Origin of the sequence: Pseudoalteromonas sp. McH1-7, from assembly GCF_013366255.1 — a bacterium.
Classification (GTDB): Bacteria; Pseudomonadota; Gammaproteobacteria; order Enterobacterales; family Alteromonadaceae; genus Pseudoalteromonas; species Pseudoalteromonas peptidolytica.
Genome location: NZ_JABWPQ010000028.1, coordinates 1 through 57,671 on the forward strand (window position 1 = coordinate 1; position 57,671 = coordinate 57,671).

The 57,671-nt window shown below is 41.7% G+C and carries 49 protein-coding genes and 1 riboswitch (1 of these 50 running past the window's edge); of the genes, 35 read left to right on the forward strand and 14 right to left on the reverse strand.

Going from position 1 to position 57,671, the window contains the following annotated elements:
- Positions 1-804: 804 nt before the first annotated feature.
- The 4 genes from HUZ36_RS17855 to HUZ36_RS17870 form a co-directional block, all read right to left on the reverse strand.
- Positions 805-1,356 (reverse strand): DUF4136 domain-containing protein, encoded by a 552-nt coding sequence (locus tag HUZ36_RS17855; RefSeq protein ID WP_128732012.1) that lies wholly within the window; start codon positions 1,354-1,356, stop codon positions 805-807.
- Between the two features lie 108 nt (positions 1,357-1,464).
- Positions 1,465-4,242, reverse strand: a complete 2,778-nt coding sequence (locus HUZ36_RS17860) for an ATPase (protein WP_176033586.1) — start codon at positions 4,240-4,242, stop codon at positions 1,465-1,467.
- The gene (locus tag HUZ36_RS17865; protein WP_125254401.1) at positions 4,239-4,787 is read right to left on the reverse strand and encodes a condensin complex protein MksE; all 549 of its coding nucleotides are present in this window, start codon (positions 4,785-4,787) and stop codon (positions 4,239-4,241) included. The genes HUZ36_RS17860 and HUZ36_RS17865 overlap by 4 nt, the downstream gene beginning before the upstream one ends.
- Before the next feature lie 4 nt (positions 4,788-4,791).
- Positions 4,792-6,036: a hypothetical protein gene (locus tag HUZ36_RS17870; RefSeq protein WP_176033587.1), complete on the reverse strand. Its 1,245-nt coding sequence runs from the start codon at positions 6,034-6,036 to the stop codon at positions 4,792-4,794.
- A gap of 156 nt (positions 6,037-6,192) precedes the next feature.
- Here HUZ36_RS17870 and nhaD point away from each other — a divergent pair, with 156 nt between their 5' ends.
- The 4 genes from nhaD (at position 6,193) to HUZ36_RS17890 (ending at position 11,217) form a co-directional block, all read left to right on the forward strand.
- Positions 6,193-7,440, forward strand: a complete 1,248-nt coding sequence (gene nhaD, locus HUZ36_RS17875) for a sodium:proton antiporter NhaD (protein ID WP_125254397.1) — start codon at positions 6,193-6,195, stop codon at positions 7,438-7,440.
- A 144-nt stretch (positions 7,441-7,584) separates the two neighbouring features.
- Positions 7,585-7,755: riboswitch (Lysine riboswitch) on the forward strand.
- A gap of 88 nt (positions 7,756-7,843) precedes the next feature.
- Positions 7,844-9,190 (forward strand): lysine-sensitive aspartokinase 3, encoded by a 1,347-nt coding sequence (lysC, locus tag HUZ36_RS17880; protein WP_176033588.1) that lies wholly within the window; start codon positions 7,844-7,846, stop codon positions 9,188-9,190.
- A gap of 91 nt (positions 9,191-9,281) precedes the next feature.
- Positions 9,282-9,812 carry a DUF924 family protein gene (locus HUZ36_RS17885; RefSeq protein WP_128732241.1) on the forward strand — a complete coding sequence of 177 codons (531 nt, stop codon included), beginning with the start codon at positions 9,282-9,284 and terminating at the stop codon, positions 9,810-9,812.
- Positions 9,813-9,891: 79 nt separating this feature from the next.
- Entirely contained in the window at positions 9,892-11,217 is a 1,326-nt protein-coding gene (locus tag HUZ36_RS17890) for a sodium-dependent transporter (RefSeq protein WP_128732240.1), read from the forward strand.
- A 282-nt stretch (positions 11,218-11,499) separates the two neighbouring features.
- Here the strand turns inward: HUZ36_RS17890 and HUZ36_RS17895 are convergent, their stop codons facing one another.
- Entirely contained in the window at positions 11,500-12,300 is an 801-nt protein-coding gene (locus HUZ36_RS17895; protein WP_125254393.1) for a DUF2989 domain-containing protein, read from the reverse strand.
- Between the two features lie 188 nt (positions 12,301-12,488).
- On the opposite strand from HUZ36_RS17895, the gene HUZ36_RS17900 reads away from it, so the two are divergent.
- The 6 genes from HUZ36_RS17900 (at position 12,489) to HUZ36_RS17925 (ending at position 20,713) form a co-directional block, all read left to right on the forward strand.
- Positions 12,489-13,934 (forward strand): glyceraldehyde-3-phosphate dehydrogenase, encoded by a 1,446-nt coding sequence (locus HUZ36_RS17900; RefSeq protein ID WP_125254392.1) that lies wholly within the window; start codon positions 12,489-12,491, stop codon positions 13,932-13,934.
- A 458-nt stretch (positions 13,935-14,392) separates the two neighbouring features.
- Positions 14,393-15,520 carry a M14 family metallopeptidase gene (locus tag HUZ36_RS17905; protein ID WP_128732239.1) on the forward strand — a complete coding sequence of 376 codons (1,128 nt, stop codon included), beginning with the start codon at positions 14,393-14,395 and terminating at the stop codon, positions 15,518-15,520.
- Between the two features lie 129 nt (positions 15,521-15,649).
- On the forward strand, positions 15,650-17,320 hold the full coding sequence (locus tag HUZ36_RS17910; RefSeq protein ID WP_176033589.1) for an alanine/glycine:cation symporter family protein: 1,671 nt from the start codon (positions 15,650-15,652) through the stop codon (positions 17,318-17,320).
- A gap of 108 nt (positions 17,321-17,428) precedes the next feature.
- Entirely contained in the window at positions 17,429-17,755 is a 327-nt protein-coding gene (locus tag HUZ36_RS17915; RefSeq protein WP_125254389.1) for a hypothetical protein, read from the forward strand.
- A gap of 2 nt (positions 17,756-17,757) precedes the next feature.
- Positions 17,758-18,039 (forward strand): YeaC family protein, encoded by a 282-nt coding sequence (locus tag HUZ36_RS17920; RefSeq protein ID WP_125254388.1) that lies wholly within the window; start codon positions 17,758-17,760, stop codon positions 18,037-18,039.
- Positions 18,029-20,713, forward strand: coding sequence for a DUF349 domain-containing protein (locus HUZ36_RS17925; protein ID WP_128732237.1), 2,685 nt, complete (start codon positions 18,029-18,031; stop codon positions 20,711-20,713). Before HUZ36_RS17920 ends, HUZ36_RS17925 begins: the two co-directional genes overlap by 11 nt.
- A 163-nt stretch (positions 20,714-20,876) precedes the next feature.
- Here HUZ36_RS17925 and HUZ36_RS17930 read toward each other — a convergent pair whose 3' ends face one another.
- Positions 20,877-21,554, reverse strand: a complete 678-nt coding sequence (locus HUZ36_RS17930; RefSeq protein WP_128732236.1) for an FMN-dependent NADH-azoreductase — start codon at positions 21,552-21,554, stop codon at positions 20,877-20,879.
- 106 nt (positions 21,555-21,660) lie between these two features.
- On the opposite strand from HUZ36_RS17930, the gene HUZ36_RS17935 reads away from it, so the two are divergent.
- The 4 genes from HUZ36_RS17935 (at position 21,661) to HUZ36_RS17950 (ending at position 25,890) form a co-directional block, all read left to right on the forward strand.
- Complete coding sequence (locus tag HUZ36_RS17935; protein ID WP_176033590.1) at positions 21,661-22,524, forward strand: LysR family transcriptional regulator; 864 nt, start codon at positions 21,661-21,663, stop codon at positions 22,522-22,524.
- A gap of 324 nt (positions 22,525-22,848) precedes the next feature.
- Positions 22,849-23,655 carry a phosphate/phosphite/phosphonate ABC transporter substrate-binding protein gene (locus HUZ36_RS17940; protein ID WP_176033609.1) on the forward strand — a complete coding sequence of 269 codons (807 nt, stop codon included), beginning with the start codon at positions 22,849-22,851 and terminating at the stop codon, positions 23,653-23,655.
- Between the two features lie 3 nt (positions 23,656-23,658).
- A complete protein-coding gene (locus HUZ36_RS17945) occupies positions 23,659-25,272 on the forward strand; it encodes a HAMP domain-containing sensor histidine kinase (RefSeq protein ID WP_254879580.1) in 1,614 nt (537 codons plus the stop codon).
- 87 nt (positions 25,273-25,359) lie between these two features.
- Complete coding sequence (locus HUZ36_RS17950) at positions 25,360-25,890, forward strand: GNAT family N-acetyltransferase (protein WP_241651576.1); 531 nt, start codon at positions 25,360-25,362, stop codon at positions 25,888-25,890.
- A gap of 71 nt (positions 25,891-25,961) precedes the next feature.
- Here HUZ36_RS17950 and HUZ36_RS17955 read toward each other — a convergent pair whose 3' ends face one another.
- The gene (locus HUZ36_RS17955) at positions 25,962-26,849 is read right to left on the reverse strand and encodes a DMT family transporter (RefSeq protein ID WP_176033591.1); all 888 of its coding nucleotides are present in this window, start codon (positions 26,847-26,849) and stop codon (positions 25,962-25,964) included.
- A gap of 116 nt (positions 26,850-26,965) precedes the next feature.
- On the opposite strand from HUZ36_RS17955, the gene HUZ36_RS17960 reads away from it, so the two are divergent.
- From HUZ36_RS17960 to HUZ36_RS17970, 3 genes are all read left to right on the forward strand, one after another.
- Complete coding sequence (locus tag HUZ36_RS17960) at positions 26,966-27,448, forward strand: MarR family winged helix-turn-helix transcriptional regulator (RefSeq protein WP_125254105.1); 483 nt, start codon at positions 26,966-26,968, stop codon at positions 27,446-27,448.
- 128 nt (positions 27,449-27,576) lie between these two features.
- Entirely contained in the window at positions 27,577-27,987 is a 411-nt protein-coding gene (locus HUZ36_RS17965) for a GNAT family N-acetyltransferase (protein ID WP_125254106.1), read from the forward strand.
- Positions 27,988-28,151: 164 nt separating this feature from the next.
- On the forward strand, positions 28,152-28,595 hold the full coding sequence (locus HUZ36_RS17970) for a GNAT family N-acetyltransferase (protein WP_125254107.1): 444 nt from the start codon (positions 28,152-28,154) through the stop codon (positions 28,593-28,595).
- Positions 28,596-28,970: 375 nt separating this feature from the next.
- Here the strand turns inward: HUZ36_RS17970 and speB are convergent, their stop codons facing one another.
- Together speB and speA are read right to left on the reverse strand one after the other, a co-directional pair.
- Entirely contained in the window at positions 28,971-29,891 is a 921-nt protein-coding gene (gene speB, locus HUZ36_RS17975; RefSeq protein ID WP_176033592.1) for an agmatinase, read from the reverse strand.
- Between the two features lie 3 nt (positions 29,892-29,894).
- Positions 29,895-31,808: a biosynthetic arginine decarboxylase gene (gene speA, locus HUZ36_RS17980; RefSeq protein ID WP_176033593.1), complete on the reverse strand. Its 1,914-nt coding sequence runs from the start codon at positions 31,806-31,808 to the stop codon at positions 29,895-29,897.
- Between the two features lie 344 nt (positions 31,809-32,152).
- On the opposite strand from speA, the gene HUZ36_RS17985 reads away from it, so the two are divergent.
- The 5 genes from HUZ36_RS17985 (at position 32,153) to HUZ36_RS18005 (ending at position 36,311) form a co-directional block, all read left to right on the forward strand.
- The gene (locus HUZ36_RS17985; RefSeq protein WP_368659805.1) at positions 32,153-33,061 is read left to right on the forward strand and encodes a calcium/sodium antiporter; all 909 of its coding nucleotides are present in this window, start codon (positions 32,153-32,155) and stop codon (positions 33,059-33,061) included.
- Positions 33,062-33,151: 90 nt separating this feature from the next.
- Positions 33,152-33,994, forward strand: coding sequence for an alpha/beta fold hydrolase (locus HUZ36_RS17990; protein ID WP_147390336.1), 843 nt, complete (start codon positions 33,152-33,154; stop codon positions 33,992-33,994).
- Between the two features lie 402 nt (positions 33,995-34,396).
- Positions 34,397-34,570, forward strand: coding sequence for a hypothetical protein (locus HUZ36_RS21795; protein ID WP_241651574.1), 174 nt, complete (start codon positions 34,397-34,399; stop codon positions 34,568-34,570).
- Complete coding sequence (locus HUZ36_RS18000; protein WP_176033594.1) at positions 34,571-35,215, forward strand: DUF6058 family natural product biosynthesis protein; 645 nt, start codon at positions 34,571-34,573, stop codon at positions 35,213-35,215.
- Between the two features lie 100 nt (positions 35,216-35,315).
- A complete protein-coding gene (locus tag HUZ36_RS18005) occupies positions 35,316-36,311 on the forward strand; it encodes a hypothetical protein (protein WP_128730312.1) in 996 nt (331 codons plus the stop codon).
- A gap of 231 nt (positions 36,312-36,542) precedes the next feature.
- On the opposite strand, the gene HUZ36_RS18010 is transcribed toward HUZ36_RS18005, so the two are convergent.
- Positions 36,543-37,229, reverse strand: a complete 687-nt coding sequence (locus HUZ36_RS18010; RefSeq protein WP_176033595.1) for a hypothetical protein — start codon at positions 37,227-37,229, stop codon at positions 36,543-36,545.
- A 198-nt stretch (positions 37,230-37,427) separates the two neighbouring features.
- Here HUZ36_RS18010 and HUZ36_RS18015 point away from each other — a divergent pair, with 198 nt between their 5' ends.
- The 8 genes from HUZ36_RS18015 (at position 37,428) to HUZ36_RS18050 (ending at position 48,246) form a co-directional block, all read left to right on the forward strand.
- On the forward strand, positions 37,428-38,279 hold the full coding sequence (locus HUZ36_RS18015; protein WP_176033596.1) for a GNAT family N-acetyltransferase: 852 nt from the start codon (positions 37,428-37,430) through the stop codon (positions 38,277-38,279).
- A 253-nt stretch (positions 38,280-38,532) separates the two neighbouring features.
- Positions 38,533-42,234, forward strand: coding sequence for a S8 family serine peptidase (locus tag HUZ36_RS18020; protein WP_176033597.1), 3,702 nt, complete (start codon positions 38,533-38,535; stop codon positions 42,232-42,234).
- A 247-nt stretch (positions 42,235-42,481) separates the two neighbouring features.
- Positions 42,482-42,865, forward strand: coding sequence for a BlaI/MecI/CopY family transcriptional regulator (locus tag HUZ36_RS18025; RefSeq protein WP_125254117.1), 384 nt, complete (start codon positions 42,482-42,484; stop codon positions 42,863-42,865).
- Positions 42,866-42,874: 9 nt separating this feature from the next.
- Complete coding sequence (locus HUZ36_RS18030; protein WP_176033598.1) at positions 42,875-44,200, forward strand: M23/M56 family metallopeptidase; 1,326 nt, start codon at positions 42,875-42,877, stop codon at positions 44,198-44,200.
- A gap of 1 nt (position 44,201) precedes the next feature.
- Positions 44,202-45,542, forward strand: a complete 1,341-nt coding sequence (locus HUZ36_RS18035) for a M23 family metallopeptidase (protein ID WP_176033599.1) — start codon at positions 44,202-44,204, stop codon at positions 45,540-45,542.
- Positions 45,535-46,779 (forward strand): DUF418 domain-containing protein, encoded by a 1,245-nt coding sequence (locus tag HUZ36_RS18040; RefSeq protein WP_368659806.1) that lies wholly within the window; start codon positions 45,535-45,537, stop codon positions 46,777-46,779. The genes HUZ36_RS18035 and HUZ36_RS18040 overlap by 8 nt, the downstream gene beginning before the upstream one ends.
- A 119-nt stretch (positions 46,780-46,898) precedes the next feature.
- The gene (locus tag HUZ36_RS18045; RefSeq protein WP_147390347.1) at positions 46,899-47,483 is read left to right on the forward strand and encodes a GNAT family N-acetyltransferase; all 585 of its coding nucleotides are present in this window, start codon (positions 46,899-46,901) and stop codon (positions 47,481-47,483) included.
- Positions 47,484-47,685: 202 nt separating this feature from the next.
- Positions 47,686-48,246 carry a hypothetical protein gene (locus HUZ36_RS18050; protein WP_176033600.1) on the forward strand — a complete coding sequence of 187 codons (561 nt, stop codon included), beginning with the start codon at positions 47,686-47,688 and terminating at the stop codon, positions 48,244-48,246.
- Between the two features lie 100 nt (positions 48,247-48,346).
- Here the strand turns inward: HUZ36_RS18050 and HUZ36_RS18055 are convergent, their stop codons facing one another.
- Positions 48,347-49,171, reverse strand: coding sequence for an AraC family transcriptional regulator (locus HUZ36_RS18055; protein ID WP_225740724.1), 825 nt, complete (start codon positions 49,169-49,171; stop codon positions 48,347-48,349).
- 138 nt (positions 49,172-49,309) lie between these two features.
- Here HUZ36_RS18055 and HUZ36_RS18060 point away from each other — a divergent pair, with 138 nt between their 5' ends.
- From HUZ36_RS18060 to HUZ36_RS18080, 5 genes are all read left to right on the forward strand, one after another.
- On the forward strand, positions 49,310-50,080 hold the full coding sequence (locus HUZ36_RS18060; protein WP_147390616.1) for an HAD-IIB family hydrolase: 771 nt from the start codon (positions 49,310-49,312) through the stop codon (positions 50,078-50,080).
- 175 nt (positions 50,081-50,255) lie between these two features.
- Positions 50,256-50,891 carry a LysE family translocator gene (locus tag HUZ36_RS18065; RefSeq protein WP_176033601.1) on the forward strand — a complete coding sequence of 212 codons (636 nt, stop codon included), beginning with the start codon at positions 50,256-50,258 and terminating at the stop codon, positions 50,889-50,891.
- A 765-nt stretch (positions 50,892-51,656) separates the two neighbouring features.
- Complete coding sequence (locus HUZ36_RS18070) at positions 51,657-52,640, forward strand: sensor histidine kinase (protein WP_254879583.1); 984 nt, start codon at positions 51,657-51,659, stop codon at positions 52,638-52,640.
- Positions 52,634-53,332, forward strand: coding sequence for a LytR/AlgR family response regulator transcription factor (locus tag HUZ36_RS18075; RefSeq protein ID WP_147390619.1), 699 nt, complete (start codon positions 52,634-52,636; stop codon positions 53,330-53,332). Before HUZ36_RS18070 ends, HUZ36_RS18075 begins: the two co-directional genes overlap by 7 nt.
- 16 nt (positions 53,333-53,348) lie before the next feature.
- On the forward strand, positions 53,349-54,203 hold the full coding sequence (locus HUZ36_RS18080; protein WP_254879581.1) for an acyl-CoA thioester hydrolase/BAAT C-terminal domain-containing protein: 855 nt from the start codon (positions 53,349-53,351) through the stop codon (positions 54,201-54,203).
- 213 nt (positions 54,204-54,416) lie between these two features.
- On the opposite strand, the gene HUZ36_RS18085 is transcribed toward HUZ36_RS18080, so the two are convergent.
- The 3 genes in view from HUZ36_RS18085 to HUZ36_RS18095 are tightly spaced (each overlapping or abutting the next) and all read right to left on the reverse strand, a layout consistent with a single transcriptional unit that may run on beyond the window.
- A complete protein-coding gene (locus tag HUZ36_RS18085) occupies positions 54,417-55,781 on the reverse strand; it encodes a sensor histidine kinase (protein WP_176033602.1) in 1,365 nt (454 codons plus the stop codon).
- A complete protein-coding gene (locus HUZ36_RS18090; RefSeq protein WP_125254125.1) occupies positions 55,778-56,443 on the reverse strand; it encodes a response regulator in 666 nt (221 codons plus the stop codon). Before HUZ36_RS18090 ends, HUZ36_RS18085 begins: the two co-directional genes overlap by 4 nt.
- A protein-coding gene (locus HUZ36_RS18095) for an efflux RND transporter permease subunit (RefSeq protein ID WP_176033603.1) crosses the window boundary here: on the reverse strand, positions 56,424-57,671 show its 3' portion. Its footprint extends 1,833 nt past the window's final position; the window shows 1,248 of its 3,081 coding nt (coding positions 1,834-3,081); the start codon falls outside the window, past its right edge; it ends in the stop codon at positions 56,424-56,426. The genes HUZ36_RS18090 and HUZ36_RS18095 overlap by 20 nt, the downstream gene beginning before the upstream one ends.

The following is a 57,671-nucleotide window of genomic DNA, read 5'->3' on the forward strand; positions in this document are numbered from 1 at the left end:
CAAACTGTGAGCGCTTGTTGGCTTAGTAAAACTCACATTCTCAATTCTCGAATTTCTTAAAGCTGCATTTACAGCGCTTTGTTGTGCGCGATAACCCGGTTTTAGTGTAGAGCTACGCTCAAGTGCTAAAAAATAACCTATCGATACACGCTTTTGACCAAAGTGATGGAAGTGCTTTTATACATTTTTACTTTACGTCCTCAGTTTGGATATTAATAGTGTGATGGGTGGCAGGATATTATTTGATGGGTGTCAGGATATTATCATCTTACTTTACGTCCTCAGCTTGGATATTAATAGTGTGATGGGTGTCAGGATATTAATAGTGTGGGCAGCATCTGGAAGGCATGTTGTAACTAATATAAGTCAGTGGATTGCTAATAACTCAGCTATTGGTAACGTCGTAGTCTCAGGTAATGTAACTAATCTAGGGCGTAAACTATTAGCACTGGTCGAGTTAGAAACTTACTCATAACAAGCGTTTTATAGTGACTCGCAATGTTCGGCAGCTTCGTTTCGCTCAAGTATAGCCAAGCGCTGTTCACACCTTAACTTGCTTGTTTGCCCATAGAAGTTTTTATACGAAGTCCGTCTAATACAGCCGACGTCCTAAAACGTTTCTGTCTAAATACAAGTTAGGTGAGCACCTGTTGCTGCAATTGGATTTAAGATATGACATTGCTGTTGAATGGCCGAGTTTGGCACTTATATCTGATTAAGCCCTAGTAGATAAAGTTAAGACTTATTATCCTTCAGAATGAAGATGAGTAATTAGGATCAAGCCAAGGCTTGACCCTAATTCTTTTAGTGTTGTGGCTGTGGTGGGAAGTTTGCCAGTAACTCCGAGATGGTTTTGTTTATTGACTCTGTTCTTTTTTCTGGTGACTGGTGGCTACGTAAACGGCCTTCTTTCGCACCGCGCCATATCAGCTGGTTGGACGCTTTATCTATCATGTCTACAACTAATGTGCCCACTTCATACTCACGGGTTGTAGTTTGTGTTTGCCAGCCAAATCCCCAATAATTCCAACGCGCACCATAGGTGGTGTGTAAAGAGTCTGATTCAATTTTGGTATCCACTGAAGCATGGTAATTAACCAATAAGTCAGCCGACTGCGGATCGGTAAGGGTGAAACCCTGTTTACTCATTTCTTGTTGAATGGCACTGCGGATCCGCTTTTCCATTAAGTCATTCACTTGATACTCACGGCCTTCATTTTTCAGATCGGCTTCGGGCGACCAGGCATAGGTTTTGTAGTTAGCGAATTGTACAGACTTGTCATAATCCCAATCAGGGGTTTTGGCGCAGGCCGCTAACATTAACACCAAAGCGGCGATAACAATATTCTTAAACATGTGTCTTTACTCCTTAGTGGGATGTTTACTCTACCTTAACGTGTTGAGCTGTTAATTGATAGAGACAAAGCATCCCATGATCATAGCCTCTAAGACCTTAACTTGGAATTAATGTTCCACCTCTATCCAATCTTTTTCGTCTACCCAGTTTTGGCTTCCATGTGCAACACTTCGGATAGGTACCAAGTAGTCACAGCTGATCTGTGGTTTAACCGAAGCAAAAATAGGTACAAACCCAAAGCTTAGCGCAGTTTCGATGATGGCTTTTTGGTTTTGTGGGTCTATATCTGCGGCTTCATCTATGTAAATAGGGATACGATACATCGCTTGCTCTTGATCAGATAATAGGTAGCGAATAAATAGCATGCCACATAAAAGTTTGATTGTGATCCGAGTACCGTTTGAACCTGCCGAGTCAATTTTATCAAAGTGCTCGGTTTCACCCGCACGGTTGACGACTTCAAAGCGAATATCAAAGAGATCGGTGAGTGTCAATCCCGCTTTATCACTTGCAAGTTTAATGATGTGATCTTTCGCCTCGTTAACCGATTTTTCTGAGCTCGGCTGCTCGCTCAGTAGGTCTAAGCTTTCGCCTTTTTCGTATAAATCCGACGTGCTAATAATAGTATCTATGCTATCGACTAACATTTTACGAGGGATCACATTGATCTTAAACGCCTGCAAGTTAGAGATCCGATGCTGGCTTATACCTTTATTAAAACTGTTCATTTCACGACGTAAGCGCTCTAAGTCTTGACGCAGTCCTTTGATGGTTGCAGCCACCTCAGTGAGCGCGACACGTGCTTGTTTATCGACGGCATCTCGCTCGTTATCGAGGTTGTGATACGCGCTGATCAGTTTTTGGTACTTAGTGTTAGCGTCAGATTCGTTTTCAAACTTAGTGATCCCCGCATTGTAGATATGCAAGTAGGTATTACGCACGTTAACGTCTAAGTTTCTAAGTTCATTACATTCTTTGTTAAACTGATGGATCACCTCTGACAGGTTATCAAAATCCAGCGTAATTTCGATTTCGTACGGTGCCAACTTACCCGAATATAGGTCTAGTGTGTGGTCGATACGCTCTGACTTGACTTGCTTTAGGCGGTCGGCTTGGCGCACCAACAAGTCTTGCTTGCTTTTAATGATAGAGCGGCGGTCTGAAATTGAACCAGCATTACGTTGAATATCATGTAAATATTCATCAACTTGCTCTCGTTCCATCTCTAGCTGCTCTTTGAGGGCTTGTTGAGCATCGACCGATTGCAACATGGTTTGATATTGCTCAAAGCGTTTCATGGCTGCTTCGGTAGCCATGAGCTCATCATAAAGCGCATCACGTTCTTTTTGCTTTTCAGCGACGTTTGCAGCTACTTCACGCTGTTGCTTTAAGTCATTAAGCGATTGTTGCAGTGACTCTAGCTGTGCTTGCAGCTGGGCTTTATTCTCACCGCTTTGCATTTGCACTGGACTGAGCTTTTTCAACTTAACAGTAGCGCCAGGTACTTTAAGCTCTCCACCTTGAACTGATTTAGACAGTGACTCTAAAAACGCGCCAAAGGCATCTTCGTCGGTGATGCTAATTTCACCCTGAGAGGTGGTTGAAAACGATAACAAATCTGGATTTAAAATTCGTGATATCTCTTCTACTTCTTTTAAAGACAGATCTTCACGCATACGAGTAAACAAGTTGAACTCAAGATTCTTGAGTTGCAGTTTTAAACTCTTAATTTGCTTTTGCGTTTCGTTGATACGGAAATCAAGAGTATGTAGGCTTTGCCCCTGTGCACTATTGATAGAGAAGGAAAGTTGCTCATATTCCTTTTTCAACAGCGTTAAATTGGTTTTAAGCGTTGCATGATTGGTCAGTTCAAATTCACGTTTTAACGCGTGGAAATCGGTAAACCATTGCTCTATTTGGGTTTGCTTACGCTCGATATCGCGAGACTGTTGGACGTACAGCTGCTGCTTAGACTCAAATTCACGCTTCTCTGCTTCGATATCTTCCAGCTGTGTTGCTAATTCCGCAATTTGCTCGTTGTGATAGTTATCATATTCGACCAAAGCTAAATCGAGTTTTGGTGCGTATGCCGCCAATTTACCTTTTAACACAGCCTCATTTTCAAGCATTTTCTCAAGGGCTGAAATTGGCTCTTGCATTGACTCCAGCGCATTTAGCTCACGGCGAGCGCGGTTGACCTTATCAAAAGCGCGACGCCAGACTTCATAAAAGTCGACTTTCGAGTTCGACATATGGCGTTCGAACACCTTGAGCATAAAGCGTTTTACGTCTTGCGCGCCGAGTTTATGCAGATTCAAAATACGGCGGAATATTTCTTTATATACAGGCGCATCTTGGACATTATTCAGTGGGATCATCTTCAGGTTGATATCACCATCAAATGGCGTGGCTCCGCCTGTGAGTAGGGCATTGAGTTCTTGTGCTTTTAGCTCTACAGGTTTTAGCTGCTTTTCCTGCAAATGATTAAATAGCTTAGTGTACTTGATGATACTTTTACCTTGGGTGTAATCATCAAGATTCAGCTTGCCTTGATAGCAAAAAAACTGGTGTGCGTAACCGGCAATTTTGCCAAGGCCTGCAACGCCAATAACGACATCGCCGTGAGGGAGGTTAGCTTCTAGCAGAATATAGGATTGATCTGACGAAAAATAGAACTTACGCGTTTCCTCTAAATCGTGACCGTCCCACTCTGTCAGCCTTAAATCGTTGATAAGTGGGAACTGCAAGGCATTGATCACTGAGCTTTTACCAGTGTTATTAGGCGCACAGATAGATGCACTTTTATCCAGAGGAATGACACACTTCGCATATCCGGCGGTATTTAATAATGCTAGTTTACTTAAGCCGTACAACTGCTCGCTCATAGCTCGTCCTCAATATCATATTGTTCTTCGTTTACTTCCATTAGCGCGTCAATGTAGCGATAAATCGGTGCAAGTAGCATAAAGCCTTGCTCAACCTCACGGGCAAGACCCAGTCTTACCATACGCAAAAATACGTCCTTTCTAAGATCTGAACCCGAAAAAATCTCAAGCTGATCAAACAGGTGCTTATTGAGTTGTACTATGGTCTGCATTAGCTCCAAATCACAGCTTTCATCAAATAGTACGCGAAGCGGATCTTTACCTTGGTTGGCGTAGTGCTCGATCAAGATATAAATGGTTAGGGCAATCGCCCGGGAGATTTTCCCCATATTTGGCGTGCTTTCATCACTTGCAAGGTAATAAAAGCCTCTAGCATCATGTTGTAAGTCATGGCCTAGTGCAGCAAATAACGCTTGATAGCTTTCTATTTGCTGGTCTAGCTCTTGCCAAAGAGTCGTGTCTTGTTCGCTAATGTGATACCCGCTCACCAGTTTCTTGTTGATGGCTTGGAGCTCATTGAGCATATCTAAATTAATTGTTGTCATCATGCTAATCTTGTTTTGCTTTGGCACTAAATGGATATAAAGAAAAAGTATGTGATGCGATAGTGATCTTACTTTTTTGCTGCTCCTGACTTAAGGTCAAATCTGATTCGTTGATCAGCTTTTGATAAAGGAATAGCATTTCGTCTGCTTCAAGATCAGGATAGCTATCGCTTAAAAAGCCCAGAAGTGCTTGGCGCTTTTTACCTGTTTGTTGAAATCTTGTTTTTACTGCATGGTAATCTGGGATGGTTGGGCTTTGATATGCAGGTACATCGTCGTGATCGGGCAGCTGATACTCTTCATGCTCAAATTCAACAAGACTTGCCATATAAGCCACCATGTGACGCTTTTGCCCAAGATTAAAACGTTGAATATCTGAAACAAATTCTGGTTGAACTGGTGAAAGTAACCGGTCAACGCCGCGTTTTCTAATTTGTCCAAGGACTTTAGAGGCTTGTCTTGTAATGAGTGTATTACGGCGCAGCTCCTCTCTCAGTGGCATTAGTAGGTCGGCGCTGCGGCTTAAGCTCTCTCTACCAATGAGGTGCATATCTAAAATTCGTGTTCTGAGTTGCTCCAGCATACGTTTATCTGCAGCGCCACGGCCCAATTGTTCAATCTCGTCAATTTGTTCACTGACCTGAAGCTCTATCTGATCAAAGCAGCGTTGGAACGGGCCATGAATATCGACCATTTCCAACATCGGCTCGATATATTCGTCAAACGCTTCCAATACCGCTTTATACCTCATGCCAAGAGACAGCGTGGAGGTGTCAGACTTAGCTTGTTCAACCAAGTTCATGATAGCGCTTTCGTTATGTTCGAACAGCTTAACAATTTTACGAACGCGTTCGTCCATAATTCGACTAAAACGGCGTAGTTCAGAGTAGTCGGCTTCTTCACCAGCTTGCGCTATGCGGTTGCCCAGACGTTCTAGGTCTTTTATCAAAACGGTAATTTCTTCCGCTAAGCCTAGGCTCTCTTCTTGCAGTAAAAAGCTTGCAAAATCAGCAATCGCCCGATTGATCTCCAGCTGGGAAGACTTTGCTAGTGGAATAATTATTTCTTGTTGGAGTAATCGATTGGTTTCTTTATAAATTCGCTCACTAGACCAGCTAGGGTTTTTCTGTTTTAGGGTGTTTTGTACATCTTTAAGACTGAAATCAGCGAGCTTAAATCGTTTAAAAAGTAGCTCCAATACGCTCCAGTGCTCATTTATGGTATTTAATAATTTTTTTGCTGGGATCATAACTTTCCAGTAGGTAATAGAGAAGTTACATTACTACTTCATCAATTTGTCACAAAATGTTTATCGTACGTAGCATGGGAACTATGATGGTGCTAGAATCCGCCGCGAAAACGAACCCACCCTTTGTTACATTTAATTACAGGTTGTTTACGCATTATGGTTACGCCCATTATTCTAACCCTGATAGCCATCGCTTTTATACTGATCGTTATAGAAGATATTATTCATGTAAACAAGGCCAAAACCACGCTTTTTTTTGGTACTTTATGTTGGATTATCGCCTTTATCTCTCCAATTCATGGTCAAAGCCCAGAAATTGTACAAATTGAGCTAGATCATAACATCCTAGAAATTGCCACATTATGGCTGTTTTTGATGGCGGCGATGACATTTGTTGCCTACCTAAACTCTAAAGGATTCATCCAAAATATTGTTCACCGGATCATGCCAACCCATATTAGCGAACGCAAGCTAATGTTTTTAGTTGGTGCCTTTGCATTTGTGTTTTCTTCAATATCGGACAATATTACCGCGACGCTTATTTCATTAGCTGTAGTCATGTCTTTAAAACTAGACCCGAAAAAGCTAATAAAATATGCGACCTTAATTATATTTAGTGTTAACTCCGGCGGCGTGTCTTTGATCACTGGGGATGTTACTACTTTGATGATATTTTTGGCCGACAAAGTCACAATCCCTGATCTTTTATTGCTGATCATGCCGTCTATGTTGAGTGTATTCGTGCTGGCTGCCATGCTTTCTATTGGTATGAATGAAAAAATTACCTTTGAAAAGGCTGAATTACGCAGAATTGAAAAGACCGACATTACCATTGCACTTATTTTCTTATCGACGATTTTCGCAACATTGTTCTTGAGCGTTCAATACCATGTACCGCCAATGTTGACTTTCCTATTTGGCCTGTCCTTGATGTTTTTAATGGCACAATTTTTAATGCGCAAAAAGGACGTGAATAAAAAAATCATCGACTATATTCGTGAAATTGAATACGACACCTTGTTGTTCTTTGTTGGTGTATTGCTCTTAGTTGGTGCGTTAAAAGAGGTTGGTGTACTGTCTAAGTTTACTGATTTATATCTATACCTTGCGCCAGAGTATGCAAACTATTTGGTTGGTTTGATGAGTGCTGCGGTCGATAACGTGCCATTAACCGCTGCATTATTAAAAGCAGATATTACCATGACCCCTTCACAGTGGTTGACTTTTACCTATGCAACAGGGGTAGGTGGTTCCATGCTTATCATCGGCTCTGCGGCAGGGATCATTGCGATGAGTAAGGTCAAAGCGTTGACTTTTTCAAGTTATCTCAAAATGAGCTTCTATCTACTTATTGCTTACACTGTCGGCTATAGTGGGGCATATTTCGCAGGCCAACTTATTTAGCTTGAACCACATATATTTTCACCCTTTTGGGACAAGTTTTTTATAAATTACTTGACACCTAGACGGCTAAAAGATAATTTTCCCACATCGCCCGCACTTATTGCGGGCTTTTATTTTGCTTTTATTCATATTTGCAAAGGCAAAATAAACAGAAGAGGCGCGATGCTTAGGTAGTTAGTGTGAGGTGACGAGACCAATGACCACTAGTGAGGGAAGTATTCGCCGAGGAGAAGCGTTGCTCGTCGCGACGATTCTTCGGTTTACGAGGCTGAATCCTCGGAACTGTCACCGTATTGGTGGAGAGCTTCTGGCAAAGGTCATTTCAAGCGTTCGTCTTTCTAGAAATCCCATGCCGAGTTCTCCTTATAAAATTTGACTGTGCCATCGGTCGAGAGGAGAGAAAATGAATTCGCAGTATGTTGTAGCCAAATTTGGCGGTACCAGTGTCGCTGACTTTGAAGCTATGTCTCGTTGTGCTCACATTGTTCGTGACAATCCATATATTCGAGTAGTGGTTGTTAGCGCATGTGCTGGCGTAACCAATCACCTTGTAACGCTAACTCAACAAAAGGAAGATGAAGCCGGGCGCAAAGCAGTTGTTGCAGCGGTTGAAAACATACAGCAAGCGATTATCGACAAAGTATCTTTGGATGCTGACCTTGCTGAAGGTTACAAACAAACATTTTCTGAATTTGAGAGTTTAGCCAGTTTGCCTGCATTGAGTCGGCAACAATGTGATGAGGTGCTGAGTTTTGGCGAGCGTTTTTCTTCCTACCTGTTCACGCAAATTTTAAGAAACCACAATGTCAAAGCATCTCGTTTTGATGTTAGAAAAGTACTCAAAACTGATAATCAATTTGGTAAAGCGAATCCTAATGTAGCTGCCACACGTGAAGCTGCGAAGGCTAACCTTGTTAATTTGCTGGATGATAGTGTTCAGGTAACGCAAGGCTTTATTGGCTGCGACCAATACGGTCAAACAACCACACTAGGTCGTGGTGGTTCGGATTACAGTGCTGCACTGTTAGCAGAAGCGATAGATGCTTCTAGTGTGCATATTTGGACCGACGTAATTGGTATCTTTAGCACAGACCCTCGCTTGTGTGAAAAAGCGAGGCCAATTCCTCGTTTGAGTTTTGATGAAGCTGCTGAAATGGCGACATTTGGTGCAAAAGTGCTACACCCAGCAACTATTTTACCTGCCAGCCGCAAAGGGATCTCAGTGTTTGTCGGGTCGAGCCGCGATCCACAAGCAGGAGGAACTTGGATTGAAAAAGAAAAAACTGCTCAAGCGGGGATCCGTGCAGTAACTCAACGTAAGAACCAGATCTTACTGACACTGAAAAGTCCCGAGATGCTATTGGCAAGTGGTTTTTTAGCTCGTATTTTTACAATCTTAAGTAACTACAACATTTCGGTTGATTTGGTCACTACTTCAGAGATAAGCGTTGCGCTGACGCTTGATAATGCCCCAAACGCATCTCGTCCAGAGCTGGAGCAAGCGTGCCTAGATGAGCTAGGGGAGTTTTGTCATGTCACAGTTGAAAACAATCTAACACTAGTTGCAATGATAGGCTCAGAGATCCAGCTCCGACAATGCCAGTTGAATTTAATGGATGTGTTATCTCAGTTTAACATTCGACTAATATGCCATGGTGCAAGCAAGCACAATTTGTGTTTCTTGGTGGAACAGCAGGAGTCTGATCAAGTGGTACAATCAATTCATGCCAAATTATTAGAAGTAGTATAAGTAAATTTATTGCCTGTATTGCACTAATAAAAAAGTTGCAATATTTGCTCAGTGATGGCACTTTATCAACAGGATACTTGGGAGTGCCATTATGAATTATAAAGACGTCTACGAGTTCTGGTTTGTTGAATGTACAGAAGCTGATTGGTGGAAAAAGTCAGCAGATTTTGATCGCATCATCAAAAATCGCTTTGGTATCCTTCATCATATGGCGCAGCAGGGAGAACTTTCAAGTTGGCGTACATCGCCCGTTGGGGCACTGTGTGAAATCATTATATTAGATCAATTCTCCCGCAATATCTTTAGGAATACTCCAGAAGCGTTTGCCAGCGATCCATTAGCATTATGCTTAACTCAACATGCTATCGAAAAAGGCTATCACCAACAACTTAATGACACTGAATTAATGTTTTTATATATGCCACTAATGCACAGTGAAAGCGCGAGCATACATACATTAGCACAGCAATATTTTAAACCTTTGCCCAATTACGACTTTGAATTGGCGCACAAACGTATAATCGACAGGTTTGGACGCTATCCGCATCGCAATGAAATTTTAAAGCGAGCATCAACCGAGGCCGAGCTAGCCTTTCTCAATACACCAAACTCGAGTTTTTAAGCTCAACCCCATTACACTCGCATTTTTAATGGAAGTACGTATAATCAGCCGTCTACAAAAATAATGATTGATTTAAGACATGGCTCATACGCGCGATGGATTTCAAAGCCGCCTTGGCTTTGTGTTGGCAGCAGCTGGTGCGGCTGTTGGACTTGGAAATATTTGGGGTTTCCCGACTCAGGCTGCAAACCATGGGGGCGGCGCCTTTTTGTTGGTTTACTTTGCGGTAATTTTTCTACTCGCATTACCTGCGCTTTATACTGAGCTGTATTTAGGCCACCAGGCGCAAGCAAACCCAGTTAAAGCACTCAAAACTGCATGGCGTGAGCGCAGCCCAAAGGTTGGCGCTGCAGCCGGTTATATCGGTCTTGGCGGTGCTATCGTGATGTTAAGCTTCTACTCTATTGTGGCAGGGTGGATGTTGTCTCATTCTCTTGATCCATTAGCACAAATGGCTGAACTGGATAGTGTGCATGCGTTTCTTAGTGGCGATTCGATACTTAGAAACTTCCTGTTCACACCACTGATGCTACTGCTTACGGCTAGTATTATCCTCAAAGGTGTGAAGTCTGGTATCGAAGCGTGGTCGCGCAGGTTAATGCCACTGTTGCTTTTACTCTTGGTTGGTTTGATAGCGTATATGGCTACGCTTGATGGTGCAGCAGAAGGGTTTCGAACTTATCTTATCCCTGATTTTGCTAAAATTAGCGATCCCGATTTGATCATTGCTGCAATGGGGCAGGCGTTTTTCTCACTATCGCTGGGTGTTGGCTGCATGATGATTTATGGTTCATATTTAAAGCCTAATGAAAATCTTCCCAAGTTGACCTTCAGTGTTGCAATGTTAGATACAAGCGTTGCGTTTTTGGCAGGCTTATTGATTATTCCCGCTATTTTCGTAGCGCAGCAAAATGGCGTTCAAGTTTTTCAAGATGGCAAGTTGATTGGTGAAGGTCGGTTAATTTTTGCGATTTTACCAGAGCTATTTGCGAATATGGGACAAGTTGGATTACTGGTCAGCCTCACCTTTTTTGTACTGATGTCTATTGCTTCAGTTACGTCCACCATTTCTTCTACGGAGATCCCGGTTTCGTTTTTGGTTGAAAACCACGGCTTTAAACGCAAGCAGGCAACTTGGTTGGTCACATTGGTGATTTTTATAGCCTCAAGCACCATTATATTGAACTTTGACTGGTTGTTTGAGCTTGTGATCAGCTTGTTTACTCAGTATCAGTTGCCGCTAATGGGACTTTTTTACTTTGTTACTGTTGGTTGGGTGTGGAAGCGAGGGAATCAACTTCACCTTGAATCTCGTGGTGCACATTACTGGTTTGCGCAGTATGTTAGGTTTGTTTGCCCAATTTTAATGACAGCTGTGTTTATAAACGTGGCGATAGCAAAGTAGTAGTCTTTGTAATCTATAACTAAAAACGGGAAGCAACAGCTTCCCATTTTTATATGTGTAATGCGTCATCTCAATTAAGTGAGCTATTTTCTCGCCTCAAATAGACCACTTAATTAAGAAAATTGGTATAAATTCGCCTTGCCTATAGGATGTAGTTACCTTAGCGGGAGCAGGACGCGGGAGCGGTGTTTTCGCTAAAACTCTATGGCTAGACAAGGAAAAAACTAAGTTGTGCTCTAGCTACAAAGAGTTGGAACATGCCTTATCCAAACCTCAGGTCAGTTAAAAGTCTCGCGGAGAGACAAACTCTCCAGCTTGAATACTTTCATAGGTTCTTTGCGCGAGAGAATCTAGATTACCTAACTCTTTACCCATGGCTGCTAATTGATTCGTTACCGGAATAATGTCTATTTCTTCCACGCCAGATAGCTGGGCAACCCGGGCAAAGGTGTAAGCGTGTTTGTACTTTTCATGTTTATAAAAAATGCTCACAAGCGACGAGTAAACCTCAGGGTTTGGTGTTTCGCCTCGCTTGTTTAACTCTAATACTCGATACAGAATATCGACCGTTTTGTTATCATCTACTTTGGCATAAAACTCAGCTAAGAATAGCTGGATCTCTGCATCATTTTGCACCCTAGGGTCATCCTGCATATTGAGTAGTTTGTTCATGGCAGCACGATCATTATTTCTGGACCATTGGTAGTAGAGTAACCCAGGGTGGTTACTATTTTTTGTTTCCTGGTAGATGCGGGTCATTTCTTTTAATGCTGTAAGGTGTCCCTCAACGCGTGAGGTCGTCTTTTCTTTTAATTTGATATGTTCAATTTTGGCAGCGAGCGCAACACATTGGTTGTAGCGTTCCAAATCTTTCAATAATTTATACTTGTTATCGTCGGTAGGAGACTTGTATTCATGATAACGGGCATAAATCACTTCTGCACGTTCATCTTTACAATGACTATCCTTATTTAAATCCTCACAAAACCCGGGTGTTTCACTACACACTTGTTTCAAGGTTAAGGTATCGTCGCAACCAGCCAATAGTAATGCTGCAAAAACTAGCGACTTTTTAAACGCCATAGTTTGACCTCAATGATTTTTTATAATTATAGGCTTTGCAGCCCAAATAAACAGGGTAGAGCTAATGGTCGACTAGTTTAGCGCAATGAATTGTTCGGTAACAGTGGAGAATCGCGACAGTTTAAATTAGAATAGCTGTGCCCAAAAGGGCTATCCGTTCAAAGAAAATTGTTTATTAGGCAGAAAAAATGACCTTATCTCACGAGCAAGAATATCAAAATAGCTGGCAAGAGCGTCAAGATTATGCAGAAAGCATGCAACCCCTAATCGGTCGTCTATACCGTAACAAAGGCGTTGAAATCTCTGTATACGGTCGTCCTCTTGTAAGTGCAAGCACCATTGATGTTATCAAAGCACACAAAACAGTAGCGCGTTTTGAAGAGCGTAAACTACGTCTTCGTGAAAGCTTTCCATTCTTAGAAGTGATCAGCAAAATGGAATTAGCACCGGGTCGCGTTGACCTTGGTAAGCTAGCTTATGCCTACATTTATAAAAATGCAGGTGAAGGACGCTCAATCGAAGAGTTTTTAAATGCAGAACTTGCAGAATTACTAAACCAAGGCGCACGTCCAGAACCTCGCGACGTCGTTCTTTATGGTTTTGGTCGCATTGGCCGTTTATTAGCACGCCTACTTATCGAACGTGGCGGCTCTCACGCTGATTTACGCCTACGTGCAATCGTTGTTCGCGGTGGCCGCGATGGTGATCTTGAGAAACGTGCAAGTTTATTGCGCCGCGACTCAATTCATGGTCCTTTCAATGGTTCAATCACAGTAGACCATGAAAAAGGTGCGATCAAAGCAAACGGTAACTACATTCAAGTTATCTACGCAAACTCACCTGAAGAAGTAGATTACACAAAATACGGTATTGAAAACGCACTTATCGTAGACAATACAGGTGTTTGGAAAGACGAAGATGGCTTAGGTAAACATCTTAAGTCAATCGGTGCGTCTAAAGTGCTACTTACAGCACCAGCTAAAGGTGACATCAAAAACATCGTTTATGGTGTTAACAACTCAGACATCCAATCTGAAGACAAGATTGTATCAGCAGCAAGCTGCACAACTAACGCAATCACACCGGTATTAAAAGCACTTAACGACAAGTTTGGTATTAAGAATGGTCACGTAGAGACTGTTCACTCTTACACTAATGACCAAAACTTGATTGATAACTACCACAAAGCTGAACGTCGTGGTCGTAGTGCGGCATTGAACATGGTTATTACCTCAACGGGTGCTGCTAAAGCGGTTGCTAAAGCACTTCCGGAGCTTGCTGGTAAGCTAACAGGTAATGCAATTCGCGTACCTACACCAAACGTATCAATGGCTATTCTTAACCTTAATTTAGGTAAAGAGACAACAGCTGAAGAGTTAAACGAATTCCTTCGCGAATCTTCACTTTACTCAGAGCTACGCGACCAAATCGATTACACTGCGTCAACAGAAATCGTGTCTACAGACCTTGTAGGCAGCCGTTATGCTGGTGTTGTTGACTCTCAGGCTACTATCGTTGATGGTGACCGTGTTGTACTTTACGTTTGGTACGATAATGAGTTTGGCTATAGCTGTCAGGTTGTACGTGTAATGCAGGATATGGCAGAGGTTAAATTCCCAAGCCTACCTCGCTAACATAACAATTTGCGATAAAAAGCCAGCACCAGCTGGCTTTTTTAGTTTTTGAAATAAGTTGGTTGTGGTAGGCTTGCAAAAATAGGCTAGCTACAATTAGCTAACAAAATGTTATCTGCTAATTTTGAACACGAAAGAGAAAATTTCGTCACACTACCCCGTGATTTATTTTCTTGAAAGTGGATAGAAGTTATACCAATTAGCAACAATACTTGATCAATTTGAAGGGGTACATCTGACGCTAACTGTGTTAAAAATTTTGCTATTTAGAGCAACTGAAATAGCAAAATTTTTGCCTTGCCTACTTGGATTTAGGTATCTTGGTAGTAGCAGGATGTGGCAGCGGAGTTATCGACATGATTTTTTCGCCTCAAAGTAGACCACTTAGTTAAGATAATTGGTATTAGTTTGGTAACTGTGTATTTACACAACAATTTTTAACTTACTTAGGGAAACCTATGCGCATTACGAGCAATTTCGATAGTGGGAATATCAAGGTAATTAACGCGACATCACCTACAGATATCCAACTAGAAATCAATAAAGACAATGAATCTGATTTTTTCCAGTGGTTTCATTTTAGACTTGAGTCTACACCTTTCATAGAGCATAAAATTCAAATTAATCAGTTACTGGATTCTGCTTACCCAGAAGGTTGGGATGACTATCAAGCAGTTGCATCTTATGACCGTCAAACTTGGTTCCGTGTACCAACACGCTATGAAAATGGCACATTGACTATTGATTTTGAACCAGAGTGCGCGCACACGTATTTTGCATATTTTGCGCCTTATAGTTATGAGCGTCACCTGGACCTCGTTTATTGGGCGCAGTCACATGATGCCTGTGTCGTTGAGACATTGGGTCAAACGTTAGACGGAAGAGATATGAGTTTGCTGACTATTGGCGAACCATCACCAGAGAAGAAAAAAATCTGGATAACCGCTCGTCAGCACCCAGGTGAGACAATGGCAGAGTGGTTTGTTGAAGGACTACTTCACAAACTACTTGATGACGAAGACTCTCATGCCGCTGCACTTTTATCAAAAGCCGTTTTTTATATCGTGCCAAATATGAACCCAGATGGCAGTGTACGTGGCCACCTTCGCACCAACGCAAAAGGCGTTAACTTAAATAGGGAATGGCAAACACCAACTCTAGAACAGTCACCAGAAGTTTATTACGTGCTTAATAAAATGCGTGAAATAGGGCTGGATATGTACCTAGATATTCATGGTGATGAAGCTTTACCGTATAACTTTGTTGCGGGTAGTGAAGGTATCCCAAGTTACGACGAGCGATTAGCGCGTTTAGAAGAATCGTTTAAGGCGGCACTGTTAACCATCACACCTGAGTTCCAAGATGAATTTGGTTACGATAAAGATGCACCGGGAGAAGCAAACCTTACCGTGGCCTCATGTGCTGTGGGTGAAACGTTCAAGGCGTTGGCTTATACTGTTGAAATGCCGTTTAAGGACAATGCAAATCTACCAGACCCGTACTTTGGCTGGTCAGACCGACGTTCATATCAATTCGGTCAAGACACGTTAGCGGCAATCCTAAACGTAGTTGATGACTTAAGATAAATACAAGAGCGGGTAATCATGATTGATTACCCGCTTATTTTTGTATGATTGTAAAAACAAATAATTAACATAAAGACGTTTTTAAAACACCTCAACAGGGTGTAATAACAACAATAAAGGGGAATAATCGTGGATGCGTTAGGCAGCTTATTAGATAGCTTAGATGGGATGTTAGGTGGTTCACCTTGGTTCCCGTATGTGTTGCTGGGGGTTGGTTTATTTTTTACCATTTACCTGAAATTTCCACAAATACGATATTTCAAACATGCGTGTAAGGTGGTGACGGGAAAATACGATAAAAAAGGCCTAGAAGGGGATACCACGCACTTCCAAGCACTGGCAACAGCACTCTCTGGTACGGTTGGAACAGGTAATATTGGAGGGGTGGCTCTGGCGATTTCAATTGGTGGACCCGCGGCACTCTTTTGGATGTGGATGACGGCATTTTTTGGTATGACAACCAAATTTGTGGAAGTGACCCTCTCTCACAAATATCGCGTGCAAACAGATGATGGCACAATGGCAGGGGGTCCTATGTATTATATGGATCGCCGCCTGAACATGAAATGGTTAGCGGTGTTATTTGCAATCGCGACTGTTATCAGCTCATTTGGTACCGGTAGCTTGCCGCAGATAAACAATATTGCTCAGGGCATGGAAGCGACCTTCGGTTTTGCTCCGATGGCCACAGGTGCAGTGCTTTCAATTCTACTAGCGCTTGTTATTTTAGGTGGTATTAAGCGTATTGCAGCCATTACATCTCGTATTGTACCACTGATGGCCGCTATCTATATTTTGGGATCTTTTGCGGTTATCTTCTACAACATTGAGAATATTGTTCCTTCGTTTCTTTCTGTTTTTACTGATGCGTTTACGGGCTCAGCGGCTGCAGGGGGCTTCTTGGGAGCTTCTTTTGCCTATGCGTTTAATCGTGGCGTAAACCGTGGCTTATTTTCTAACGAAGCAGGTCAAGGCTCTGCACCCATCGCGCATGCTTCGGCAAAAGCCGACGAGCCAGTGTCAGAGGGGATGGTTTCTATTTTAGAACCATTTATCGACACCATCATTATCTGTACCTTGACTGGACTTGTTATCTTGTCCTCAGGTGTGTGGACTGAAAAATTCGAAACTCACTTCGAGCGTTCATCAATGATTATTCTCGATGGTAAATATGACGAGTCTAACCAGCAAGACCGAGAAGCTCTATATGCTTACTTAAATGGTAAAAAAGAGCACAATGTAAAACCATTCAATGGCGAAATTGAAGTTGTACAGGGTAAAGCCGTAACGGAAAACTTCACGGTTATCCATTCGCGCTCCATTGGCGAGAAAGTACGTTTTGGTATTACTGAGCGTCACAAATACACTGGAATTGTTGAGGTGAAAAACGGGTTACCAACAGACAATAGCGTAAGCTTGATTGGTCACTCGCTGGTTCATTCTGCTGAATTAACAACTAAAGCATTTACCAGAGGCTATTTAGGCGAAAATGGTAAATATATTGTCTCTATTGGTTTGTTGTTGTTTGCATTTTCTACAGCAATTGCGTGGTCTTACTATGGTGACCGAGCTATGATTTACCTGCTAGGTAGCCGCTCTGTTATGCCGTATCGAGTATTTTATGTGGCGGGTTTCTTTTGGGCGTCGTTTGCAGACACAACTCTGGTTTGGAAACTTGCAGCGGTAGCAATTGTTGTAATGACCCTACCTAACCTGTTTGGTATTTTCCTGCTACGAAAAGAAATGAAATCTTCGGTGAAAGATTACTGGGAAGATTTCAACAAAGAACACAAACAGTGAACGAATTTTAATTAAAATTATCTTGTCATCTAAGGACAAGGCATCGCAAAGGTAGTAGAATAGGGCACTTCACAGGTGCCCTTTTTTGTATAATGGAGAAGTAACACGATGGCAATAGCACAGTGCCCCAGCTGCAATAAATCTATTTCCTCCAAACACAAGTCCTGCCCTCATTGTGAAACCAATTTAGCAGACTTTTCTCAAGAAGACAGAGAAAGAGCAGCCTCTAGAAATCGCGTCAAGCGCCAACAAACAGTGATGAATTATTCATTTATTGCATTGATCCTAGTGCTTGGCGGATTCTTATATATTTACTGGCAACAGCCTGCGCCTAACTCCTTCGAAATGATAGCAAGTAAAAGCGCGATAGGTATTGGCACGGTTTGGTACTTAATTAATCGAGTAATACTCGTTATTTTGAAAAAGAAAAAGTAGTAATGAATGTAGATAGCTTAGTTCAAAATATTACCCCAGAAATATTCGAACGTTTGCAATATGGTGCAGCGACGGGGAAGTGGCCTGATGGTACGCCTCTTAGTGAAGCCCAAAAAGAGCAAACGGTTCAGTTGGTGATGCTATACCAAGCAAAGGTAGTCAAATCCAACGAACAATTCACCATAAACGAAAAAGGTGAGATGGTGCAAAAATCCAAACGCGAATTACAACAAGAATTCAAAGCCGATAATGAAATAGCTAGGTTCAGTGAAAATGATCTTTAAACACCTTTTTACACCGAAATGGAAACACCCTAAAGTAGACGTTCGTTCACAAGCGGTAGACAAACTAGATCTAAGTAAAGATGCGACATTGCTCCACACTCTAGCGCTCGAAGATGAGTCTGCGCAGATCCGGAAAAAGGTTCTTACCAGAGTTAATGATCTGGGGCTTTGGTGGAAAGTTTATAAGCAAGATAGTGAGCTTAAAGAACTGGCAGAGCAAAAAATATCTAGTGCTGTTATCAACCAAGATAATGCGCTGCTGCAAGAAATTCGTGAAGAGTACATAGAGCGCTATGCCCCGGTGAAAACGCTCGAAAAAGTTGCTGTGCGTGAAACAGACTCAAGCAATAAGGTTAAACTGCTAAAGCGCTTAGCAAATACGTCATTAATTGAAAAGACGTTTAAAGATGGTGACGAGTCACTTCAAGCATTAATGCTTGATCTTATTTATCAGTACAGTCTTGAAAAATCTGTATTAAAGAGCGCTAAAGGTAAGGCACTAGGAGCCATTGAGCATGCGCTTGAGCAACAGCGGCTAGCTAAAGAGATGCCAGCACAAGTGGCTGAGCAAACACGAGTTGTACTTGCGAAACTTAATGCGCTACGAGATAAAGCCGATTTTGAGCAAGTGAATACACAAGCAGAGCAGTTGTTTGCACAGTGGCAAAGTATTGAGCTTAAATGGCTTGACGAAGAGACGGTTGCGACACTTGATGCTAAGTATCAGCTTGTTTCAGAAAAACTGCACCGTCATTTAAAATCGTTACATGCAAAGCACCAAGCCTTACAAGAGGAGCTAAAAGCTAAACAGGATCAAGCACTTGAAATTGCCGAGTTCACTGCTGAGTTGGAGGCAATTGAAAAGTCAGTGGAAGTTGCATGTTTAGCTCTGGATTTAGCACCACATGCAGGTCTTGTTGAGCGCGTAGAGATGCTAAGAAGCAAGATGGCATCTGCACAGTACGTCAATACTACTGACCTAAAAGATTTGCAAAGTAAGTTAAATAATATTGAACGAGATTTATCAAACTTGCCAAGCATAATCGAAGCTAACGAAATGTTTAACCAGGCATTAAGCGCGCTTAAGGCTATCGAAGCACCAGATGCTATTGAGCAACTCGATGCACAAATGCAAGCTCAAAAAGATGCGTATGTGGTGGTAAGAAAGTCCCTAGATGCCTTACCAAAAATGCTACAAAAACCAGCTAAAGTGCAACTTGCAGAGGTTAGCCAGACATTTATGAGCGCTATAGAGCCTCTTAAAGCTGAGCAAGATAAAGCCTTGAAAATCGCTAAGAAAAAGGCACGAGATGTACAACGGCTCATTGATCAGGGTCGCTTCAACGTGGCATTCGGCGTTTTCAATGGGTTTGTAGAGCAGTATGAACTACTCACACCACACTACAAAAAACAGCTTGAAAGTCAGCATGACAGCTTGTCTAAAGCATTAAATGATTTAAAAGATTGGCAGAAATATGCAGCAACGCCAAAGCGTGAAGCCTTATTGAGTGAACTTGACAACAAGTTACAAGAAGAGGATATCGACCCGCAGAAGCGTGCTGAAGAGGTTAAATTACTTCGTGCACGCTGGAATGAATTAGGCCACGTAGAGAGCGACGAAGAAAAAGCACAAGCGGTGCTATTTGATGAAAAAATAGAATTGTTATTCGCTCCTTGTAGAGCATATTTTGCTGAACAAGAAGTCCTTCGTGAGCAGGCTAAAGAAAAGCGTGAAGCAATTATAAATGATGTAGAGGCTTTATTAGCTTCACTTCAAAGCGAAAATAATGATTGGCGAGAGGTTGAAGCGCAATTTAACCGTCTTGCTAAAGCATGGAAGAGTGCAGGTAATGTTGATGCTAAGGTATATCAAAAGCTGAATGCCACTTACCGTCAACATCATCAAGCAATTTATGAGCAGTTAAAAGCATTCCATCAAGGCAATGCTGTTGAAAAAGCAAAACTTGTTGAAATTGCCGAGCAGCAACTTGAGTCGGATGACTTAGCGGCATCTTGTGAGCTACTTAAGTCGCTTCAAAAACAATGGCAGCAAATTGGCTTTGCAGGTGCAAAACAAGAGCACACATTATGGAAAGCGTTCCGTGCGCATAATGACGCTGTATTTGAAAAGCGCAGTGCCCAATATGCTGAGCAAAAAGCACTCGAGAAAAGTCTTGAAGCTGAACAGCGTCAGCTGTTAGCTGAATTAGACAGTAAAGTGATTGAAGCCGTAACACAAAATGAGCTGATAAACATTCGCGAGGAGTTAACAGCGACATCAGTGGTAGCTGCGCTTAAACAAGAGAAAAGCCGATTGCTATCACAGGTAAAGTCAAAGCTAGATGACTTATTTTCATCGCAACGCCGCGAAAAATTTAACGAGTTGGTGAGTGCTGTTGAAAACGGTGACGTGATCCCTGCAACATGGCAGGGAAGCAATAAAACTGAACTGACTGCTCAACAGTTAATCTTGCGACTTGAAATACTAACAAATCAACCGACCCCAGCGCAGTGGCAAAATGATAGAATGTCGCAACAAGTTGCGATGCTTGATGCTAAGCTGCAGGGAGAGGAATGTAGCCTTGAAACCTATTTGGTCAGCTATTTAGCTGAGGTAGACCAAGATACCTTAAAGAGCGCTAAAGATAGATTACTGGCAATCTTAAACGCATGATCAATAAAGCCCATTTAACCACAGGTTAAATGGGCGTCTTCTGTACGCTTTACTTTTATCACACTGAAATTGTCTTAGTACTTGCTTAGTTTTAAGAAGCTAACTAAGCAAACTATATTACATAAAAACAATGTATTAGCTTATTGTTTAGTCTGATCACAGGTTAATGACCTGTCACGTGTTTTGCTTTTAATAACTTCGCAAGCTCAATGGCGTCCTCAATTGCTTTTTGCTTAGAGTCTTGGTGCCTTTGGTCGTTAAACTCTTGATACTCAGATGCGATTTCGTAAAAATTGTCAGCACCTAGGTAAGGAGAAAGTTGCTCTATATGACTGCTTAAATGGTTTAAATGGTGCTGTGTTCCCCCTTTTTTAAACTCGCACTCTCCCCATGATGCTAACAAGACGACTGACTTACCGGAGAGTATTGGTAATAGCGGCTTGTCGCCTCTGGCTAAATCAAAGCTAAAAGTCTGGTTGACCCTAATGACCAGATCAAACCATGCCTTCAATACAGCGGGCATACCATAGTTGTACATAGGGCTTGAAATTACAATAACATCTGCATCTTTGACTTCTTTTATAGCTAGATCTGATGCCGCAAGGATCTGTTGTTGCTCCTCACTCAAGCTATGCTTTTCGAATGCAGCAGCAAGAAAGGCTTCGTCGATAAAGGCGGGTTGATGAATCGAGAGATCTCGATGCACTACCTCTACATCTAGCAGATCAGCCGATAGCTCATTTAAAAAATGTTCGCCCAGCATCCGTGAAATAGACTGATGTTGCGGTTTATGGTCATTATACTTTCTTGCACTTGAACTTATGTATAGAATGTTTTTCATTAGTTATCTCCATTTATTAATTAAGCTTATTCTCTTGTTAATAAAGCTTTTTAACAAATGAGAAGATTGATTAGATAGATGAGGTTAACTTAACTATAGGTTCGTTATGCTTAAAAATTTACCATCACTAAACAACATTAAGACTTTTGCTATAGCTGCTCATCTGATGAGTTTCAAAGAAGCTGCGAAAGTACTAAATGTTACGCCGACCGCGGTATCACATCAGATCAAGGCCCTTGAATCTCATTTGAGAGTACCACTATTTGAACGCCATACTCGTGCAATTAAGTTAACGGCTCAAGGTCAAGCACTGGCCAAAACGTGCTTTGATACACTAAATACATTGGACAATGCGTTTGTTGAGTTTAGTCCTCGCCAACGGGACTTGCTTATTTCATGCTGTAATTCATTTGCTGCGTTGTGGCTAGCGCCAAAGATGGGCATCATCACGAGTTTATTTCCGCATCAAAAGGTGGTGATTTGTGCAAGTGATAAACTCATAAACTTAAATGAAGATAAGCATATAGATATTGCACTCCGTTATGGGCATAGTCAGTCTAACGCCGAAGAAACATGTTTGGTCACAGAACAAATAGGCGGTTATTGTAGTTTAAATTATCAACCACCGGTTGGCAGAAAGCCGGTACTCTTTGTTACACATTGGCGTGATGACGAGGGGTTAAAAAATATTCCTTGGAAAAACCATGTAGATGAAAATTTATATGAAGTTCAGTACTTTGAACAAGAGCACTTTGTATTGCAAGCCGCACTGGCCGGACAAGGGGTTGCCTTAGTAAGCAATGTGCTGGCTAGATCTGCGGTTGAATGTGGCTGGTTAAAGCAATATGAAAATATACCGAGTTTTGTGGGATACAGCTATTGGTCAAGAAAGACAGCTCACCGTCGAAATTCATCAGAATTACATCAATTTTCAAATTGGCTCGAAAAAGAACTAGGGCGTACTTGTTAACCTCTTTGTGTACATTGGTTACGGCAGGACGTCCACAGACGAAACCCAACGGATTTACACCAAATAGCCCAAACTGGCTCGAAAGAGAATTAGCGCGTACCTTTTTGATCTTTTAGGTGTGATTTTAGCCAAGAAAACATAAAAATGTTGTTTTGGTTTTTGTTCTATACTTAAGTTGGAATAGGGATAAACAGTTAGTCGCGCTTAAAAATGTATCAACTTACAAAATATCTTAAATATTAATTCAAGCACTGGCCACTTGGGTTTCGGCCTAACCAATTATTAATAGATCTGTATTGAGACTTTGTTGCACGGTGGTAAATGATGAAATCGTTTTTTCTAATTATAGGATTGCTTTTTTCGTTATCGGCTTTATCAGCCGAGTATACTTTTGCATTTGTACCTCAGCAGTCAGCAAATAAGCTAGTTAAAAACTGGCAGCCCGTTTTAAATTATATTAACGACAAAACCGGTGATAAGTACATCTTCAAAACGGCAAAAGATATTCCCACTTTTGAATCTCGGTTGCTAAATCAAGAGTATGATGTCGCTTATATGAATCCATATCATTTTATCGTGTTTAACAAACAAGCGGGGTATGAGGCTATAGCGAGACAAAAAAACAAACAAATAAAAGGGATTATCGTGGTGAAGAAAGGCTCAGGTATTAATACCTTGTCACAGTTACATGACCACGTTCTAGCTTTCCCTGCGCCAGCGGCATTTGCGGCGAGTATTTTGCCAAGGAGTGAGTTGATGAAACAGGGGATTAGTTTTACCCCTCGTTATGTTTCGTCTCATGACTCCGTGTATCTTAATGTCGCCAGAGGCTTTGTTAAAGCCGGAGGTGGCGTGATCCGAACATTAGAAAATACCGACCCTGAGATAAAATCTCAACTGGATATTTTGTGGACTACACCAGGTTACACTCCCCATGCGTTTGCGGTAAAACAAGATATGCCGCAAGAAGCCAAAGCTAGGCTCACGCATGCACTTACGTCACTGGCAAACAGTGAACGAGGGCGAGCACTACTTGCGGCCGTTAACTTTACAGCCATCATGCCCGCATCCAATGCACATTGGCAGGATGTTGAAGCGCTTAATATAGATATATTAGTAGGGAAAGAATAATATATGTGGTACTCGCTGAGGCTAAAAACAATGATAGGTACTGCGATAATTGAAGCGGTACTGCTCAGTGCATTAATACTCGTTGTTATTGACTTTATGATGGTGTCTGCAAACGATGCAATGAATAAGCGGGCAACCACCACTTCTAGATTATTTGCCAGCGCGACTAAAGATGCCGTGCTCTCCTATGATTTGGCCACATTAGATGCTTTTACAGCCGAGTTACTTACTAATCCTGACATTCTTTATGTCAAAGTTGTTGATGTTAAATCAAATCTATTATCTTATGCTGGCTCTAGTGAGTTTAAAACGCGTTTATCTGAGCCTGATAGCTTGGTTGAGGAAGTAAGTGACGGCATTTTTGATGTGCATACCAGCATTACGGAAGGTGGGACACATTTTGCGACGATACATATCGGAATCGATATCGGCGCGATTAACCGTGCCATGTCGGAAGTAAAGCGTTGGACAATTTCGATTGCATTATTTGAGATGGCACTGGTTGCTATTTTCTCATATATACTGGGTATGTACTTGACTACCAATTTATATCGACTAAAAAGCCAGGCGAAAAAGATAACTAAAAGCGTAAAAGATGAAGTATTTGATTTCAAATGGCAACCAATTCAAAGCCGGGATGAATTACAAGAGTTATCCGCTGCCTTTGACGAACTCTACCACACACTAACCGAAGAACACCAGCAGCGCCAACAGTATCAGCGTGAACTGATACAATTAAACAAAGATTTAGAACGTTTAGTTGCGCAAAGAACGCAAAAGCTGCACCACAAAAACCAACAGCTTGAAAAAATAAACCAAGAATTAGAAACAGCTCAGCAACAACTTATACATTCAGAGAAAATGGCATCTATCGGAGTGTTAGCCGCAGGGGTAGCTCATGAAATTAATAATCCACTTGGCTTTGTTACCAGCAATATGGATGTAATGAAGGGCTACCATAGTGACTATGTGACACTTGCAGAGCATGCAATGGAGGCGAAAAATACAGGTTCAGTGCAAAACATGGCGGAGTTTATTGACCGCAAGGATTTTGAATTTCTAAACAGCGACAGCAAAGCACTAATTGAAGAGACTGAGTCGGGCTTACAGCGAGTGTCAACAATTGTCAAAGATCTCAAACAATTTTCGCGTGCAGATAGTCTAGATTTACAGCCATGTGATGTGAACGCTTGCATAAAAACGACCTTAAATTTGGTCGCGAGTGAGTTAAAATATCAGGCTAATGTGTCGACTAAACTGAGTCAGCTCCCCCCTGTACAGGCAAACATGGGCAAGCTGATACAAGTACTAACCAATTTATTGATTAATGCTTCTCAAGCACTTGATGGACATGGGGAAGTGAGTATTTCGACAAGTATGGAGAATGACCAAGTTATCATTCGAATACAAGACAATGGTGTGGGAATTTCACCACAAAGTATCGATAAAATATTTGATCCATTCTTTACGACTAAACCAATTGGCAAAGGCACTGGGCTGGGGCTATCAGTAAGTTATGACATCATCAAAGAGCATGGGGGAAAACTCACCGTGCAGAGTGAAGAAGGAGTTGGGAGCTGTTTTACTATCAATTTACCTGTATTACAAAATAGCTGAATATAAAAAAGTGATACTTCTATTTTACAAATTCAGATATTGTAAATTATCTAGCGATCAATTAAGTTTTACATAAAATGGGAACAATTGGAGCACACCAAGGTGGAGTTGGATATTAGCTCGGATATAAAGCTTCAGAGTTTATCTGTTGAGCATGCAAAAATGCTCTTTTGCTGTGTGCAAGACAGTCGCACGAGCTTAGAGGCTGTACTGCCATGGGTAAACGATATTCAAGTAGAATCTGATGCTAGACGGTATATTGAAACGAGAATAAATAATTCGGTGGGTGGACTGTGGTCGGCAATTGAGTTCAAGCAACAGTTTTGTGGCGTCTTTGGCATAAAATATGTTGACCCTAAAGCGCAAAATGCAGAGGTCGGATATTGGCTTGGAGCGCACGCGCGCGGTCATGGCATTATTGGTCAAGTGTTGACACAGGTGATAGCCAAGCTACGTGCAGTATCAGATATTAAGTCGATAGAGTTTCAGTGTTTAGCCTCTAATACCGCCAGCCAACGGATCATTACAAAAGCGGGAGGCCAGCTTATTGGGTCTGTCACGGATCAGACAAAAACGAGTGGTGACGAGGCGCTATACGTGTATCGCCTATGGCTTTAACCTTGTTTACAACATGGCACCTTCAGTGGTAAGTGTTTGAGCCATTATTGCTCAAACACAGTGATGGTTTGCTAGCTTGCGGTTAATGCTTTGCCTCGTACCCTTGCAGTTAGCAATGCAGGAAGAAGAGGCATCATGATCATGCCGAACATTAACATATATTGAAATAGCGAGAACGCTTCACCCAGCAGTATCATACCCGTTAAAATGCCAGCGAGCGGGTTGGCAATACCACCAAAAGCAAACTCTACTACCGACATTCGTTGCAAAGCCCATACATACAAGCTGTAGCCAAGTGCCGTATTAAGTACGACTACCCACACAATACCGACGAAATTGACCACAGAAAAGCTATCAAAAGCTGCAATATAGCTAGTTGGAGCGATAATACCTTGAAACGCAGCGGCAAGTGTTAGCATCGTGCCACCAATAATCAATTGCCAAGTTAGCACAGTCCACCAATGCATACGGCCGCCAAGAGATTTAGTAATGGCGCTGCCAATCACAATACAGGTTATTGCTGCAAGCATTGCCCCTAAGCCAAGCGGGTTTAAGCTAAGAGAGCTTGGATCAAAAAGCAACCAAGCCAGAAAGATGAGTGCAGCCCCGCATAACCCTTGTGCTAACCCCGGCCGCTGCTTGTGAACAAGCCAATGATAAAACATAGCGAACACGGGGACAGATACCATGCCAACACTAGATATGGCTGATGGGAGTGTTAGCGCCATTATAAAGATCATGCCAAAGAAAATGGCGATATTAATTGCACCGAGACCGAACAGTATCGGCCAGTCTTCTTTTTTTGGTGTACTGGGCTTTATAGCCAACAAAATCAGTCCAGCGGGAAGTGCCCTAATAGCACCCAGTAAGAGAGGAGGCCAGTCTGCAAGTGTGTATTGTGTTACCGCATACGTAGTTCCCCATAAAAATGCAGGGATCATTGCGAGAAGTATATTCACGTTAATTATCTTTATATTGAGATACTTCTCGCTAAGGTATTACTAAAAACACTTTTTGTAAAGTATCTTTATGTTAAGATATTTATTTACAAAGTTTGTTGTTGAGGCAATTATTGATGGACGCAATTGACAGAGTACAAGAGCAGTGGGCTCGTGAAAAACCACACTTAGAGACAACACCAATGGCGATAATGGGTCGCTTGGTGCGCATCGCTAAACATATGGAAGCCGAAGTAGAAAAACTACACAAGCGATACGGTTTAAACCTAGGTGAATTTGATGTACTAGCTACCCTACGTCGTAGTGGCGAGCCTTTTCGCTTAACTCCATCAGAGTTATTTAAAACCATGCTACTGACCTCTGGCGCTATGACTAATCGCTTAGATAAGCTGGCGGCAAAAGGACTGATTAAACGAGAACATTGTAAGGAAGATCGCCGCAGTGTGACTGTTGAGTTGACAGCTGAAGGACTAAGCTTGATTGAAAAGCTGATTGAGCCGCATATCGCGCTACAAGCTCAATTAGTGCAGGAGTTGGAGCCCGAACAGCGAGTATTATTGAATGAATTACTAAAAGGGTGGTTAAAGCAGTTCGAGTGAATGCTAAAAATAAAGAGCAAATTTATTTACTGTGACTTATTGGCTGAAATTTAAAACGTGTAAATACCTGTTTATTTATACAGTTTTGTTGTATAAGCTTACCAATGAGAATAACAAAGGTGAAAATAATGACAATAACGTATCAATCTCAAGCTCCCAGTCCACACGAATTTTGTGAAATGCGAATAAAAGCAGGTCTTTCTCCCAAGTCTATAAAAGCAGCAGAAATCGCATTGCCAAATAGTCTCTACATTATTACTGTGCGAGATCACGATAACTTAATTGCCATGGGGCGAGTGGTAGGGGATGGCGCTTGTAACTTCGAGGTTGTAGATGTTGCGGTTGATCCTGCCTATCAAGGTCAAGGGCTTGGTCGTAAAGTCATGGAATATATAGATGACTATTTATCGTCCGTTGTGTTAGAAGGCTCTTACGTATCGATGATCGCTGATGAACCTGAGTTTTATAAAAAACTCGGTTACAAGTTGGTTTCCCCCGCGAGTCAAGGCATGACAAAAAAGTTCAGACCTAACGCTTAATAAAGTATTGAGTGCTCGTACCTATCTGTTTAGTATAAAGTTTTTTGGTGAAATGCTGAAAGTAAGTAATAAAGCCTCAAATGCAGGTTATATTCTAGCTTGCAAATTCTTATCTAGCCTGCGACTCTGCTACATATCATGTACTTAGCCACTAGGAGTGAACATTGACGATAAGGACATATACAGAAGACGACTTTCAGTCGATAGAAGAGATTTACAATCTATCCAAATTAGATGAGCTGGCACAGGAAGCTGCTGAGTTTACTTTACTACCGTTGTCAGAAGATATACCACGGAATGAGCAGCTATTCGAATCTCAAATATTTGTTTATGAACTGGGGTCGATAGCAGCATTTTGCGCTATCTGTCATACAGAAATCAGGGCACTATTTGTACATCCGGATCATCGAGGAAAAGGAATTGGCAAAGACTTACTGAAGTACTTACTTTCTCTTACTTCGCAAGAAGCAAGCCTATACGTTGTCGCTTCAAACTGTGTTGCTAAAGAAGTGTATAAAAGTGTTGGCTTTGTGGTTACTGAAACATTTGAAACCACTTATAACTCTGTTGCCGTAACCGTAGATAAAATGGTAAGAAATAAAGGCTAGTGGGGCACACTACACAGTTGCTAGTTACCATGCCAATTGGCCTTAATACTTGCACTATTTGAAGGCGTAAATCTGATCCTAACTGCGTTCGAAACTTCTTATTTAGAACAACCAAATAGCATTATTTTTGCCCTACCTACATAGATAATGAGACGAACACCTCAAGTGCAAACGGCGTCGCATGCGCCATTATTGAGTATATGCAGGTATCTTGGTGCTAGCATGAAGCAATAGCGCTGTTATCGACAAGATTTGCTCGCCTCTACATAGCAAGCTTATTTAAGATAACTGGCATAATTTATAAGTAAAACAGGGTATAAAACCTAAACAAAAAAGCCACCTTGTTAGGGTGGCGTAACCTAAATCTGCATCCGATTATTTATGCTTTACTGCCCACAGGTGCAGTAGTTCGTGCGCAATGGTGGCGGCGGCGATTGCGGTGAGCTCGCTTTGGTCGTAGGAAGGGGAGACTTCTACTACGTCCATGCCTATCATGTTCAGTCCTTGCAGTGCGCGTAAAATCTTCAGGACTTTGTCGCTGGTTAGACCGCCGCATACTGGTGTGCCTGTGCCGGGTGCGAATGCTGGGTCTAGGCAGTCGATATCAAAGCTTAAATACACCGGCAAGTCGCCGACGCGTGCTTTGATCTGCGCAGCTATTTCTTCAGCGCTTAAGTCATTTGCTGCCATAGCATCAATCACGCCAAACTCGTGGCCTTGCTCTGTGTACTCGGTTCTAATGCCAATTTGCATTGAATGCTCTGGGCTTATTAAGCCCTCAATTGGAGCATGATAGAACATAGTACCGTGGTCATAGCGTGAACCTTGGCTGTACGTGTCTGTGTGCGCATCAAAATGTACGAGTGCCATTTTGCCGTGAATTTGCTGATGAGCACGCAGCAAAGGCAGGGTCACAAAGTGATCGCCACCTAGGCTTAATAGCGTTTTGCCTTGCTGCAAAATTTGCAGAGCAGCTAGCTCGAGTTGCGCAGTGAAATATTCAGGATCGCCAACTGGATATGTGAAATCGCCAGCGTCTTGTAGTTTTATTTTGTCCCACAATGCAAATGACCAAGGATATTTTTTACTTTCCCAAGCCAAATGCACGGATGCGCGACGGATCGCATCTGGACCCAAGCGTGCGCCTGGGCGTCCAGAGGTTGCCAAATCAAATGGCAAGCCAAGTACCACAACGTCTGCATCAATATCTGTGATATTGCGTACCATTGGCTGACGTAAAAACGTCATGCTGTTGGAGTACAGAGAATGATCGGTGTGATCGAATAAATGGCTCATGGGTTAAAAATCTTCCAAATAAGTATAGCCGTCAAGGCCGGTTTTAAGCTCTGCTAGGCAGGTTGCTTGCTCTTCAAGCGGTAGTTTGCTTTCAACAAGGTTGGCAAAGTTACGCTTAAATTGTTCAACATCAAGGTGTACATAACGCATCATATCGGCAACCGTGTCGCCTGCATCGATATTACCCAGCGATAATTCGCCCTGATCGTCTAATGTGGCTACAACAGTGTGAGTGTCGCCAAATAGGTTGTGCATGTCACCTAAAATCTCTTGGTATGCACCCACCAAGAAAAACCCCAATAAATAGGGTTTATCTTTGCAAAACTCAGGTACAGGCAATGTTGCTTCAATACCTTGGCCATCCACATAATGCTCCACCGTACCGTCAGAATCACAGGTAATATCTAGTAATATCGCGCGGCGTTTTGGTGCCTCTGTTAATCCACTAAGTGGCAGTACAGGGAATACCTGTTCAATCCCCCAAGCGTCTGGCAAAGATTGAAATAGCGAGAAATTCACAAAGAATTTATCCGCAAGCTTAGCGCTGAGTTCGTCAATAATTGGGCGATGGAAACGGTTTTTGTTGTCCATACGCTTGTTTAGCTCATAACATACACGCAGATTTACTTGCTCCGCCCAAGCTCTTTGCTCAAGACTTAATAGGCCCATCGCAAATTGGCTGTGTACTTCTGCCAAGTCGCCTTGCGTATCATGAAAAATTTCAATCAACGCACGGTCATCACTCTGCTCGTTGAGTGCCTGCCAAGACGTCCACATATTGTGTAGCAGTCTTGGAGCTTCACTCATTGGTGCAGTTATCTCTTCTACTTGGTAGCTTTCGGTGCCAATCACATCGGTGATTAATACCGCATGATGGGCAGTTAACGCACGACCCGACTCAGAGATAATTTTTGGCATTGGCTGATTGTATTGCTTACAGGTATCGCCTATGGTGTAAACGATGTTGTTTGCATATTCAGCTAAGCTGTAGTTCATCGAGTTGGGGGACTGGCTGCGAGTTCCATCGTAATCCACTGCAAGCCCGCCACCTACGTCTAAATTCAACAGGTTTGCACCTAAACGGCGTAACTCGCAGTAGAATCTAGCGGCTTCACCCACACCAACGCGCACGTCACGAATGTTGGCCATTTGCGAGCCTAAGTGAAAGTGCACCAGTTGCAGCGCGTCTAGCATGTCAGCTTGCTTTAATTGGTTAACAACCGTAAGAACTTGCGATGCAGACAGACCAAATTTGGACTTTTCGCCGCCGCTTGCTTGCCATTTACCTTTACCTTGCGATGCCAAACGTACGCGTAACCCTAAACGTGGTTTAACGTTTAGCGCTTTGGCTTCTGCCATCACGATATCGAGATCAGAACGCTTTTCTAAAACGATATAAACTTGGTGACCTAATTTTTCACCGATAAGCGCAAGACGGACATATTCTCTGTCTTTGTAGCCGTTACACACGATCACTGCGCTGGTTTTTTCACTAAGCGCCAATACAGTAAGTAATTCAGCTTTACTGCCAGCCTCTAAGCCAAGCTGTTTTTTATCGCTGGCTGCTTGGCTTGCAATAAGCCCCTCAATGACTTCTTTTTGTTGGTTTACTTTAATTGGGTAAACTAATAAATAGTCTTCTGGGTAGCTGTAATCAGTAATCGCCTGATTAAACGCACCAACAATATTATGTACACGCTGTTCTAGAATTTGTGGAAAACGCACTAGCGCAGGTAGGGTATAACCCTCAGATTTAATTTGTTGTGCAATGTTTGTCAGAGTTACGGCGTGCTGTGGCTGATGTTGGTTCGGCATCGCTGTAACCTCTCCCTGATCATTAATACCAAAGAAGCCTTGGCTCCAGTGGCGCACGTTGTAGCATTCACGTGCTTGCTCAGAAGAGATAAATTTGGTCATTCAAGTTCCTTAACATAAGTTAGAGTTCAGCCTGCAGTGCGCTATCATTGGCGGCTACTCACTGAGTGAAAGGTCTAATTAACCTGAACTCGCATAAAAACCTGTTCTCTAGCAGCTGCTATCCCTTACTACTGCGTTAAATTTGTTTGCAATAGACTGGCTATTGACGCACAAATTTGCCTTGTATTAAGAAATAACATCTGGCTAGCGTGTTATTACGCTTTTGAACATGGATATTTTTGGTTGATTAACCAACTTTTTATACCGTGTTCAGGTTAATTAATTTTCGCGCATTAGACACAAATAGAGAGTCCCAGTCTAATGAGTTATTTTGCTCGTCAAGAGTGACAAATCTTACCCTCAGTTTAGTCGCGGGTGCCTCTAAGCTAGCTGCAAGTTTTAATGTTCCAAGCGTATTGATTGGGTTAACAATAGTGTCATTTGGTACCAGTGCTCCTGAGCTTACTGTTAGCATTCAGTCAGCTGTTACGGGGCAAGGCAGTCTCGCTTTTGCTAATGTGTTAGGCAGCAATACCTTTAATATTCTTTTTATACTCGGAGTATCTGCCCTGATTGCACCACTGGTGGTTTCACAAGAGTTAGTGAAAAGAGACATTCCAATGCTAGTGATCGCCAGTTTTATTGTCACTGCATTAGTCTGGGATGGCAGGCTCAGTCAGTTAGACGCAGCATTATTGTGCTCGCTTTTGTTATTTTATGTCGCTTATTTGTCTATCCAAGGCCGCATGCTTAGTAATAAGAATAATGAACCGACGCCATCACAACAACCAAACCGTTGGCGTGAGCGCGCAGTTAGCATACTGCTATTTATCGTAGGGCTTAGCTTGTTGATATTTGGCGGACAATTGATGGTTGAGAACGCGGTGCAACTTGCCCGTGCTTTAGCAGTGGATGAAGTTATGATTGGCTTAACCATTATTGCTATTGGCACGTCGCTACCAGAAGTGGTTACCTCTGTCATGGCGAGTATAAAAGGGCATGCTGATATTGCGGTAGGCAATGTTATTGGTAGTAATTTATTCAATTCATTGGGTGTACTTGGCGTGACCGGACTTATCAGCGCAACCCCTTTAGAAGTGACAAGCCGTATGCTAAATGTTGATATTTCAGTCATGATCGTTGCAACGATACTTTGTACGCCATTACTCATTTCTGGGTTAATACTCAGTCGCAAAGAGGGAGGCATCTTATTTATAGGCTACGTCGCATACTTTGTTTACACTTTGATATAATAAAGTTTCAGAAGTTTCTGAAACTTTATTGAATTCATTAAGGGAATTGCTTAGTATGTTTTTGGAGCAAACAATAAATGAGAAAGGACAATGAAAATAATAACATCAGCAGTACTGGGGCTCGTCGCTTGTAGTTCAGTGGCCAGCGCTAACCAATCAGCTCATGAGCACAATTATCAATATGTGGAAATAAACGGCAACAAACTTGCCTATGCTTGCAAAGGAGAGGGCGAAACAACGGCACTTTTACTTGCTGGAATGGGCCTTGATGCTCATGAAACCTACAAAAACACCATTCATAACATAAATCCAAAAGGCTATCGCTTATGTTTTTATGATAGAGCGGGCACCGGAAAAAGCACTTTTGCAAAGCCTCGAGTACGGACTATGTTGGAGCTTACACAAGAGCTTGAGGCATTTACTCAAGCCACTAAAATGGATAATTTGGTACTTGTGCCTCACTCATTTGGTGGTTTTGTTGCAAGAGCCTATGCCAACCGAAACCCTGAAAAAGTGAAAGGGATGGTACTTATTGATATCGCTCATGAGTCTTGGTATCACAATATGAAAAGTAAGATGTCCAAAGAAGCATGGAAGATCATGGATTGGATCGTCAACTGGGAGCGAGATACTCATTCATTAGAAGATTTGGAAGAAGCTTCTGCCCATACAGAGATGTATAAAATCAACCGGAAAATGCCAGTTACGATACTGTCGCGTGGGATCCCTCATGTGACTATCCGCTCTACCGGTATGAGTTATGCTGATGTTGATGTTTACACGCAAACGTCAAAAGATTCCCAGATAAAACTGCAAGAAATTGGTGACAATGTCACCGCTGTTACCATGAAATATGCTTCTCACCTATTTGATGAGACAGATCCATTTATTGCCATTAAATATATTGAAGAAATGGTAAATAAAGTAAAATAATACTTCTTACTCATTGGGGGAGTGGTTATACTGCTACCCCTTGGGTTTGCTTAAAGGGGTATTGTATTCTAGCACCTAGTTTTGTCTATATAAGTTGAGAGATTGAGTGCTGATAAACCCTTTTAGGAGAACAAGAATTAAACCGTAAAGATTAACAAATCCCAACTCTACATAATTAAAATGATATTTCCTCAGCATAACACTAGTTCAAAAATTACTCTTTACCTGTTAGCGATAGCCGGGCTAAGCGGATCATTGTTCGCAGTCTTGGGGGTTTTTATTCATCCTACTCCCATCTTAGTATTTGATTTTGCAACTAGTATTATATGTATAATGGTGTCGTTTAAGCTTTATCAACAGCAATATAAGGCATTGATGTGGGCGCTGATACTGGGGGGGCTAATGACAATAGGCATTAAAGTTGAAGATACCTTAATTCAGTTTACATCAGGGTTATTATTAACTGTTCAATTAAACCTAGAGCACATTTCAGTTAATATCAATTTACTCGGTTTTATAATCATAGCAACAGCACTCACCGCAAAAGTTAAACTCGACAGTGTAGAGGAAAGGTAAATGGAATTAATTCATTATCTACATACCTATTTCATTACAAAGGAACACTTACTTCGCGAATCGCGGCTATCACAAACTGAGTTAAATGAATTAATTGAAAAGCGGTTGATGCCAAAAGCCGCTTATAGATTAGCCTTAAACTTGAAATGCGATTCTTTCTTTGGTGCGCATTGTGATAATAGTAACCTCGAGTTTTATCCACAAGGCGCTTTGGTATGGCTTGGGGTGGTCTCACAATTAAGAGATGAAGCACAGGCATTTGATGTCTTTAGTCACCGTTATAAGAGGCAAATTAATAGGCTAAAAACACAGGGGTTTACAACGAAAAATACGAAGCTTAACGGGAATATTGATAGCCATCTTAGTAGCGAATGGCAGTATTTTCTCGATGGTATTTATGGACTTTGTACTAAAACGGGGCTGCCCGAAGATATTGCCAACAAAGAAGCTGCCATTATCATCATTAATGAATATCTCGCTTTAGAGCATGACCTCAGCAAAACAGAATTAGTGAAGCTGCATCAAGCTGTTAACCTGTTGGATGACGCAAGTACGCAATTTGCCCCCCATGAGCGTGAACAGAGCTCTCGAAAACGTTTAATTGAAAATGTGAGAGCAAAATTTCCTGCTCCTTCCGAGTTATAATAACTTCTTGAGCAATAAAGTTACATTTGTAACTTTGTATTATCATTTAAAAGCATACTCTATATTCTTGGTTTTTACATAATGCAAATCAAGGATAATGATGAAAAATATACTATCAATGCTATTGTTGAGTGTTTCACTTAGTATTCCACTTTTGGTATCGGCTGAAAGTCACACTCTCAGCACACCTGCTGCTTTCACACAAAACAGCTTCCCCTCACTTCCCACTATAGACAGACGATGGCAAGACAAGTCAGATTCATGCCGTTATGTCGCAGGTCATTCGTACGGATTACCTCATAACGACAATATGGAGGGAGTCAATGTACCAATGGTAATACATGAAAATGAGTGCTATGTTCGCGGATTAACAACACAGAGTACTTTCCCTGACGAGTTAAGAGCACAACTGGGTGCTGAAGTTGATCAGCATTTCCAGGTTGTAGAACATAACTTTAGCGAAATATCCACTGATGCAATAAACGAGATTGCGGCAGAATCAGACACGCGTGTGCGCAATATTAAATCGAAAGTTCAAAGTCCGATGCGTTTATTCATTGATGGAATTGTTAACGCCCATGGGGATGTCCCTGTGTTTATAACCGGCTTTGATATCGAAACTGTGGGACATTTACGAAAATATCAACTCGGTTTGCCTATAAATGTTTATGTAAAACTAAGCTATAAAAATATCAGTGTGAAAGGAACATATAATGTGTTTGACCAACGCTTCACAGGGATACCTAACTTCGTACAGTATAAGCCAAGTGTAGACGTTGATGTACAACTACCTTGGTTATTTAGGTTGATAGATGAACTAACGCCCGGAATATTTGACAGTATGTATGAGAGGTTTGCCCTTGTGGTCACCTATATTTTTGAACTTATTGGTATCGAAATGGGCCGAGATATACCTACAATAATCGCCCACAATAGTCAGCTATTACGACAGTCTTTTACACCAATCACTGCTTTAAGAGACTATGGTGTTGGTGACCATGTATATTTAGATATGGAAGCTTCTAGAAACTGGGTTTATATAAAAGATAAAAATACTACTTATGTTGTTTCTGAGGCTTTTCTTGTGATGCAGTAACGGGGAGGTGGGCGATGACAAACTTGAGCCTCGGATAATGAAGTTTTTCTAATGAACAATTGTAGTGCTAGCTGTGTTTAATTCACTGCCTAGCACGTCAACTGAAAGAAAAATGGTGAGTATTAAGTTAGCGCTCTTTTGAATGCTAACTATTATCTGAAATCAGACATTATCACCATGTATAAATCTTATAATTGAAAAAATATATAATTAAACATCACCGCAGGTTAGCTAGGAGAACTCGGCAATGATTAATACTTTTTTATGTTTGGCGCTATAAAAAACAATACCCTCTCCGCCACCGTCGACATATATTGAAAAGCTGAAGGTGCCAAGATAGCTAAAGTCAACACCACTTTGTTCGTCGAAAAAGCCAATTTCGCGGGTAGCATAGTGGTCGTAATTATCGCCACTCTCTTCATCTATGGCGTCAAAATAGCGAGTCTCATCATCACTCTCTTCATCCCACAAGTAGGCATCCCAGTTGCAACCTAGCTCAGGTTGTCCACCAAATTCAAATAACGGTTCACCATCTTCAGCTTCATTCAGTGACATATTCAGAAAAGCGTGTTTTTTATAGAAACTAGCGGCTTTTTGATAATATTCACCATAGCTTTCAAAGTCATCACTGAGACTCTCCAAGTAGCTAGCGTCTACTTGCCAACCATGGTCAGTTAATGAATAAACTATATAGGGAACGTCACCATCAAATATTGCCATCGAAATTGGCATTGCAATCAGTATGTTATCTTTATCATCTTGGGCAAGCTTCGTAGTTGAAAGCAACCCAAGTGGCAATAGTTGTTTTTCGTTAAAGGTAACCTGTTCATTACTGGGAAATGGCGTGTAAAAATTGCTTTCTTTTGTAATACGGGTAGGTGAGTAAGTGACTGCTGAGTCTTTGATATGTAGTGCCATAAAGCAATTCCTTTTTATGGTTTGATTAAACTAAGCGTAGATTTAGTGCAGAAGATAAGTGTTTTTTGTATTTAAATCAATAAATTAGGGTTTTACTTAGAGTTTGACGTTATATTTGACAAGTCATTGATGTTTAGTTCAAAGTTATCTAAAGATTTGTCAGTATTAGAACAACATTGACGTGATAGGAGAAATATCATGGGGGCGGGGACTTTTAAGATTAAAAATATGAGTTTGGCAGAGCTCGAGACGGCAGTGCAGTGGGCGCAGCAAGAGGGCTGGAACCCTGGAGTAAACGACGCGTATTGCTATTTTCACGCAGATCCAAATGGTTTTTTGATGGGGTACTTAGGTGATGAGCCTATTGCGACGATTTCTGTGGTTAAATATGATGGCGGTTTTGGATTTTTAGGCTTTTATATCGTCAAGCCTGAATATCGTGGTCGTGGTTATGGCATAAAAATGTGGCATGCCGCAATGCAATATCTAAAAAGCTGCAATATTGGCCTAGATGGTGTTGTTGCGCAACAAGAAAATTATGAAAAGTCTGGGTTTAAATTAGCTTATCGCAATATACGTTATGAGGGCATAGGAGGAGGGGATAAGCCACACCTTACAAACCTTGTTTCATTAAAAGATACCTCATTTGACGTACTTAAAGCCTATGAAGAAAAGTTTTTCCCTGCGCCCAGAACGGAGTTTTTGCAAGCTTGGATCCATCAGCCAAACAGTTATGCATGTGGTATTTACGAGGAGGGAAAGCTATTTGCGTGCGGCGTTATTCGTCCTTGCCATACTGGCTATAAAATTGCACCGTTGTATGCAGAGTCGCCAGAATTGGCTGAACAAATGTTTTTAGCGCTTAAATCTCAAGTACCACAATCTTCACCTATCTATTTAGATGTACCCGAAGTCAATGCTGCGGCAATTGCGCTGGCTCAAAAATTCCGATTGTCGGCTGTATTTGAAACTGCACGAATGTACACAGGGCAATTTCCAGAGCTGCCACTGGAGAAAGTGTTTGGTGTAACCTCATTCGAAATAGGCTAATAAATTAACAAAAAGGTGAAAGTAAAACAGTATTAGATGACACTTTGATTGCTTGTTTACGTTCGTTTACGAATATTAATTCACTACTTTTCCTTACATAATAATAAGTTATGGCTTGTTTTGTGTTTGTCAACAGTGAATGTAAAATAGTTGAGGGTTGAACAGTTGATAACTGTTTAAGGTTTACATTATATTGATTTCTCCTTTGCATTCATTGCAACGATATTACCATAAGAAAAAATCAGGGGAAAAAATGTCAAATAAAATAAAACTGTCAATGGTTGCGGCGTCCGTATGTGGCGCGTTGGCGATGACAAGTGTACAAGCGAGCGTCAACCTAAATGCAGAAATTCCGAATGGGATCAATGGGTTCGAGCATACACAAAGCAGTCACGCTAAACCAACAAACCCCCTTAAAGCATTGAGCAAACATTACTATATTGTTCGCCTAGAAAGTAACGCGTTAGTCAAGACGCAAGGTGCGGTTGACGCTGAGCGCAATGGCAACGGTCTTATGATGCAGTCTCAGGCCGTGAAATCACAAAGACAAGTGCTTGCAAAAGAGCGTAATGTATTTGCAAATAAGCTCGCTCAATCAATACCAGGCGCAAAAGTAGACCGCCATTTTGATGCGACAATGAATGCTGTTGTGGTGAAGTCAGACAAAGACATTTACGAGCAACTACAGGCGTTACCTGGCGTCACGCGAGTGTTTAAAGAAGAACGCTACCAGGCGCAAATGGACGCCTCACTCTCTCTTATCAATGCCCCTGTAGTGTGGGAGAAGCTTGGTGGAGACCGTAGCGTAGGTAAGGGGATTCGAGTTGCAGTTATCGACTCTGGTATTGTGCCGACTAACCCAATGTTTGATGATGCTGGTATGGAAGCACCAACAGGTGCATTGCCATCAGATGACTACTGTCGAACTGTAGATTCATCATTTTGTAATAACAAGCTGATTGTTGCTCGTTATTCAACACCTACATTTTCACAACCTGATTTTCAAACATTTAGCCCGCTTGATAAAGACGGCCATGGCACGCACGTAGCAGGCACCGCAGTAGGCTCGGCAGTAACAGCAGATTACAACGGTTATAACTTAGAGCTAAGTGGTGTTGCACCTGGCGCGTATTTAATGAGTTACAAAGCCTTGTACGAAGGTGGCGGTTCGAACATCATGTTGATCGAGGCGCTAGAGCATGCGCTTGAAGATGGCGCAGACGTGATCAACAACTCTTGGGGTGGTGGCTATGGCTCTGACCCAACGAACAGTGCGTATGCAGAAGTATTTGAAAATATCCAAGAAGCGGGCGTGGTCGCTGTTGTTTCAGCGGGTAATGGCGGTGCCGGTGCTAATACTATCGGTGGCCCTGCAAACTTAGCGTCAGTATTGTCAGTAGCTAACACCAATCATGGTCGTATCTTCACCACTGGTATGGCATTGGATGGTGGTGAGAATATCTTACATGTAAGCAGTTCAGATACGCCGCATAACACGGCTATCTCGGCAAAGCCTGTCGCAGCTAAAACTGTCTCGCCTGACAACGTTGAAGGCTGTGAACCTTTCCCTGCTGGGTCTTTTACCGACGCTTTCGCGGTGGTTTCTCGCGGTGGATGTAACTTCTCAGTTAAAGTAAAAAATGCAACGGATGCCGGCGCTAAAGCGGTGTTAATATATAATAACCGCGTAGGTACTCCATTTATTATGGACACAGCAGGCGAGGCAACTCCTGCGTTTATGGTCAGTCAAGATGATGGTGAAGCCATTATTACTGCAATCTCAGCTGATGGTTTTGCTGGTCAACTAGCTGTTGATGGCGTCAATCGTACCGCAATCAGTGAAGCTGCGCGCGACTCGATGCGTGAGTCATCTTCAAGAGGGCCAAATGGCGATCCGTCCATCTTTAAGCCAAATGTGGCGGCTCCAGGTACTAACATCTTGTCAGCTCACTTGGATGTAGACGGAATGGCAAGCTTTGCAGAACTTTCTGGCACATCTATGGCGGGCCCTCATATTGCAGGTGCTGCCGCACTATTGAAGCAGCAATACCCGCAGTGGACGCCTCAAGAAATTAAGTCTGCACTGACGAATACCAGTGTAACAGATGGCTTGAAAAAAGAAGATGAAGTAACGCCTGCTGATGGCTTTGATGTGGGTGCAGGACGTGTAGATCTTGATAAGGCATTCGATGCTAAAGTTACTTTCTCTGAAATGGGCTTATCAGAAACGCTGTGTGTTGATAGCTGTGATTACAGTGTTACGATTCGTAATATGACTGACGAAGCCATGAAACTGCACTTTAAAGGTGTCGCGATTGGAGACGGTGTCACAGTGGGTGATATCAACTCATCAGTAGAGCTTGCAGCCTATGGTGAAGAGGGCGACGCAAAAGCCACGTCAATCACACTGAATATTACAGGTGCTGAATTTGAGGCATGGCAGTTCGGTCGACTAGAAGCTTACAATGAAGCTGGTGAGCGCGTTGGTCATGTTCCATTAGCTGCATTTGCAGCGTCGACGTCACTACCTGGTCTGGCAGTTTCTACTTCTGGAGCGTCAAACACAGCTGCATTTGACGTAAATGTTGGTTACATGAACGAAACTATTGAAGGTCAAGTTGCAATCAACTCAGTATTACCTAGCTCTCTTGAACTAGTTGAAGATAGCTTTACCGTCGATGTGCAAAGCGGTACTCAAATTTTAGCTGGTGCAGATATGCCTACTCGTCATATCGCATGGACAGGTAGCCTAGGTAAGGCATCAATCAGCAGCGCAATTCAAAATGGTTTGGCAATCGATCTTAAAGCTCGAGATGAGTATCGTCCAGGGTGTGAAGATACATGTGATGATGCTGATTTCAAATTTAACTTAGGCGCAATCGGCGATGGTTATACATTTAAGTTAGCGGGCAAAGAGTATAACTATATTACTGTAACAACTAACGGTCTTATCGTTGCAGGCGACGGCTCTGCAAGTGGCACAGGCACAAACGAAGCTATCCCATCAGCAAATGGTCAAAATGGCTTAATTGCACCACTTTGGGCTGACTTTGACTTGCAAGGCCCAAGTGAAACCGAAGGCGGAGCAGTGTACGTTGCATTATTATCCTTTACCGATGATGCAGATAATGTAACAACTTACTTTGTTACTGAGTGGGCTGATGCACAGTTATATCAAGATAACTCTGGCGATAAGTTTACATTCCAATCGTGGATCCGTCTAAATGGTGATGAGGAACACTTCTTTAACTACGTTAAAGTGCCAAAAATGCCAAGTAAAGCGACCGTTGGTATTGAAAACTCGAATGGGTTAGTTGGCCTACAAACATACTACAATGGTGAAGGTACAGCGCCAGCGGCAGGACAACTGATTGCATATGATTATGCAAATGGTGGCTCTGTAAACCTTGGTGTAAAGGTTAAACTTGCGGACAATGCACAGATTAAAGCTGGTGTTGCAGATATGGTTGAAATGGACGAAGACACAACATCTGAAGCCATTGATGTCTTAGCTAACGATAATGCTCAGCACATTGATCTTATCCCTGTTACCTTGACTGCTCGAGGCGGTGAAAATCAACGTGCAGTGCAAAGTGTGTCTTTCGCTAACCCTGAAGGCGGCTTTGACCCAGCAACACTTGCAGTTGTTGATGCTCCTGCAAATGGCACCGTCGAAATCAAAGAAGGTAAAGTAGTCTACAAGCCTGAGGCAGACTTCTTTGGCGTTGATAGTTTCACGTACACGGCAAAAGCGGCTGGTGAGAGTACACTTATGCTAGCGCCGACTAAAGTGACAATTAATGTTGCTGATGTGGCTGAGCCAACCCCTCCTGCTGTGGTTGATAAGCCAGTTGAAGCGCCATCGAGTTCTTCAGGCTCTCTTGGTTGGTTATCGCTATTAGCATTACCATTTGCATTACTTCGTCGCAAAAGTTCAGTTTCTTTGCGTAAATAAAATGTCATTATTCAGCAAAAGTGTGTGACTAGAAATAACCACACCTATTTGTAGAGATAAGCCATTATCCAACTTAAACCCCGAGTTCAAAGCTCGGGGTTTTTCATTTGTTTATTCTATCAATGGGTTACATCTACTTTTGCTTATAAAAATAATAAATACAGAATACCAAAACAGAAAGTGCGACTTGTGTCGCACTTTCTGTTTTGGTATTCTGTGACAAATGTCGCACTATATAGGAGGGAGCGTGAAACCAAATGCTACCGAGTTGGTAATTTTGAAAATTTTATGGCGTCAAGCACCAAGAACCGGCAAGGAAATTCATGCTGAAATAGAGTCAAAGCTAAACTGGAGCTATTCATCGACAAGAAAGACACTGGAAAGAATGTGTGAGAAGGGCTACCTTGCGGAGCAAAAACAAGGTAACAAAAAAATTTATACCGCAACCTTAGCCAAAGTACCAACGCTTGCTTTGTATGCGCAAGAATTTGCAAAGCAAGTGATGGAGCTCGACGCACCACTTCCTGTTGCTATGTTTTCTGACAGCAACCTAATTGAAGCTGATGAGCTCGACGAATTGGAAGCGATGCTAAATTCATTGGCAAATAATGACAAGCGCGATCCAGAGTAGGCTTCAGAAATGGAATTAATATTACTTTCTGTATTGTTGTGGGTTGCCTTAACTGGATTGAGTTATGTGGTAGGGGTATCTCTTTGTGCATATTACTTCCAGAGCAAAAGGCTATGGTGGGGATTGCTTGCCGTCACGTTTGTACCTTTTTTGCCTTTTGAATTTCTTGAGCAACAAGAAGCGATACCGTCAGTGCTACTACATGACAATTTACAACAATATGCCGAGCCGTTAATTGCAATGACAAGAAACGTACGAGTCACACTGCCTTGGTTAGAAGTATTATTCACGACTTTAGCGATTGTTTATTGTGTGGGGCTGATTTTCCATTTAGGGGTGCTGCTCACACAGTACAAACGTATCAAATACCTTTGTCTCAGCGCATCAAGAGTTGAGTCTTATTCCCAAGCGTTGTATCAGTTACCAATCACCTGCTCACCGTTTGTGTTTGGCTTGTTAAAACCAAAGATATATTTACCAATGGAGTTTGAAGATTTACCTAAGGATGAACAAGAAGCGTTGATATTTCATGAGCTAACACACGTCAATAAAGGCGATCATATTGCGGTTATGGTGTGGCGCTTGTGCTGTGTGATAGCGTGGTTTAATCCATTTATTGCCAAGATGGAGCAAAGCTTTATTCGAGCGATGGAATATCGATGTGATGAGTTGACGATTGCTCGGTATCAGATTGAACCGCTGGTATACAGCCGGGCTTTGATTAACTCGCTAAAGCGTGTGAAGTTGCAGACGCCAGTAGATATTGCTGCCAGCTTTGCATCAAATTCACTCACGCTTGATGATTATAAAAAGCGTTTTACCATTATTTTAAAACCTCAGAGCAAGCCTAATAATTGGCCTTTGTTCGCTTTCTTTATCTTGTCTTGTTCTGTATTGGCCTATGGCAACCTGCAATGGGCGAGAGTAACAGTATCAAGCAACACAATGTGGCAATTGCCGGTAGAAAATCCAATGATAACATCACACTTTGGTCATATTTCTAGCTTTCGTCACAATAAAGCACACCAAGGTGTTGATTTTGCAGGAAGTACTGGCGACTCAGTGATGACGGTTGCAGCCGGTATTGTAACGGTTGCTGACAATACCACGCTGGCGAAGAATTATGGAAAAGTTGTATTGATCCAGCATGATAACGGTTATCAAAGTTTATATGCGCATTTATATAGTATAGACGTAGCGGTAGGTGAAAAGGTGTTAAAAGGTGAAATGATAGGCACTATTGGTGAAACTGGCAGAGTAACCGGACCGCACTTACATTTGGAAATACTTCATCAGAATACTCGCATTGATCCCCTAAAGCGGTTGGAAATTTAATATGCTAAAAAAATACTTATTAGCCATCATTCTGTTGGCGGTATCCGGCTGCTCAAAGCAACCTAATTCATCAAATGAAAGCCTGTCAGTGCAGCCTAGTAAAAGAGTAGCAGTTCCTACCGTTACAACTAGCGTCGGTGAGTTACATACCCCCAATTTAAGCACTACCTCATCAGAAGCGACGAGCGACAACAAAAATGACAAGCAGTGGTTGCTTCTCAAGCTCAAGTCAGGTGAGAGCTTAACTACTTTGCTTGCGCCATTCGCATTTAGTGACCGAGATAGTTGGCTAGTTGAAAAGTCAGTCGCGACTTGGACCTCTTTAACTAAGCTCAAGACTGGACAGACAATTGAAGTTGCATTGCGCGAGGGTCAGGTTGAACTTATCCGTTTTGAGCTCGATTTTGCAAAGCTAATAGAGATAAAAAGAGCTAAAGATGGGTGGCAGGCATCACTTGAGAATCTTGAAACCGTTACGCGTACCAAACGACTCTCAACAGTAGTTGAATCCAGCTTTTTTGTTGATGCAAGTAAAGCAGGGATCCCTCACGATATTATCAATCAGGGTATTATTGCGCTGTCACATCTGGTTGATTTCCAGCGAGAAATATATGCAGGTGATCAAATTGACTTTGTTTATCAGCAAAAATCGTTGCTATCGACCTCTAGGCTTGCAGAGAAAAGCGACATAGCCACGCAGCTGCAGCATGTTGCGCTGCTATCAGGAAAAGAAGAATATCGACTTTATCAATTTTCTGATGAGTCAGGAATGTCTGCTTTTTACCATGAAGACGGCAGGCTCGCACAGAGCTTTTTGATGAAAACACCACTCAATGGAGCAAGGTTATCTTCCAGTTTTGGTAAACGTCACCATCCCGTGCTTGGCTATACACGTATGCACAAAGGCATAGATTTTGGTGCGCCGATTGGCACGCCTATTATGGCGGCCGGATCAGGAGAGGTGATCAAGGCCAACTGGGGAGGAAGCTTTGGCAATCGCATTATTTTGGCACATGGTAACGGTTATCAAACGCTTTATGCTCACTTAAAAGGGTTTGCCAAAGGGATTACAGCCGGGGCTAAAGTAAAGCAAGGTGAGGTGATTGGCTACTTGGGAAATACCGGTCTTTCACAAGCACGTCACTTACATTATGAGGTGCACAAAGACGGCAAGGCAATTAATCCGCTTACTCTCAAACAGCCAAAATATATCAAGTTGGAAGGTAAACAGCTCAAGCGCTTTATTGCATATGTGGCACAGGTTTCCGACCGGCTTAATGGCAAGGACTCTCGTATTGCTAGTCAAATAGATAATGTTGAACAGGTACAAGTCGGTGAATAATAAAATGACGACAAGGATCAATAGTTTAGACTTTCTTCGTGGCATAGCTATTCTGTGCATTTTACTGATAAATATAGAAAGCTTTGCTTATCCAAACCCTTGGGGCAGCTATCAGTATGGCTTTATGACGGAACTTGACAGTAAGGTGCGGTATTGGGTTTATTTTGTTGCTCAAGGTAAGTTTTATGGTTTATTGGCTGCCTTGTTTGGTGTCGGGTTGACAATGATAATTCAAAAACAGCCGCTAGGATCTGCAATAACACTCAGCGCCTCACGATTACTGGTATTGTTTATTATTGGCTGTACGCATGCTTATTTTATTTGGAGTGGAGATATCCTTTATCACTATGCTGTGATTGGTATTGTGGCGTTAATGATAATTTTGCTTGGTTCAGCGGTGATAAAATTCAGTATTGTCGTTTGTATTAGCTTTATATTGCTTTTTGGTTATGCCAAAGCAGAGCGAACTAACGCACAGTATCAAGCATATGTAGTAGCACAAAGCGTTGAAAAGGCGCAGCGTTCAAGCAAGCAGCATAGAAGTATTTCGCGTTGGGAAAATAGAGTCAAACAAAAGCTCCCAAGGCATAGTGAACTTGAACACCAGCCAACACTGCAAGCGCATTGGCTTGATAATTTTAGTACACCGCAAGTTCATAAAGGTAAGCTATTTTATTCCAGTATCTTTTGGTCAACATTGATGATGATGTTGATAGGATCGCTGTTGTTTCAAAGTGGATTCTTTAGCGCCAAAAAGCTAAGCCCGCTCGTGGTAGCTGCCTTTATTGGGTTAGTGGTAGTGTCAATATATGCTTCTCAGCAACGCTATTTTCACTGGTTATTACACCCTCATATACCAATACTATCCTATTCAAAGCAAATGTTGGTTGTGTTAAATAGAGAACTTCAGGCGCTAGTTTACATTGTTGTTTTATCTTTGCTTTATAATCGTTTCCTCTGCAAGCTGCGGTGGCTCACGCCAATAAATTTAGTCGGAAGATTTGCGCTGAGTAACTATATTCTGCAATCGATTGTACTGGTGATCATATTCTATGGCTTTGACCTTTATAATACCTATAGTCGTAGTGAGCTATTAGTCCTGTGGATCCTGATGGTGTTGTGCCAAATTGTGCTAAATATGATATACGGACGTTTCTTTACCCAAGGCCCACTAGAGAAAGTATGGCGTACACTCACTGCTAAGCTCAGACAATTTAATGACGATGCTAGGGCGTAAAACTGTGCTCTGAACGTGGTGGCTCATAAACTGCGTTATACTATTTTTTACAAACTTAAACTTATTAATTCTAATGTTTTAAATTTAATATAAAGCTTTGTAACGCATGAATAAAAAGTATGGAATTAAAAATAGTGAGAGGGTGGCATAGTAGACATGTGCAGGCCGCGGCAGAGCTATATATTGAAGCGTTTGGTCGCAAGTTCAAGGCAGCTGTTGCAGACAGGGATAAACTGGTTGCAATCATCGCCAAGAGCTTTGTGACAGAGTACGCTTTTGGGGCTTTTGAAGGTGAAAACTTGCTGGGTATCGCAGGCTTTCAAGATGCGAAAAAAGGTTTTACCTCAAACATAGACTTTGCTGTGTTAAAAGAGGAGCTTGGCTTTTTCGGCGCAATAAAAGCGGCTGCTATTTTTTCTTTATTTGATAGAGCACCTGCACAACATGAGTTGGTAATGGATGGAATTGCGGTATCCAAGCAAGCGAGAGGTAAGGGGATCGGCACGGCTTTGCTGCATGCAGTGCAAAATTACACGCGCGAAAATGGTTTCAAAACGTTACGGCTCGATGTCATTGATAACAATCCAAAAGCAAAACAACTGTATTTAAGAACGGGGTTTGTTGCTTCCCACCACGACGACTTTTCTTATCTTGAGTGGTTAGTTGGCTTTAGTGGCGCAACAACAATGCACTGGCGACCTTGAGTATGGAGGTTGGCTATTAAATTAACCTGAGATCAAGATAGTAACTTGTTCTTTAGTCACTGTTATTAGTTGTGGGGGTCATTAGTTTCACAATTTGAACGAGCCTAGTTCACAAAGTGAGCGTCAGTATTGTATTGATTATATGTTGAATGTCCTTTAGATTTGGTGCTGTTTATAACTTATTTCGACATAGGAAGTTGATATGCGCTTATTTGTTTCTTTTCTATTAATCTTCGCTTTTTTTGATCTTTCGGCAAATGAACAACCGATAGGTTATCCAGATGATGCTCAGTGGGTTGAACCAGAAACGGTTGAAGTACTTTCGTATTGGTGCGTTATATTTGGAAAGTTTTACGGTGGGAATACTACGCCAGCAAAAGTAGACTTAAGTATCTGTTCAAATTGGTTTTTATCAGAGCATGACAAAGCCTATACCAATTCATATGTTGTAACAACAAATTCCGGTGGCTACTTTGTTGGTACAGGTGATAAAACTAAAAAGTTTGTCGTAAATTATACGACGACATGGAGAAAAGCGCATATTAATCCGCCTGTGTCAGGCGTACACGATTACGGGGCTGTCTCTGAATTTAGCGAGCAAGTAAATCAGTGTCCGCCAGACTCTAACCCAGAGTATACACACCCACATGACAGTGATAATGATGGCCAAATAGATCGGTGTTACAATCCAGATGATAAGCTTGTATGTTATTCCCCGCATACAAACTTGTCAAAAAACAATACAGATACCTACTGTTATTAGTGGTGGGTGTCTTTGGTTTATTTATATTTGGTTTATTTATACAAGTGAGCCAGAACAGAAAATGTATCATTTAGTCGTGCGATAAATGGAAAATAGGTAGCTACCAGTTTAAACGCCATTGGTACTCAATTCTAAACTGTTTAGGTGTCAACGAGCTATATATCTTAAACGCTTCATTAAATGAGCGAATGGAGTTGAAATTACTTTGCTCCGCAATAATCGAAATCGGAATGGATGTTCTCGCCAATAACCTCTGAGCTTTCTTAATTCTGATATGCCGATACAATTCGGTAAAGTTAGTATCTAATTCTTTCTTTAACAATCTCTTCAAAGATGACTCACTCACATTTAGTGTCGAGGCACAATCAGTAAAAGAACGAACTTCATCAGCACTAATATACTCTATAAGTCTAGGTATCCAGGTTTGTGGAGTGGCTGTTATATACGACTCAGTTTTATCACAACTGGTGCGTAGGGAGTTCAGAATACTAATCACTTTGGTTACTTGTTCGACTGAATTAGATCGCTTCATTTCTAACATAGGTGTTTTATATAGAGATTCTTTACATTTTGTATCGAGCGATAAAGCAACCACCTGATTAATAGTCTTTAGCCAATGCATAGTAGGTTGAAGCTCTGGGATGGAGGTGTCGAGTAGCTCATTTCCAAATAACACAACTACGATATCTTGAGCTTTACTTTCACAATCCCATGTATGTCGCACATATGGGGGAATGAGAAGTAGCTCACTTCCCTCTGTTCTAGATACTGAATCACCGATATAGCGCTTTCCTTTACAATTAGTCAGCATTATTAATTCATAACTGTCATGAGCATGGAGTTCAAACATTGGAGAACTATTTTTTAAGTGATGAACTCGGATCGAACGGTTTGGTGAAAAACGAGTTAACTTGATATTTGCCATTTGAGCCAAAACCTCCATAAGGTGAGCTTAAACCACCAAAATTACCATGGGTAGTCGTTAAAGTTAAGGACTAGCTAACAAAATAAATAGCTAAATTTTTACTCTCGTACATATTTTTAATTTATAAAGGTCACTCGCATGGGTAATGAGAATCTAAATATTGTTTTCGACTTGGACGGAACCATCGTTAAGCACGGTAAGCCACTAGATAGCCAAAAGGCTAAAGATATAGAAAGGCTTACATCGGGTTATAATTTGTTTTTTGCATCAGCCAGGCCAATTAGAGATATGCTGCCGTTAGTACCAGAAGAGTTGAGAGGTGCTACATTTATCGGTTGTAATGGTGGACAAGCATGGAAACATGGGGATATGATTTTTTCAAACCAATTTCCCTATGAAGCAATTGGACCGATACTCGATCTTTTAAAAGCTAAATCGGCTCCCTATATTATTGATGGTGAATGGAAGTATGCATTTTCACAAAAGAAGCATGAGTTCCACGGTTATATTGAATCACTATCAGATTTTAGAGTGTCGGAGGAAGATATCATTACGAATGGTGTTACCAAGCTCTTAATTCTCTGCTCACAAGTAAAAAAAGATATCGAACAGTTTGTTTTGTCTAATAATCTGAAATGTAGCCTTCATACCCATACTTATGACAACTTTTTTGACTTAACACCCATTAAAACGAACAAGGCTAAAGCTCTTGATAAACTAGGCGTCGAGTTCGAGAACACTTTGGCAATAGGTAACGACTACAACGACTTTGACATGTTAGATAAATCGAAAATATCGATTTTCGTTGGAGAGACTGACTCTTATGGTAAAGCAAGTTACCGCTGTTCATTTGATTGTGTCCTAGATGTAGTAGCAGATATTATAAAAAGCCTGAGTTATAATCACTAAAATAGCTTAAGGGGAATCAGGAAATCAGTTGGATGCCTTCACTTTTCCTACAATATCTAATGAGTATTACTATCAAGTGGATAAATATTTTTTGGTGTGTACCTGAATAATTTCCTCGTCTATATTTTGGCGGTATTAGGATCCACTACATCATTCAAAAAGGAGATGTATATTAATGTCGGAGCAATATTTATTCCTATTCCCTATAGCTAGTCTATTACTCATTGGAGCAATGACACCCGGGCCATCGTTTATTTTAGTTGCGCAAACTGCTATGGCAAAGTCTCGAATTGAAGCCATTTGTATCGCCAGCGGCTTAGCATTGGGTGCTAGTACATTTGCATTAATAGCATCAATCGGGCTCATAACACTTTTTCAATCAGTGCCTCAGCTTTACGTGACATTCAAAATTTTTGGTGGTTTATATCTCTGTTATCTAGGATTACAGATGTGGCGAGTAGGCAAAAATAAAGCCTGTTATGTTGAGTCTGAAGTATCTAGCAACCCTGCTCATATTAAAGCTGTAACTTTAGGGTTAGCAACACAGTTAAGCAATCCAAAAACTGCAATAGTTTTTAGTAGTGTGTTTGCAGCGATGCTTCCTGCTAGAGTGCCAGATTACACAACATTAATATTGGTTGCCGGTGTGTTCGTCTTAAATTTTTCGTGGTACTTTGGAGTTGCTGTGGTGCTATCAAGTTCAAAAGCGCAAACTCGTTATTTGCGGTTTCAGTCAATAATCAATAAAGGTTCAGGTTTAATAATGGGATCATTGGGCAGTAAGTTTGTCGCGGATGGCTTCAAGATCTAACACTGCATTTAGCTCTTATTGGCCTTCCCTGAATTATTTTTTCTAATTTAATTATATCTGAAGTTTTTTTCGATAAGTTTATAATTATACTCGGATTTTAACCTTATTGCATTGAACTGAACGAAGAAAGAGTATAGTTAGGGTTTGGCGCAGAGATTACCTTTGTTGCAGAATATGTAATCGAAATTGATCTAGCGCCACAAAATTATATTGATTGGCAATTGAATCAGAAGCCATAAAATGTCAACCACCGTTGGTGGCACATCATCAGGGTTTAAGGGTTTAAGATACCTATTCTAGTCTATATTGAGTGTGTTAGACCTTAAGCTCTAACGCGTTTTTGTCTAAATACGAGTTGGACGAGCGGCTGTTATCACAATTAGGTTTAAAATATGAAGTTGCTGTTACACGGCCAAGTATGGCACTTATGCAACTGCCAAATTTGATTAAGCGTAAACAATTCCGACACCCACTATTATAAGCGGTGGGTGTCATTAGTTTCAGTATTTTTTGAACTCAAGTCTTATTTAGAGTTAGTCGAGCTTACGTGGAAATGTATTCGCACCGATAAAAAGGCGCTATTTTTGAGGCTCAACCTATTCAAACGCGTTCAATAATTAAACAACCAACCAATCAGCATTAAAAAATGACCATTTAGCAATAATCTACATGCTTTTTCACTTCAGTTGAGTACTATAAAAATATAGGTAACAACTTGTATTGATTATGGTAGATCTTATTTTACGGCCAAAAGAGCGGTTCGTGATGCTCGCGAGCATCGCGGCTATCAGCCTTGCTATTAGTTTAACTGACTGGGTGCAAAGAGGAATGCACCTTTCGGTGAATATTTTACTATCATCGATCCTCGCCGTGATTTGTCTTTACTGGCTGCCAATGGTGTTAAGTTATCTCGGTGTTCAGCGCTTCAAGCTCTCTAACTGGCCACAGCAATATACGCTTTTTTATTGCCTTATGGTGCTTGGTTGCATGTCGTGGGGTGTACTTAGAAGCCTTTTGGTAAATACGCAAACTTTTACCTTGTTCGAAGCCGCAGCGATTGCACTACCTTGGTCTGCGGGTATTTTTGTTGCGACTACGTTTTATCTATCTCAACGTCATTTAAAACAAGAAAAGCAACTTCGGCAGCTCGCCGAGATCAGACTACTACACAGCCAATTAAATCCACATTTTATGTTTAATAGTCTCAATACGATTTCTGCGCTCTTAAAACATCATCCCGAGACTGCTGGTACGCTTATTCATAACCTGGCTGCTGTATTACGTTATTCATTAAAGCATTCTGTGGTAACGGAAGAAGATGCAAAAAGGGTAACGATAGCCGATGAATTAGTGAACTTAAATCAATGGGTTGAAATTGAAACTTGCCGGTTTGGTGAAAACCTTTCGATTACATTTGAAGTCGATGAGTCCTTAATTAACGAGGAAATGCCGGCAATGCTCCTACAACCTATTTTAGAAAATGCCATAAAGCATGCAAAGGTAAATCCACTGAATATCAAAGTGTTGATTGCAGCTGAAGGCGATGAGGTACTTTTTGAGGTGAGGGACAATGGTGTAGGGTTTAGTGGCGCACTCTTGGCACAGCCAGAGAAAGCCGGCTTAGGGCTCTCAATTACCCGCTCTCGACTTCGCTTAGAAGCAAGTACAGAGTTGGAACTAAGCAACGAAGAAAGATCCGCTGGTGCCGTTGTACGCTTTAGATTAAAAAGGAACGGGCAAGTATGTTAAATATCGTCATCATTGAAGATGAGCAACCCGCAATAGAAAAATTGCTTATGCAGCTATCGCTAGTATCTACACATAAAGTCGTTGGCACATACAGGGATCCAATCGCATTCTTAAATAGCGGCAATAATGGCAATATCGATTTGCTATTTGTTGATATTAACCTACCAAGTATCAATGGCATGGCTTTGGCCTTAAAACTTAAGGCCACGGGTTTTATGGGGGCAATAATTTTTACCACAGCACATAGCAAGTTTGCTGTTGATGCTTTCACACTTGGTGCAGTTGATTATTTACTTAAACCATATAATAACGAGCGACTGTCATTAGCGTTATCCAGAGTTGGTGCTATCGCGAGCACACCTGTAGACATAAAATTACCGAGCAAAGTGGCAGGGAAAATCGTATTGATTGACACTAACCGTATTGATGTCATCAAGCTTGAGTTTGGTCAAGCCTACGCTTATTGCGCCGATCAACACTTTCCGTTAGAGGGTTCATTGGATGAGTTACAAGCTCAATTACCCGCGAGATTTTTAAGAGTCCACCGCGACACCGTTATTAATCAAGAAGCCATCGTCTCGTTTGAACGTTGGGTCACGGGGGGTTATTTGGTGAAATTACGTGGTAGCAACCAGCAAGTTATCACGAGCCGAAACGGCGCAAAAATACTCAAACAAAAACTGATCAGTTAAATAGTTAGGAATTAACATGATGAAATTTATTATGCCATTGGCTTTGGTAGGGTTACTTGCGGCTTGTTCAAATGACGCGCAGCCCGATGTGAAGAAGCAGTTTATACAAGAGGGTCAACCACGGCCTTTGGTTGTTGTACTGGGGGGAAGTGAAGGGGGAAATACACTCTCAGCTTCCCATTGGCGACCTTTTCTTGATGGTTTTAATGACATTGGTGTATCTGTTGCCGCAATGGGATATTACGGTACTCAAAATACGCCAAGCAGTGCGGCAGAATTATCGCTGAATAAAATTGCTGATCGAATAATCACGCTGACGAAAGATCCCATGATAGATGAAAAATGTGTCGCAGTTTATGGTTTCTCCAAGGGGGCTGAACTTGCACTATTGTTAGGCGCACACTTTGATGAAATTAATCATGTTGTTTCAGTAATGCCCAGCCATGTTAGCTGGAATGCAGTTAAAACACTTTCGTCTCGCTCAAGTTGGTCGCTAAATGGGACACCACTTGATTATATTGATGCGCCCTTACTCTCATGGAAAATGCAAAAAGGCAATATCACAGGAGAGTTTACTCCAGCTTTTAATCAAGCACTGAGTGAGGCGAGTGCAGACGCCGTTGCAGCGGCAAAGATCCCTGTAGAAAAAATCAATGGACCAATATTACTGGTGTCGGCAAAACATGACGAGATCTGGCCATCTTATCAAATGTCACAGCATATAGAGTCGAGTCTACAAACAGCCAAATTTTCTTATCCATTTGAACATATTGCAATGGATGGCGGGCACTATAGTTTCAATAAAGAAGTGCAAACGCAAGTTAACCAGTTTTTACATCAGACATTGGTTGATACTTGTATGGCCCGTTAAAAAATACCACCTAATCTTCGTAATTAATGCCTTTCTAGCAGCCAGTTTTAGCGCTAACTGCGTAAATTCACCTTGCTTACAGGATGTAGGCACCGTAGCGAGAGTAGGACGCGGAAGCGGTGTTATTCCCAAAACTGTCTAGCTAGATAAGGGTATAATTTAATGTGATATTAAAAAATGGGTTAGCTGTTTTTTATCTAAGCCTCAGGTTAGTTACGAGTTTAGTGTTGAGAAGGTGACACTGAATGTTGCGCCACCAAGTGTGTTCTTGCAGGTAACGTCTAAAGTGGCATGATGTAAATCTACCACTTCTTTTACGATGGCAAGGCCAAGGCCGCTTCCGGTCATTGATGATTGCTCTTTGCGCCAAAAACGTTCAAAGATCTTTTCGTAGTTTTGAATGTCAATTCCAGGCCCGCTGTCCATCACCGAAATACTGTTTCCTGACGCATGTACTTTTATTAGTGCACCTTCTGCGCTATGGCGTAACGCATTCTCGATAAGATTTTTGATCATGATGTGAATAGAAGACTGATCGCCTGCAAACATCTCACCATTTTCGTCTATCTCTAATTCTAATTGTTTGTTCAACGTAACAGATAAAGGAGCCAGCATCATACAAGCTTCTTTTGCCAGAGGGGTGATACTAAGTGGTTGCTTTGCATAAGCGTCGAGACTCTGGGCACGCGATAAGTCAAGTAGTTGTTGTACCACCCGAGTCATATAGCTAACATCAGCTAAAATTCCAGCATGGGTGTTTTTATCCAGTTTTGCCAACTCCACTCTCGTGTTTAAAATAGCAAGCGGCGTTTTTAATTCATGGGCGGCATTTGCAACAAAACGCTTCTGTTCATCAAACCCAGTTTCGACCCGTGCAATTGCTTGGTTTAGCGAATGCACAATAGGTACAATTTCAACGGGTAAACCTTGCTCGCTCAGGCGGAAGTTAAGTTGCTCGGGTCTTACTCGTGCCAATTGTGCCGCAACACTTTTTACTGGTTTCACAATCGAGCGGATCGAAAGGTATCCCACTAGCATAAATACAAAAAATGCGGCAATGATAATAAAGATAGACACTTGGCTAAGTGCAGGCATAACCGCTTCGTTTGCAAGCTCACCAAGCAGATCGTTTCTACCTAGGTAGATATTAACAGGTACGTTATCTATTTCCGTTTCTATACGGTAACGGTCTATGCCCTTTAAATGAGAGTAGCCAACAGGAATATCTTGGTTGTCCATTAAAGCTTGAAGTGCCGTAGAACTAGTGATGTTGGACGTCGATTGAAGCAGTGTCTCGTTCGTTTCGCCATGGGTTACCCTGAAAACCAAATTGTTATATAAAGCGTCATATCCCCACTTTTCTGCAACATTATCAGATTGATAGACTAGCTCACGGTTGCTGTTAAATGATAGCTGCTCTTGAATATCTTCACTCATCCCAAACATACTTTCTTTTACGGCTAAGTTAGCGTAATTAGTTGAAAATAAGTACAAACTTATTCCAATTAAACTAAATACGCTGGAACCGATAATAAAGAAATGCAGATAGATTTTTTTGGCCAAAGAAATCGGTTTCATGTCAAAATATATCCTATGCCACGTAGGGTATTAATGGTCGTTTGTGCATTAGATGACTCTAATTTTTTACGGATCCGATGAACCGCGACTTGAATTGCATTATCTGTTACTTCAAATCCCATGGCGTATATTGCATCATATAAGGCATCTTTACCCACCGTTAACCCTGCATTTCGGATCAGATATTCCAAGATGGCCACTTCAGTTTTTCCCATTGTTAAGTTTTCACCACAGACGGTAACCCTTCTTGCTTTGGTATCGAGCGACACATTGTTATGGGTGAGCAGATTTGCGGTGTAACTACTTGGGCGACGCAGTAGTGCTCTTAACCTTGCTTTTAGCTCATCAATGGCAAAAGGCTTGTTGAGGTAATCATCAGCCCCCAAATCAAGACCTTTAATGCGGTCATCTACACTTCCGCGCGCTGTGAGAATAAGTATCGGTAGCGTATTTTGTTGTTTGCGGATCTCGCGAATGACCTCTAACCCGTCTTTATCGGGCAAACCAAGGTCTAAAACGAGAGCGTCATACTGCCAACTTTGCATCAATTGCGTATTTTGTGCTGCGGTTATGGCAATATCAGCAGCATGACCATCTTGGGCGATAGCTTGTTGAATAAATTCAGCAAGCTGCTGGTTATCCTCAGTAATTAGCACTCTCATTCGTTTGTAAGCTCCTTTTTTGTGTTATGTTTTGGCTTTGCTGGAAACGCTTGCCTGCAAGTATCAGCTTGAGTAATACAGGTAATACCAGCATGCTCAATAGAGTTGAGGTCAACAAACCACCAATCACAGCCCAAGCCAATGGTGGCCATAATGGGCTGGCGCTTGATGTTAACGGCAACATGCCGATTATTGTGGTTAATGTGGTCACTATAACAGGACGAATACGGTTTTGTACCGATAAGCAAATTGCCTCTTCTAGTGTACAGCCTTGTTGTAAGTGGTTGAGCGCATTTTCGATCAATAAAATTGCAGTATTTACCACAATTCCCATGAGTGCGAGTACGCCTAAGATTGACATAAAGCCGAAGGGGATCCCAGTAATTGCGAGCATCGCCGGTGCACCAATAATACCAAGCGGTATGGTCAGCATAACCAAAGCGGTTAGGCGATAAGAATTAAACTGTACCATCAATGCGGCAAACAAGAGTGCTATGCCAAAAGGAAGGGTTTGTAGTAACGCGCCATTGGCTTCTTCTGACTCTTCTAGTTCGCCGCCAAAGCTAAGCTTTACAAGGTGTTGTTTGGCTATACCTTCCAGCGTTGGCTGTAACGTCTGTAATATATTTTCTTCATCACTGCTAGGTAGTACATCCGCCTTTATTGACATGATAAATTCACCATTGCGTCGCTCAATAAAAGGAGGTGCATTGACAATATCTGCCGATACCAGTCCAGACAGTGCTGTGGTGGCATATTGGGGCAATAGTACCTGTGTATTTACCATATCAACACTGCTTTGGGTTGAGCTCGGGTCAAAGAGAACAAGCTCTACAGGTTCAAAATTATAATCAAGCGTGGTTACTCGCAGCCCAGAACTTCTCCAAGCGATATAATCAGCTATTTCTTCGTGACGTAACCCAAAAGCAGACAAAGCGAGTTGGTCTATGTCTAAGTTGATAGCGGGCGCACCGAAACTATAATTTCTGTATGGAGAAACGACTTCTGGATGCTGGCGAAGTTCCAAAAACATGGCTTCTGCGGCATTGAATAGGGCAGTTTGATCATTGCCTGTGAGCCTTAACTCAATTGGGCTTTCAATTGGTGGCCCTTGTCCTAATTCTTGGGCTTTGACCAGTACTTCGGGAAATTGCTGTATTAGCACACTATTTAGTGATTGCGAAAATTCAACCGGATCTACGTCCTCTGTAAGTGTTACTACTACGCG

Coding starts and splice junctions, on each gene's coding strand:
- HUZ36_RS18055 (WP_225740724.1), bottom strand. CDS start 49,171: ATGGCAAATATCAAGTTAACTCGTTTTTCACCAAACCGTTCGATCCGA.
- HUZ36_RS18035 (WP_176033599.1), top strand. CDS start 44,202: ATGCTAAAAAAATACTTATTAGCCATCATTCTGTTGGCGGTATCCGGC.
- HUZ36_RS17865 (WP_125254401.1), bottom strand. CDS start 4,787: ATGACAACAATTAATTTAGATATGCTCAATGAGCTCCAAGCCATCAAC.
- HUZ36_RS17925 (WP_128732237.1), top strand. CDS start 18,029: ATGATCTTTAAACACCTTTTTACACCGAAATGGAAACACCCTAAAGTA.
- HUZ36_RS17860 (WP_176033586.1), bottom strand. CDS start 4,242: ATGAGCGAGCAGTTGTACGGCTTAAGTAAACTAGCATTATTAAATACC.
- HUZ36_RS18080 (WP_254879581.1), top strand. CDS start 53,349: ATGATGAAATTTATTATGCCATTGGCTTTGGTAGGGTTACTTGCGGCT.
- HUZ36_RS17900 (WP_125254392.1), top strand. CDS start 12,489: ATGACCTTATCTCACGAGCAAGAATATCAAAATAGCTGGCAAGAGCGT.
- HUZ36_RS17960 (WP_125254105.1), top strand. CDS start 26,966: ATGGACGCAATTGACAGAGTACAAGAGCAGTGGGCTCGTGAAAAACCA.
- HUZ36_RS17915 (WP_125254389.1), top strand. CDS start 17,429: ATGGCAATAGCACAGTGCCCCAGCTGCAATAAATCTATTTCCTCCAAA.
- HUZ36_RS18010 (WP_176033595.1), bottom strand. CDS start 37,229: ATGGCACTACATATCAAAGACTCAGCAGTCACTTACTCACCTACCCGT.
- speA (WP_176033593.1), bottom strand. CDS start 31,808: ATGACCAAATTTATCTCTTCTGAGCAAGCACGTGAATGCTACAACGTG.
- HUZ36_RS18085 (WP_176033602.1), bottom strand. CDS start 55,781: ATGAAACCGATTTCTTTGGCCAAAAAAATCTATCTGCATTTCTTTATT.
- HUZ36_RS17930 (WP_128732236.1), bottom strand. CDS start 21,554: ATGAAAAACATTCTATACATAAGTTCAAGTGCAAGAAAGTATAATGAC.
- HUZ36_RS17920 (WP_125254388.1), top strand. CDS start 17,758: ATGAATGTAGATAGCTTAGTTCAAAATATTACCCCAGAAATATTCGAA.
- HUZ36_RS18020 (WP_176033597.1), top strand. CDS start 38,533: ATGTCAAATAAAATAAAACTGTCAATGGTTGCGGCGTCCGTATGTGGC.
- HUZ36_RS17895 (WP_125254393.1), bottom strand. CDS start 12,300: ATGGCGTTTAAAAAGTCGCTAGTTTTTGCAGCATTACTATTGGCTGGT.
- HUZ36_RS18030 (WP_176033598.1), top strand. CDS start 42,875: ATGGAATTAATATTACTTTCTGTATTGTTGTGGGTTGCCTTAACTGGA.
- HUZ36_RS18060 (WP_147390616.1), top strand. CDS start 49,310: ATGGGTAATGAGAATCTAAATATTGTTTTCGACTTGGACGGAACCATC.
- HUZ36_RS17885 (WP_128732241.1), top strand. CDS start 9,282: ATGAATTATAAAGACGTCTACGAGTTCTGGTTTGTTGAATGTACAGAA.
- HUZ36_RS17870 (WP_176033587.1), bottom strand. CDS start 6,036: ATGATCCCAGCAAAAAAATTATTAAATACCATAAATGAGCACTGGAGC.
- HUZ36_RS21795 (WP_241651574.1), top strand. CDS start 34,397: ATGACAATAGGCATTAAAGTTGAAGATACCTTAATTCAGTTTACATCA.
- HUZ36_RS18070 (WP_254879583.1), top strand. CDS start 51,657: ATGCTCGCGAGCATCGCGGCTATCAGCCTTGCTATTAGTTTAACTGAC.
- HUZ36_RS18000 (WP_176033594.1), top strand. CDS start 34,571: ATGGAATTAATTCATTATCTACATACCTATTTCATTACAAAGGAACAC.
- speB (WP_176033592.1), bottom strand. CDS start 29,891: ATGAGCCATTTATTCGATCACACCGATCATTCTCTGTACTCCAACAGC.
- HUZ36_RS18050 (WP_176033600.1), top strand. CDS start 47,686: ATGCGCTTATTTGTTTCTTTTCTATTAATCTTCGCTTTTTTTGATCTT.
- HUZ36_RS18005 (WP_128730312.1), top strand. CDS start 35,316: ATGAAAAATATACTATCAATGCTATTGTTGAGTGTTTCACTTAGTATT.
- HUZ36_RS17855 (WP_128732012.1), bottom strand. CDS start 1,356: ATGTTTAAGAATATTGTTATCGCCGCTTTGGTGTTAATGTTAGCGGCC.
- HUZ36_RS17990 (WP_147390336.1), top strand. CDS start 33,152: ATGAAAATAATAACATCAGCAGTACTGGGGCTCGTCGCTTGTAGTTCA.
- nhaD (WP_125254397.1), top strand. CDS start 6,193: ATGGTTACGCCCATTATTCTAACCCTGATAGCCATCGCTTTTATACTG.
- HUZ36_RS18015 (WP_176033596.1), top strand. CDS start 37,428: ATGGGGGCGGGGACTTTTAAGATTAAAAATATGAGTTTGGCAGAGCTC.
- HUZ36_RS17940 (WP_176033609.1), top strand. CDS start 22,849: ATGAAATCGTTTTTTCTAATTATAGGATTGCTTTTTTCGTTATCGGCT.
- HUZ36_RS17890 (WP_128732240.1), top strand. CDS start 9,892: ATGGCTCATACGCGCGATGGATTTCAAAGCCGCCTTGGCTTTGTGTTG.
- HUZ36_RS17905 (WP_128732239.1), top strand. CDS start 14,393: ATGCGCATTACGAGCAATTTCGATAGTGGGAATATCAAGGTAATTAAC.
- HUZ36_RS18045 (WP_147390347.1), top strand. CDS start 46,899: ATGGAATTAAAAATAGTGAGAGGGTGGCATAGTAGACATGTGCAGGCC.
- HUZ36_RS18090 (WP_125254125.1), bottom strand. CDS start 56,443: ATGAGAGTGCTAATTACTGAGGATAACCAGCAGCTTGCTGAATTTATT.
- HUZ36_RS18065 (WP_176033601.1), top strand. CDS start 50,256: ATGTCGGAGCAATATTTATTCCTATTCCCTATAGCTAGTCTATTACTC.
- HUZ36_RS17945 (WP_254879580.1), top strand. CDS start 23,659: ATGTGGTACTCGCTGAGGCTAAAAACAATGATAGGTACTGCGATAATT.
- HUZ36_RS17935 (WP_176033590.1), top strand. CDS start 21,661: ATGCTTAAAAATTTACCATCACTAAACAACATTAAGACTTTTGCTATA.
- HUZ36_RS18075 (WP_147390619.1), top strand. CDS start 52,634: ATGTTAAATATCGTCATCATTGAAGATGAGCAACCCGCAATAGAAAAA.
- HUZ36_RS17965 (WP_125254106.1), top strand. CDS start 27,577: ATGACAATAACGTATCAATCTCAAGCTCCCAGTCCACACGAATTTTGT.
- lysC (WP_176033588.1), top strand. CDS start 7,844: ATGAATTCGCAGTATGTTGTAGCCAAATTTGGCGGTACCAGTGTCGCT.